At 54.8% G+C, this 54,484-nt stretch carries 60 protein-coding genes and 1 riboswitch (2 of these 61 running past the window's edge); of the genes, 37 read left to right on the forward strand and 23 right to left on the reverse strand.

What is annotated here, in order from left to right; translation table 11 throughout:
• Positions 1–709 carry the 3' end of a methylmalonyl-CoA mutase gene (gene scpA / locus TRICHSKD4_RS21355; protein WP_009469045.1) on the forward strand. 1,460 nt of this gene lie to the left of the window's left edge, so the window shows 709 of its 2,169 coding nt (coding positions 1,461–2,169); its start codon lies off the left edge, out of view; it ends in the stop codon at positions 707–709.
• A gap of 288 nt (positions 710–997) precedes the next feature.
• On the opposite strand, the gene TRICHSKD4_RS21360 is transcribed toward scpA, so the two are convergent.
• From TRICHSKD4_RS21360 to TRICHSKD4_RS21370, 3 genes are read right to left on the reverse strand one after another with little or no spacing between them, the layout of a single operon-like run.
• Positions 998–1,219, reverse strand: coding sequence for a helix-turn-helix transcriptional regulator (locus TRICHSKD4_RS21360; RefSeq protein ID WP_009469046.1), 222 nt, complete (start codon positions 1,217–1,219; stop codon positions 998–1,000).
• Positions 1,220–1,257: 38 nt separating this feature from the next.
• The gene (locus TRICHSKD4_RS21365) at positions 1,258–1,839 is read right to left on the reverse strand and encodes a DUF2975 domain-containing protein (protein WP_009469047.1); all 582 of its coding nucleotides are present in this window, start codon (positions 1,837–1,839) and stop codon (positions 1,258–1,260) included.
• A gap of 21 nt (positions 1,840–1,860) precedes the next feature.
• On the reverse strand, positions 1,861–2,454 hold the full coding sequence (locus tag TRICHSKD4_RS21370; protein WP_009469048.1) for a DUF2975 domain-containing protein: 594 nt from the start codon (positions 2,452–2,454) through the stop codon (positions 1,861–1,863).
• A gap of 176 nt (positions 2,455–2,630) precedes the next feature.
• On the opposite strand from TRICHSKD4_RS21370, the gene TRICHSKD4_RS21375 reads away from it, so the two are divergent.
• The gene (locus tag TRICHSKD4_RS21375) at positions 2,631–3,401 is read left to right on the forward strand and encodes an outer membrane protein (protein ID WP_009469049.1); all 771 of its coding nucleotides are present in this window, start codon (positions 2,631–2,633) and stop codon (positions 3,399–3,401) included.
• A gap of 70 nt (positions 3,402–3,471) precedes the next feature.
• Positions 3,472–3,933, forward strand: a complete 462-nt coding sequence (locus tag TRICHSKD4_RS21380; protein WP_009469050.1) for a hypothetical protein — start codon at positions 3,472–3,474, stop codon at positions 3,931–3,933.
• A gap of 33 nt (positions 3,934–3,966) precedes the next feature.
• Here TRICHSKD4_RS21380 and TRICHSKD4_RS21385 read toward each other — a convergent pair whose 3' ends face one another.
• On the reverse strand, positions 3,967–4,329 hold the full coding sequence (locus TRICHSKD4_RS21385; RefSeq protein WP_009469051.1) for an EthD domain-containing protein: 363 nt from the start codon (positions 4,327–4,329) through the stop codon (positions 3,967–3,969).
• A 175-nt stretch (positions 4,330–4,504) separates the two neighbouring features.
• Between TRICHSKD4_RS21385 and TRICHSKD4_RS21390 the strand changes: the two genes are divergently transcribed.
• On the forward strand, positions 4,505–4,918 hold the full coding sequence (locus tag TRICHSKD4_RS21390) for a cupin domain-containing protein (protein ID WP_009469052.1): 414 nt from the start codon (positions 4,505–4,507) through the stop codon (positions 4,916–4,918).
• Between the two features lie 292 nt (positions 4,919–5,210).
• Here TRICHSKD4_RS21390 and TRICHSKD4_RS21395 read toward each other — a convergent pair whose 3' ends face one another.
• Positions 5,211–5,873: a haloacid dehalogenase type II gene (locus TRICHSKD4_RS21395; protein ID WP_009469053.1), complete on the reverse strand. Its 663-nt coding sequence runs from the start codon at positions 5,871–5,873 to the stop codon at positions 5,211–5,213.
• A gap of 371 nt (positions 5,874–6,244) precedes the next feature.
• Between TRICHSKD4_RS21395 and TRICHSKD4_RS21400 the strand changes: the two genes are divergently transcribed.
• A complete protein-coding gene (locus tag TRICHSKD4_RS21400; RefSeq protein WP_009469054.1) occupies positions 6,245–7,102 on the forward strand; it encodes a branched-chain amino acid aminotransferase in 858 nt (285 codons plus the stop codon).
• Positions 7,103–7,108: 6 nt separating this feature from the next.
• Here TRICHSKD4_RS21400 and TRICHSKD4_RS21405 read toward each other — a convergent pair whose 3' ends face one another.
• From TRICHSKD4_RS21405 to TRICHSKD4_RS21420, 4 genes are all read right to left on the reverse strand, one after another.
• The gene (locus TRICHSKD4_RS21405; RefSeq protein ID WP_040617463.1) at positions 7,109–8,281 is read right to left on the reverse strand and encodes a YbfB/YjiJ family MFS transporter; all 1,173 of its coding nucleotides are present in this window, start codon (positions 8,279–8,281) and stop codon (positions 7,109–7,111) included.
• A 95-nt stretch (positions 8,282–8,376) separates the two neighbouring features.
• Complete coding sequence (locus TRICHSKD4_RS21410) at positions 8,377–9,783, reverse strand: ATP-binding protein (RefSeq protein ID WP_009469056.1); 1,407 nt, start codon at positions 9,781–9,783, stop codon at positions 8,377–8,379.
• A gap of 23 nt (positions 9,784–9,806) precedes the next feature.
• Positions 9,807–10,613, reverse strand: coding sequence for a hypothetical protein (locus TRICHSKD4_RS21415; RefSeq protein ID WP_040617319.1), 807 nt, complete (start codon positions 10,611–10,613; stop codon positions 9,807–9,809).
• A 228-nt stretch (positions 10,614–10,841) separates the two neighbouring features.
• Positions 10,842–11,534 carry a thermonuclease family protein gene (locus tag TRICHSKD4_RS21420; protein ID WP_139052245.1) on the reverse strand — a complete coding sequence of 231 codons (693 nt, stop codon included), beginning with the start codon at positions 11,532–11,534 and terminating at the stop codon, positions 10,842–10,844.
• 281 nt (positions 11,535–11,815) lie between these two features.
• Between TRICHSKD4_RS21420 and TRICHSKD4_RS21425 the strand changes: the two genes are divergently transcribed.
• The 5 genes from TRICHSKD4_RS21425 to TRICHSKD4_RS21445 all read left to right on the forward strand — a co-directional run bounded on the left by TRICHSKD4_RS21425 (position 11,816) and on the right by TRICHSKD4_RS21445 (position 16,875).
• On the forward strand, positions 11,816–12,616 hold the full coding sequence (locus TRICHSKD4_RS21425; protein WP_208993157.1) for a DUF6159 family protein: 801 nt from the start codon (positions 11,816–11,818) through the stop codon (positions 12,614–12,616).
• Positions 12,617–12,771: 155 nt separating this feature from the next.
• The gene (locus TRICHSKD4_RS21430) at positions 12,772–13,371 is read left to right on the forward strand and encodes a superoxide dismutase (protein ID WP_040617464.1); all 600 of its coding nucleotides are present in this window, start codon (positions 12,772–12,774) and stop codon (positions 13,369–13,371) included.
• A 174-nt stretch (positions 13,372–13,545) separates the two neighbouring features.
• Positions 13,546–14,007, forward strand: a complete 462-nt coding sequence (locus TRICHSKD4_RS21435) for a cytochrome c (protein ID WP_009469062.1) — start codon at positions 13,546–13,548, stop codon at positions 14,005–14,007.
• An 87-nt stretch (positions 14,008–14,094) separates the two neighbouring features.
• Positions 14,095–15,009 carry a cytochrome c gene (locus tag TRICHSKD4_RS21440; RefSeq protein ID WP_009469063.1) on the forward strand — a complete coding sequence of 305 codons (915 nt, stop codon included), beginning with the start codon at positions 14,095–14,097 and terminating at the stop codon, positions 15,007–15,009.
• 171 nt (positions 15,010–15,180) lie between these two features.
• On the forward strand, positions 15,181–16,875 hold the full coding sequence (locus TRICHSKD4_RS21445) for a BCCT family transporter (RefSeq protein ID WP_009469064.1): 1,695 nt from the start codon (positions 15,181–15,183) through the stop codon (positions 16,873–16,875).
• Positions 16,876–16,961: 86 nt separating this feature from the next.
• Here TRICHSKD4_RS21445 and TRICHSKD4_RS21450 read toward each other — a convergent pair whose 3' ends face one another.
• The 3 genes from TRICHSKD4_RS21450 to TRICHSKD4_RS21460 form a co-directional block, all read right to left on the reverse strand.
• Positions 16,962–17,315, reverse strand: coding sequence for a hypothetical protein (locus TRICHSKD4_RS21450; protein ID WP_009469065.1), 354 nt, complete (start codon positions 17,313–17,315; stop codon positions 16,962–16,964).
• Positions 17,316–17,445: 130 nt separating this feature from the next.
• The gene (locus tag TRICHSKD4_RS21455; RefSeq protein WP_009469066.1) at positions 17,446–19,032 is read right to left on the reverse strand and encodes an ABC transporter substrate-binding protein; all 1,587 of its coding nucleotides are present in this window, start codon (positions 19,030–19,032) and stop codon (positions 17,446–17,448) included.
• 126 nt (positions 19,033–19,158) lie between these two features.
• The gene (locus TRICHSKD4_RS21460; protein ID WP_009469067.1) at positions 19,159–21,243 is read right to left on the reverse strand and encodes a S9 family peptidase; all 2,085 of its coding nucleotides are present in this window, start codon (positions 21,241–21,243) and stop codon (positions 19,159–19,161) included.
• 169 nt (positions 21,244–21,412) lie between these two features.
• On the opposite strand from TRICHSKD4_RS21460, the gene TRICHSKD4_RS21465 reads away from it, so the two are divergent.
• Positions 21,413–22,489 (forward strand): zinc-binding dehydrogenase, encoded by a 1,077-nt coding sequence (locus TRICHSKD4_RS21465; RefSeq protein WP_009469068.1) that lies wholly within the window; start codon positions 21,413–21,415, stop codon positions 22,487–22,489.
• 117 nt (positions 22,490–22,606) lie between these two features.
• On the opposite strand, the gene TRICHSKD4_RS28510 is transcribed toward TRICHSKD4_RS21465, so the two are convergent.
• The gene (locus TRICHSKD4_RS28510) at positions 22,607–24,766 is read right to left on the reverse strand and encodes a mechanosensitive ion channel family protein (protein ID WP_050763512.1); all 2,160 of its coding nucleotides are present in this window, start codon (positions 24,764–24,766) and stop codon (positions 22,607–22,609) included.
• A gap of 307 nt (positions 24,767–25,073) precedes the next feature.
• Positions 25,074–25,281: riboswitch (cobalamin riboswitch) on the forward strand.
• A 109-nt stretch (positions 25,282–25,390) separates the two neighbouring features.
• Here TRICHSKD4_RS28510 and TRICHSKD4_RS21475 point away from each other — a divergent pair.
• The 5 genes from TRICHSKD4_RS21475 to TRICHSKD4_RS21495 all read left to right on the forward strand — a co-directional run bounded on the left by TRICHSKD4_RS21475 (position 25,391) and on the right by TRICHSKD4_RS21495 (position 28,858).
• Positions 25,391–25,609 (forward strand): hypothetical protein, encoded by a 219-nt coding sequence (locus tag TRICHSKD4_RS21475; protein ID WP_009469072.1) that lies wholly within the window; start codon positions 25,391–25,393, stop codon positions 25,607–25,609.
• On the forward strand, positions 25,606–26,043 hold the full coding sequence (locus tag TRICHSKD4_RS21480; RefSeq protein WP_009469073.1) for a DUF1636 domain-containing protein: 438 nt from the start codon (positions 25,606–25,608) through the stop codon (positions 26,041–26,043). Before TRICHSKD4_RS21475 ends, TRICHSKD4_RS21480 begins: the two co-directional genes overlap by 4 nt.
• Entirely contained in the window at positions 26,040–26,813 is a 774-nt protein-coding gene (locus TRICHSKD4_RS21485; RefSeq protein WP_009469074.1) for an ABC transporter ATP-binding protein, read from the forward strand. Before TRICHSKD4_RS21480 ends, TRICHSKD4_RS21485 begins: the two co-directional genes overlap by 4 nt.
• Before the next feature lie 19 nt (positions 26,814–26,832).
• Positions 26,833–27,768, forward strand: a complete 936-nt coding sequence (locus tag TRICHSKD4_RS21490; protein ID WP_009469075.1) for an ABC transporter substrate-binding protein — start codon at positions 26,833–26,835, stop codon at positions 27,766–27,768.
• Between the two features lie 100 nt (positions 27,769–27,868).
• The gene (locus TRICHSKD4_RS21495; RefSeq protein WP_208993188.1) at positions 27,869–28,858 is read left to right on the forward strand and encodes an iron ABC transporter permease; all 990 of its coding nucleotides are present in this window, start codon (positions 27,869–27,871) and stop codon (positions 28,856–28,858) included.
• A gap of 219 nt (positions 28,859–29,077) precedes the next feature.
• Here TRICHSKD4_RS21495 and TRICHSKD4_RS21500 read toward each other — a convergent pair whose 3' ends face one another.
• Together TRICHSKD4_RS21500 and TRICHSKD4_RS21505 are read right to left on the reverse strand one after the other, a co-directional pair.
• Complete coding sequence (locus TRICHSKD4_RS21500; RefSeq protein WP_009469077.1) at positions 29,078–30,319, reverse strand: MFS transporter; 1,242 nt, start codon at positions 30,317–30,319, stop codon at positions 29,078–29,080.
• A gap of 126 nt (positions 30,320–30,445) precedes the next feature.
• A complete protein-coding gene (locus tag TRICHSKD4_RS21505) occupies positions 30,446–31,222 on the reverse strand; it encodes a helix-turn-helix domain-containing protein (protein WP_009469078.1) in 777 nt (258 codons plus the stop codon).
• A gap of 106 nt (positions 31,223–31,328) precedes the next feature.
• On the opposite strand from TRICHSKD4_RS21505, the gene TRICHSKD4_RS21510 reads away from it, so the two are divergent.
• The 14 genes from TRICHSKD4_RS21510 to TRICHSKD4_RS21570 all read left to right on the forward strand — a co-directional run bounded on the left by TRICHSKD4_RS21510 (position 31,329) and on the right by TRICHSKD4_RS21570 (position 41,492).
• Positions 31,329–31,718, forward strand: a complete 390-nt coding sequence (locus tag TRICHSKD4_RS21510) for an MAPEG family protein (RefSeq protein WP_040617322.1) — start codon at positions 31,329–31,331, stop codon at positions 31,716–31,718.
• A gap of 4 nt (positions 31,719–31,722) precedes the next feature.
• A complete protein-coding gene (locus TRICHSKD4_RS21515; protein WP_009469080.1) occupies positions 31,723–32,037 on the forward strand; it encodes a DUF2834 domain-containing protein in 315 nt (104 codons plus the stop codon).
• Between the two features lie 473 nt (positions 32,038–32,510).
• Entirely contained in the window at positions 32,511–34,889 is a 2,379-nt protein-coding gene (locus tag TRICHSKD4_RS21520; protein ID WP_009469082.1) for a putative monovalent cation/H+ antiporter subunit A, read from the forward strand.
• The gene (locus tag TRICHSKD4_RS21525; protein ID WP_009469083.1) at positions 34,889–35,308 is read left to right on the forward strand and encodes a Na+/H+ antiporter subunit B; all 420 of its coding nucleotides are present in this window, start codon (positions 34,889–34,891) and stop codon (positions 35,306–35,308) included. Before TRICHSKD4_RS21520 ends, TRICHSKD4_RS21525 begins: the two co-directional genes overlap by 1 nt.
• Positions 35,308–35,685, forward strand: a complete 378-nt coding sequence (locus TRICHSKD4_RS21530; RefSeq protein ID WP_009469084.1) for a Na+/H+ antiporter subunit C — start codon at positions 35,308–35,310, stop codon at positions 35,683–35,685. Before TRICHSKD4_RS21525 ends, TRICHSKD4_RS21530 begins: the two co-directional genes overlap by 1 nt.
• Before the next feature lie 6 nt (positions 35,686–35,691).
• Positions 35,692–37,281 carry a Na+/H+ antiporter subunit D gene (locus TRICHSKD4_RS21535; RefSeq protein WP_009469085.1) on the forward strand — a complete coding sequence of 530 codons (1,590 nt, stop codon included), beginning with the start codon at positions 35,692–35,694 and terminating at the stop codon, positions 37,279–37,281.
• Positions 37,278–37,754, forward strand: a complete 477-nt coding sequence (locus TRICHSKD4_RS21540; RefSeq protein WP_009469086.1) for a Na+/H+ antiporter subunit E — start codon at positions 37,278–37,280, stop codon at positions 37,752–37,754. The genes TRICHSKD4_RS21535 and TRICHSKD4_RS21540 overlap by 4 nt, the downstream gene beginning before the upstream one ends.
• The gene (locus tag TRICHSKD4_RS21545) at positions 37,751–38,107 is read left to right on the forward strand and encodes a cation:proton antiporter (protein WP_009469087.1); all 357 of its coding nucleotides are present in this window, start codon (positions 37,751–37,753) and stop codon (positions 38,105–38,107) included. Before TRICHSKD4_RS21540 ends, TRICHSKD4_RS21545 begins: the two co-directional genes overlap by 4 nt.
• Positions 38,104–38,457, forward strand: a complete 354-nt coding sequence (mnhG, locus tag TRICHSKD4_RS21550; RefSeq protein ID WP_009469088.1) for a monovalent cation/H(+) antiporter subunit G — start codon at positions 38,104–38,106, stop codon at positions 38,455–38,457. The genes TRICHSKD4_RS21545 and mnhG overlap by 4 nt, the downstream gene beginning before the upstream one ends.
• A 416-nt stretch (positions 38,458–38,873) precedes the next feature.
• The gene (locus TRICHSKD4_RS21555) at positions 38,874–39,290 is read left to right on the forward strand and encodes a MucR family transcriptional regulator (RefSeq protein ID WP_009469089.1); all 417 of its coding nucleotides are present in this window, start codon (positions 38,874–38,876) and stop codon (positions 39,288–39,290) included.
• A 113-nt stretch (positions 39,291–39,403) separates the two neighbouring features.
• Positions 39,404–40,039, forward strand: coding sequence for a LysE family translocator (locus TRICHSKD4_RS21560; RefSeq protein WP_009469090.1), 636 nt, complete (start codon positions 39,404–39,406; stop codon positions 40,037–40,039).
• Between the two features lie 372 nt (positions 40,040–40,411).
• Positions 40,412–40,591, forward strand: a complete 180-nt coding sequence (locus TRICHSKD4_RS32435) for a helix-turn-helix domain-containing protein (protein ID WP_009469092.1) — start codon at positions 40,412–40,414, stop codon at positions 40,589–40,591.
• A gap of 103 nt (positions 40,592–40,694) precedes the next feature.
• Positions 40,695–40,829, forward strand: coding sequence for a hypothetical protein (locus TRICHSKD4_RS32050; protein ID WP_009469093.1), 135 nt, complete (start codon positions 40,695–40,697; stop codon positions 40,827–40,829).
• A 9-nt stretch (positions 40,830–40,838) separates the two neighbouring features.
• On the forward strand, positions 40,839–41,492 hold the full coding sequence (locus tag TRICHSKD4_RS21570; protein WP_009469094.1) for a DUF6456 domain-containing protein: 654 nt from the start codon (positions 40,839–40,841) through the stop codon (positions 41,490–41,492).
• A gap of 44 nt (positions 41,493–41,536) precedes the next feature.
• On the opposite strand, the gene TRICHSKD4_RS21575 is transcribed toward TRICHSKD4_RS21570, so the two are convergent.
• Positions 41,537–41,971 (reverse strand): SufE family protein, encoded by a 435-nt coding sequence (locus TRICHSKD4_RS21575; protein WP_009469095.1) that lies wholly within the window; start codon positions 41,969–41,971, stop codon positions 41,537–41,539.
• 266 nt (positions 41,972–42,237) lie between these two features.
• The gene (locus TRICHSKD4_RS28515; RefSeq protein ID WP_009469096.1) at positions 42,238–42,723 is read right to left on the reverse strand and encodes a DUF5330 domain-containing protein; all 486 of its coding nucleotides are present in this window, start codon (positions 42,721–42,723) and stop codon (positions 42,238–42,240) included.
• A 339-nt stretch (positions 42,724–43,062) separates the two neighbouring features.
• On the opposite strand from TRICHSKD4_RS28515, the gene TRICHSKD4_RS21590 reads away from it, so the two are divergent.
• The 3 genes from TRICHSKD4_RS21590 (at position 43,063) to TRICHSKD4_RS21600 (ending at position 46,096) form a co-directional block, all read left to right on the forward strand.
• Complete coding sequence (locus TRICHSKD4_RS21590) at positions 43,063–44,814, forward strand: PAS domain-containing protein (RefSeq protein ID WP_139052248.1); 1,752 nt, start codon at positions 43,063–43,065, stop codon at positions 44,812–44,814.
• Between the two features lie 94 nt (positions 44,815–44,908).
• Positions 44,909–45,676, forward strand: a complete 768-nt coding sequence (locus TRICHSKD4_RS21595) for a peptidoglycan-binding protein (protein WP_009469099.1) — start codon at positions 44,909–44,911, stop codon at positions 45,674–45,676.
• Positions 45,677–45,721: 45 nt separating this feature from the next.
• The gene (locus TRICHSKD4_RS21600) at positions 45,722–46,096 is read left to right on the forward strand and encodes a DUF1491 family protein (RefSeq protein WP_009469100.1); all 375 of its coding nucleotides are present in this window, start codon (positions 45,722–45,724) and stop codon (positions 46,094–46,096) included.
• On the opposite strand, the gene TRICHSKD4_RS21605 is transcribed toward TRICHSKD4_RS21600, so the two are convergent.
• The gene (locus TRICHSKD4_RS21605) at positions 46,091–47,242 is read right to left on the reverse strand and encodes a hypothetical protein (RefSeq protein WP_009469101.1); all 1,152 of its coding nucleotides are present in this window, start codon (positions 47,240–47,242) and stop codon (positions 46,091–46,093) included. The genes TRICHSKD4_RS21600 and TRICHSKD4_RS21605 overlap by 6 nt on opposite strands.
• Before the next feature lie 204 nt (positions 47,243–47,446).
• Here TRICHSKD4_RS21605 and TRICHSKD4_RS29660 point away from each other — a divergent pair, with 204 nt between their 5' ends.
• Positions 47,447–47,656 (forward strand): hypothetical protein, encoded by a 210-nt coding sequence (locus TRICHSKD4_RS29660; RefSeq protein WP_009469102.1) that lies wholly within the window; start codon positions 47,447–47,449, stop codon positions 47,654–47,656.
• Between the two features lie 49 nt (positions 47,657–47,705).
• Complete coding sequence (locus tag TRICHSKD4_RS21610; protein WP_009469103.1) at positions 47,706–48,677, forward strand: hypothetical protein; 972 nt, start codon at positions 47,706–47,708, stop codon at positions 48,675–48,677.
• 218 nt (positions 48,678–48,895) lie between these two features.
• Here TRICHSKD4_RS21610 and TRICHSKD4_RS21615 read toward each other — a convergent pair whose 3' ends face one another.
• The 3 genes from TRICHSKD4_RS21615 to TRICHSKD4_RS21625 are packed head-to-tail and all read right to left on the reverse strand — an operon-like array spanning position 48,896 to position 52,301.
• Entirely contained in the window at positions 48,896–49,456 is a 561-nt protein-coding gene (locus TRICHSKD4_RS21615; protein ID WP_009469104.1) for a DUF1254 domain-containing protein, read from the reverse strand.
• Complete coding sequence (locus TRICHSKD4_RS21620; RefSeq protein ID WP_009469105.1) at positions 49,453–50,127, reverse strand: DUF1214 domain-containing protein; 675 nt, start codon at positions 50,125–50,127, stop codon at positions 49,453–49,455. Before TRICHSKD4_RS21620 ends, TRICHSKD4_RS21615 begins: the two co-directional genes overlap by 4 nt.
• The gene (locus tag TRICHSKD4_RS21625; protein ID WP_009469106.1) at positions 50,124–52,301 is read right to left on the reverse strand and encodes a transglycosylase domain-containing protein; all 2,178 of its coding nucleotides are present in this window, start codon (positions 52,299–52,301) and stop codon (positions 50,124–50,126) included. The genes TRICHSKD4_RS21620 and TRICHSKD4_RS21625 overlap by 4 nt, the downstream gene beginning before the upstream one ends.
• A 262-nt stretch (positions 52,302–52,563) precedes the next feature.
• On the opposite strand from TRICHSKD4_RS21625, the gene TRICHSKD4_RS21630 reads away from it, so the two are divergent.
• A complete protein-coding gene (locus TRICHSKD4_RS21630; RefSeq protein ID WP_009469108.1) occupies positions 52,564–53,049 on the forward strand; it encodes a YcgN family cysteine cluster protein in 486 nt (161 codons plus the stop codon).
• Here the strand turns inward: TRICHSKD4_RS21630 and TRICHSKD4_RS21635 are convergent.
• Together TRICHSKD4_RS21635 and TRICHSKD4_RS21640 are read right to left on the reverse strand one after the other, a co-directional pair.
• Complete coding sequence (locus tag TRICHSKD4_RS21635; RefSeq protein WP_009469109.1) at positions 53,039–53,260, reverse strand: hypothetical protein; 222 nt, start codon at positions 53,258–53,260, stop codon at positions 53,039–53,041. The genes TRICHSKD4_RS21630 and TRICHSKD4_RS21635 overlap by 11 nt on opposite strands.
• 191 nt (positions 53,261–53,451) lie before the next feature.
• Positions 53,452–54,111 (reverse strand): TetR/AcrR family transcriptional regulator, encoded by a 660-nt coding sequence (locus tag TRICHSKD4_RS21640; RefSeq protein WP_009469110.1) that lies wholly within the window; start codon positions 54,109–54,111, stop codon positions 53,452–53,454.
• 234 nt (positions 54,112–54,345) lie between these two features.
• Here TRICHSKD4_RS21640 and istA point away from each other — a divergent pair, with 234 nt between their 5' ends.
• A protein-coding gene (istA, locus tag TRICHSKD4_RS21645; protein ID WP_139052042.1) for an IS21 family transposase crosses the window boundary here: on the forward strand, positions 54,346–54,484 show its 5' portion. 1,391 nt of this gene lie beyond the right edge of the window; only the first 139 of its 1,530 coding nucleotides appear in the window; its start codon is at positions 54,346–54,348; the stop codon falls past the right edge of the window.

Below are 54,484 nucleotides of genomic sequence, written 5' to 3' on the forward strand. Positions count from 1 at the left end.
GGAACGCCTGCGCGCTGAGCGCAATGAGGCGGAAACACAGGCTGCGCTGGAAGCCCTGACCAACTGCGCCCAAAATGGCGACGGCAATCTGCTCGACCTCTCGGTCAAGGCGGCCCGCGCCAAGGCCACCGTTGGTGAGATTTCCATGGCGATGGAAAAGGTCTTTGATCGCCACCGGGCCGAAATCAAATCCATTTCCGGCGTTTACAAGAGGGAGGCAGGTGCCATGGGCGGAACGCTCGACAAGGTTCAGGCCCTCGTGGAAGAGTTTGAGGAAAATGATGGTCGCCGTCCGCGCATCCTTGTTGCCAAGATGGGGCAGGACGGTCACGATCGCGGCCAGAAGGTCATCGCCTCAGCCTTTGCCGATCTCGGCTTTGACGTGGATATCGGACCTCTGTTCCAGACACCCGATGAAGCTGCCCGTCAGGCGGTGGAAAACGATGTTCATGTCGTTGGCGTGTCATCGCTCGCCGCAGGGCATCTGACGCTTGTGCCTGCGCTCAAAAAGGCACTGGCGGACGAAGGCCGCGAAGACATCATGATCGTGGTTGGCGGCGTTGTTCCCCCGCAAGATTACGACGAACTCCTCGCCGCTGGCGCCTCAGCCATCTTCCCCCCCGGCACCGTCATCGCCGAAGCCGCTGTCGATCTCATTGGCAAGCTCAACACAGCGCTGGGCTACGAGCCGAAACAGGCGGCGGAGTAGGGGCAGCGGTTGGCACCGCCAACTGCAAACTACGTCTTGGTCGGGCCTGTCCCGACCAACTTACGAACATCAGACATGGGTAGATCCTCGGCTCAAGGCCGAGGAAGACGACCAAATCTCTCGACCGCCGTCCCGGCCAAGCGCAGCGCGCGCCGGGATCTGCTGCGACTGTCGATGAGTGTTGAAACAGGTCCCGCATCGAGTGCGGGACGGCAGAAGGCTGGCACCATTTATAGACGCCAAGACCGTGCTGATTGAGGGTGACTCGCGCCTTGTTTCAAAGAACGATCAGCTCTCGGAGCCGTCTTCCGGTTCGTAGATAAGAATGTCGCCGGGTTGGCAGTTCAGGACTTCGCAGATCTTTTCAAGGGTCTCGAACCGCACGCCCTTCACCTTGCCGGATTTCAGCAAGGAGACGTTTTGCTCAGTAATGCCAATGCGCTCGGCCAGTTCCTTGGACCGCATCTTGCGCCTGGCAAGCATGACATCCAGTTCAATGACAATCGGCATGATGAACCCCTAAGGTCCTAGCGGGTGAGATGGTGCGATCAGACAAACTGCCGATTCTCCTCATCAATAGCTGCCGCCTCGCGCATGATCCAGCCAAAGACAAGGATCAAGCCACCAAAGACGAGGAAAAACAGCTCGCTACCGTCCAATCCAACTATCAGTTGGCGTTGGCCTTCAGGATAATCCAGCGTTGCCAAAATCGAGGAAATCGGATCCTCCACGATGTCAAACACCCCGAAGGCAATCAGGCACGACCCGGCCAGAAGAATGCGGTTCAAGGTTGCCAATTCAAAAAAGCGGAGCTCCTGAAATTGGCTGAAAAGTCTGCGCAGGTTCCAGGCCATGGCGATCAGAATTCCGAAATAGACCAACATCAAACAGAGAATGCCCATCCGCTGCACAAACGGGATATCGGCATAAGGGCGTTCCTGTTCGTCCAGATAGACAGCGGTTTCCGTTGCCAGGAAATCAAGGCTTGGATCAATCAGGGCAAGCGCCAACCCAAGCGCCACCACTACCATGATCGCAGCGCAAAGTGTCGACACCCATTTCATCACGCAGGAGAGGCCGTACAGGCGGTTCAAACGCGGGTGTTGACGGGCGGAAAGGTCAGTGGCCATGGCAAGGTGTCCATTCACAACTTAGATAAACTGGCGGTTTTCATCCGCAATTTCAGCGGCTTCTCGCAACGTCCAGCCGAACACGATCATCAGGCTGCCAATCACGATGAAGAACAGCTCGCCGCCGTCAATGGTGAGGTCCAGTTGTCGTTGGCCTTCGGGCAAATCCAGTGTGAAGAGCAGCGTCATCAGCGGGTCGGTCAACACATCCAGAAGGCCGAAGGCAATCAGCCAGCCACCGATGCCAACAAAGCGGAAAAGCGTGCGCGGTGAGAAATAATCTCCCTGACGCAGAAACTCGAACAACTGGCGGATTTGCCAGCAAATCCCCACCAAAATGCCGAATGAAATCACCACAAGGGCCGACACGCCTGCCCGTTGGACCAGAGGGACGTCACCGAGGCGGCGCTCCACCTCTCCGAGATCCATCATCTCGTTCATGGCTTCAAAGGGACCGGGAAACACCAGCAGGGCAGACAGGAGAAGGCCGACCGCAACCAGCAGGAGCAAGACACACGTGACGAACCACTTCATGAAGCGGGACACCCGGCGGATCCTGGTCAGCCGCGCTGTTCGTTGCGCTTGAAGGACGTCGGCACTGTGGCTCGTGGTCATAAGCGTCTCCAAAAAGAAAGGGTCAGGCAATGGTGGCTATCTAACGCGGTGCAGGAAATAACACAACAAAAAAATAAACCCATTGACAAAAAAATAAAACTATAAGATTTGAAAATTATTGTTTTACGATAATTATTTGTGAAACGATGTATTTGTCACATAAATTGGGAAATCCCATGCAGATTGATCAGATGAGGACGCGTCAGGCGACCTTCCCGTATTCCCGCGCAATTTGGGCTGGAAAAACCGGTGTTTCCATGGGCAGTGGTTCCAAGGGAAGCGCACACCGGTTTTGGGTGCGTCCGCTTGTTATGTGCGCCGTGTTGGGCGGGCTGGTTGCCGGAGCAAAGGCTGCCGACATGCCGGTCTATGATGATTTCGTCACGCCAAACCTGCCATCTGCCGGTTCGGTTTGGGAGGGCGGATACGTCGGTGCTGAGGCGGGCCTATCGCAGACATTGACCGAATCCAAAGTGCCCGGCGCCAAAAGCACGGCATCAAAGATGGACGCGGCCTTCGGCTTGTTTGGCGGTTACAATTGGCAGGTGTCCCGCGTTGTTCTCGGTGTGGAAGCGGGAGCCACATATCTGGGCGGACAGGCCAAAAAGAACCTTAGTGGTGTCGGCCAAGTTAAGGCTGGCAGCCAATGGTCGGCCAGTTTGCGCGGGCGCGTTGGTCTGCCGTTTGAAAGCTTCATGCCGTATCTGACCGCAGGTCTCGCTGCCACGGACCATTCCACAAAGGCAAATGGCAAGACCCACTCTGCCTTGGGTGTCGGGCTGATGTTCGGCGGTGGTCTGGAAGTGGCTGTTTCGGAAAACTGGCGTGTTCGGGCCGACTACTCCATGACCGGCATTTTGAACGAAAAAGACATGTTCGGTGGAACGCGGATTGAGCGAACGGCCGCAAATCATCGTCTGATGCTCGGTGTCTCCTACGCATTTTGAGGACAGGAAAAGACTGGTCGGCCCCACACCGGCCAGCCTCCTGTTGCGGGCATTTTAAAAGGATCTCTAAATGACAAGACGTCACACACTCGTTGCCAGCATTTTTGCTGCCGCCGCTTTGGCAGGATGTGCTGAAACCACCACCGGTAGCGGCCAACTTACCTCGCTTAATGGCTATGCTGCTGAACGCGTCTCATTTCAAATTCGTGAAGAGTTGTTCAAGAACAGCGCAGTTGCGACCGCAACCTTGAAAAATGGCGAGATTTTTCAAGGCAAGATGGTCATTGAAAAATCGCGCTCTGAAGACTTTGGCAGCAGCTATCTCTGGGATGACGACAAAAGCGATGACGAGTTTGGGTTATTTGAAAATTCCAGGGTCACCTACAGCCCCAAAGCCCGCGGTGTCCTCATGAGCCATTCGCGGTCAATGCAATGCCAAATGACACTGTCGGACGCGTCACTTGGCTTTTCGGCAGGTGGGATCGGCACCTGCCGTCTGTCAACCGGTGAAACACTGCCTGTGCAGTTCTAGAGCATTTTCGCCGGCTATCGCGCTTGATTGCCTCTAGAACTCGCGTTCACGCACGATAAAGGCGGAGGATTTGGAGTGGTCGATGAACGTGCTTTCATCGGCAAGAAGCTCTTCGCCCAGTTTCGCCATTTCTGGCGTGGACATGGCGGCCATCAGGTCTTCTTCCGATTCAAACCAGACCTCGGCGACACCATCATAATCTGCCTGTAGGCCTCTGGACTCGCGAAACGCGTCGTTCAGCGGTGTCGTGACCGTGAGGGACTGAACGTATTTTTTCGCCCGCATCGTCTCGATGTTTTTCATGAAAAACGGACCATGACTGTTCTGCCAGTAATCCTGAAAAGACTCGCGGCTCAGGTCCGGGTGGCGTGTCAGGCACATAATGAGTTTAATCATGGGTCACGTTCCTTGGTTTAGGGTCCGCAGGGATTGTTGACTTAGCGATTTCAAACGTTGGCAACAGGTGGGGAAGGCATGAGATGTCTACAAGGGGCGGGGCAACAAATTGCAGAGCGGAACGTTGGCAGTCTGTGGTAAGAAAATGCATCAATTCATTGGAGGTGTTTTCAAAATGAGTTCGACAGTCAAAGCCAATATTTTTGGTGTTGCCCTGATGGTTGCTCCCTTGGTTCTGCTCTCTGCGCCTGTTGCAATGGCTCAGGAAGGTGTTAACCGGACGGTGCTCAACCGCGCCGATCTCACACGCGATCCATCGATGGAGGTGGTGGTGTCTCGTCTGGAGATTGCACCGGGCGCGCGCATACCGCTTCACACCCATTTCGGGGATGAGCATCTGGTCGTGGTTGATGGCGGTGAAATGACCGCACCCAATGGCAAGGCGGTGAATTTCAAACAAGGCATGACGGTGTATTTCCCCGAAGGGCAGGTGCATGGCGGCATGACCAACACCGGATCGGCCCCCGTGGTTGTCTACACAACGCATGTCATTGAAAAAGGAAAACCGTTTCAAACCGCTGCGGAGTAGAAGCCTCCTGCGATTTCTTTGACAGTGAGCACGCTTCGTTCACCTCTCCCATGGGCAGAGGTCGGCGCGCAGCGGCCGGTGAGGGGAGGCGATCTCTCAGGGAGGCGGTGGCCATCCCAGCACCTCACCCCAACCCTCTCCCAGCGGGCGAGGGGGCGCATCGGTGACTGATTGCATTTCTGCCCGTCTTCCTGGCCAAGCGTAGCGCGAGCCGGGGTCTGTCGCGGTGAACAGCCATACTGAAAGAGGCCCCGGAGCAAGTCCGGGGCGGCGCAAGTGGCGCTGCGAGGTCCTAACCCAGTGCAGGCAGGCCTGTGAGGTCGCTCAAGGTGGCTGCTGGGGAAAGATCCGCATACTCATCGGGCATGCCGGTACGGTTCATCCAGACAGTTCGGAAACCGAATTTGGTGGCACCGGCAATATCCCAGCGGTTTGATGACTGGAAGGACACGGCATCGGCGTAGATGCGATAAGAGAACGTCACTTCCTCATAGACCTTCGGGTCGGTCTTGAAGGTTTTCAGGCTATCGACGGAAAAGACGTCATCCAGAAGGTCAGACAGGCCAGCCGCTTTCACGGCGGCGTCCAGCATTTCCGGAGATCCGTTTGACAGGATCGCAAGTTTCGCGCCGGTTGCCTTGAGTTCCGTCAGCACTTCCGGGACTTCCGGATAGCAATCCAGCGTCATGTAAGCACTTAAAAGATCAGCGCGCATGGACTTGTCGGCGGTTGGTACAAGAGCAAAGGCCGTGTCGAGCGCATCTTCCGTTAGCTGCCAGAAGTCTTTGTATTGGCCCATGAGGGCCCGCACCCAGGAATACTCCAATTGCTTCTCACGCCATAGGGACGACAGCCGCTGCGCATCTGGCCCCAGCTTCGCCGCATGCTTGCGAACAGCTGCGTGGACATCAAACAAAGTCCCATATGCATCAAAAACATAAGCCGCATGCGACATGACAAGCTCCAAGCCCGATAATGAATGTGTGGCGCATACATGCCCCGCTACCGAAAGAAACGTCAAGCCGTAGAAACCGCGTAAGTGTGCACTGCGGCATAGTGCCGTGGATGAGTGGGGCAAGTGGACAATCGCGCGAACATCGATAGATCGGGCTGGTTTTCGGTCGGGAAATTCTGTTTTTGGAAAGGTTTGATTGATGAGAAAAATTCCGGTTCTGCGGATTGCGTGGGATAATCTATCTCAAAATTGCGGAGTGGCCGCGAAAGTGTTGACCTTGCTGGCTCTGTGTCGTTTTTTCAAGGCAATAATCAAGGTACGCAGCGCGTGGTTGGCCCATGGAGCTGCCGATTTTAGGGAAGAAACACATCATGAGCACCTGGAGCGAGACCTGGACCTGGTATGAAGGCGAATGGTATTCGGGCAACCCGCCGATCATGGGGCCGCGAACCCATGCAGCGTGGCTCGGCTCCAGCGTGTTTGACGGTGCCCGGTATTTCGAGGGCGTTATGCCAGACCTCGATTTGCACTGTCAGCGCGTCAATGATTCTGCCGATGCGTTGGGCATGAAAGCGACCTTCGAAGTCGGCAAGATGATGGAGCTGACGAAAGACGGCGTGAATAAATTCAGCCCAGACAAGCAAATCTATATCAAGCCGATGTATTGGGCGGAAGCGGACGGACCGGGCGTAATCGCCGCTGATCCGGAAAGTACACGCTTCTGCCTTTGTCTTTTCGATGCCCCGATGGCGCCGAAGGAAGCTGCAGCGTCGGTGACTTTGTCTCCATTCCGCCGTCCAACCATGGAAACCATGCCGGTCAATGCCAAAGCCGGTTGCCTTTATCCGAACAACGCGCGCGCGATGGTGGAAGCCAAAAGCCGCGGGTTTGATAATGCTGTTGTGCTGGACATGCTTGGCAATGTAGCCGAGCTGACATCGGCCAACCTTTTCATGGCAAAGGATGGTGAGGTTCACACGCCAGCCCCCAACGGAACGTTCCTGAATGGCCTGACACGCCAGCGCGTGATCCACCTGCTGCGCACCGCCGGGTACAAGGTCCATGAGCGCACAATCGGCTATCCGGAGTTTTTAGAGGCTGACGAGATTTTCTCAACCGGCAACTACAACAAGGTTTCACCTGTGAACCGCATCGAAACGCGGGACATCCAGCCCGGCCCGATTGCGGCCAAGGCGCGGGAGCTTTATTGGGAATTTGCCCACGCCTGATGGGGGTTATCTGACGACAAGCAGCGCCGCGACAACAAGCGCGGCGGCTGCGCATAAGGTGGGGGCCTCAAAAGACCCGGTCAGGGTGTACAACTCGCCAGCAAACCAAGGCCCTGCCATCTGACCAAGGCCGAAACTGGCAGTCATAAGCGCCAAAATGCGTCTTGGGTCCGCTGTTCCCAGTTTGGCCAGATGGGCCCGCGCTTCCACTAATCCCAGCGCTGTGATGCCCATAAAGGTGCCGCCAAGCAGAGCTGCGCCAAACCTGAAAATCAGGGGCTCTTGCGATAGCACGGTGAGACTGACGCCGACTGCTTCTGTGAGGCAGGCGAGAGCAATGGCGCGCCGTGCGCCAGTTCGCTCGGAGATCTGGTTCCAGATGAAAATGGAAGGCGCTGCCGCTAGGCCAACGATCAGCCAGACATATGGCTCACTTGGCTGTAAGTCTGGCGTCGTTCGGGCAAGAACCGAAACAAAAGTTGCTGTGATCACATAACCAAAGCCGAACAAGCCGTAGGCAAAGATCAGCCGGATAAGCGAGCCATCCAGTTGCAGCTTATCTGAAACGGGGCCTTGCTCCGGCGCGGGTACTTCCATAGTTGGTACATTCGACTGAGCCGGAACCAAATTTGCGCTGATCAGCAGCAAGAGAAGGCTTGCACCACCGGCTGCAAACCAAAGGTCTGACGAGCTCGCATTTGCCAGTGCCAGCAGTGCGATCAAAAGGGCTGAAAAGGCAATCCCGCTGCCGACACCTGCAAAATGAACCGCTGATAACCCCGGCTTTCCCGAGGTGCGCAAGCGATCCAGAATGAGGCTGGAGGAAAATACCAGAACAAGGGCGCTTGCGACCCCACCTATAAACCGGAGTGCCAGAAAGGTCTCAAGACTTGTAACGGTTCCCATCAGTCCCGTTGTCGCCGCACTGGCAAAAAGAGCACCCAAAAACCAGCTTCTGGCGCTGCCCGGCAGACCACGCATAGCCCCGAAAAGCGCGCCAATAAGATAGCCGAGAAAATTGGCGGAGGCGATCAATCCTGCATCATCTGCGCTGAGATTAAGCCCATCCACCATAAAGGGCAGGATGGGCGTATAGACAAACCGCCCAATACCCATGGCTGCAGCCAAAGACAGAAGGCCGCCGATGGCCAACAGGGTGGGGGACGTTAAACTGCGCAAGAAAGAACCAGCCAAGTGATGGAATACGAACAGACGCTAGCCGCACTTCCAGCATCAAGGCAAGGACTAATCAAGCGGTCTTTTTTGGGGGCATCTCAGATCTTGTTGGCTTGGTAGTATTGTACGTCCCGCGCGGCAAATTGGGGTGGCTGGTGACTCAGGACGGCGTGGATCCTCTCGGAGAGGTCTTTCAATGAGAACGGCTTCAACAAGACATCCGTGCCATGCGGTGGTTTGACCTTGGAGAAGCCCGAAACATAGACAACACCCGGTGAAGTTTTGCAGGCGCGCCGTAAATCTTCTACTGGCTGAAAGGCATGCCCATCTGACAGCACTGCGTCGCTGACGATCAGGTCCAACGGGTCTTCCGGATCAACTCTGTATTGGAGTTCCGCAATGCTCTCGGCGTTTGTTACGTTAAAGCCAAGATCTGTCAGCATCTCGTTCAAGGTCTGAAGTAGCTCGGGATTGTCCTCGATCACGAGCGCTTTGCGGCCAGAATAGTTCGCATTTTGCCTTGGCGAGGCCGTTTCGTTTGTCGGGTGCTGGACTGGTTGGGCCATGGGAATTGCTAGCGGCAAGGTCAGGATCGCCTCTGCTCCCGGACCAGCATTCTGAAGCTGAACTTCGCCGTCCGACTTGTGTGCAAAGCCTCTGACCATTGCAAGCCCTAGACCCGCGCCACCTTCGCCGTGCCGGGTGGTGAAAAACGGCTCAAAAATGCGGTCGAGAATCTCCTCCGATATACCCGCCCCATAATCTCGGATGCGAAGTTCCACGCGGGCATCTTTCGCCAACGTTGCGGTCACATCAACATAGCCAGAGCTCAACATCGCCTTTGCTGCATTCTCCATCAAATTGCGCAAGGCACGGTGAAAAGTGACCACGTCGACCAACACATGTAGCCCTTCATCGATATCGATCTGGAAAATCAGGCCCTGTCCATGGGCGCTGATGATTTCTCTCGACACTTCCTGAACAGCTTTCAGGCAATTGACCTGTTTGGCGTTTTGAAGCTTGTGGTCCTTGGTGAAGGACAGAAGGTCATGAGTGACCTTGGCTGCGCGCATCGCTCCATTACGGGCATTGTTAAGTGCCTTTTCGCCAGCAGCCGACAGGTTTTCCCTGAACTCTAGAACATCGAGAGAACCCACAACAGTCGCCAGATAGTTGTTGAAGTCATGAGCAATAATTGCCGTCATGCGCACAATCGCATCGTGCCTCTCCCGTTCTGCGGCAGACACTTGAAGCGCGTGACTTTCCGAAAAGTCGTGGGCCACAAAACGATAGCCTTTGAAATGCTCATCTTCATCGAAATAGGGACGCCCACGCAGCTTCCAAAATCGGTTCGGGGCGGGTTGTTTTAATTGAAGAACGACATCCTTGATCGGTTGTTGGATCTGAAGAGTGTTCTCCAGTTGGTAAGCCGCGCTGGTTCCTTTGACGAAGAGCTCGCCGAGAAGAGTTTCGTTTTCGATCAGCTCATGAGGCTCAGCGGCCATATGCATTCGATCGGGAATAGAGATCAGGTGACCGGACTTGTTGGTCTCAAGAGCCAGTCTTCTGCCGAATTCTCAAACTCGGCGAGCGCCAACGAAATATAGTCCCAGGAGCGCTGCAACTCGTCGCGCAAAAGCGCGCCGTCGACAAAGACCCTCCATTGGCGCCAGAAGAAGACCGAATAGAGGATGAAAATGCTGACAACAGTCCATTCGATAGTACCGATGACGCCGCTGTTCTCGGACATCATCAGGTAGATCGCAGCCATGGTCGTTAGACCGGTTAGGCCCATAACCGGGAAAATGCTGCACCACCACGTAACAAAAAACATCCAAACCAGAAAAGTAAAATAGAGGCAGATTTTCTGGATATCGCCATGATTGGCTTGGTCCGTCAGGACCGGCATTGTTCCGATTGCAAGCGAAATCCAGATCGTCATGACGAAGTATACGGCGTAAATATGCCGCCGCTTGTACTTGCGTCTTTTAGCCTCTGTTCCAAACAAAAATATCAGACCGGCTTGAACCACAAACTCCAGCGCCGTGAAGATGAACCAGTAGATTTGCGGCAGGCCAATTGCCGGATAAACGGTAATAAAGGTACTGATAAGTCCAGGTATCGCCAACAGCTGCATATGCGTGTTGCCAGCGAAAAAACTTCGGAACTGCTCCTGCCGCACAAAGCGAGCAGTACTCTTCTTAAAAGCGTTGCCTTGAAGACCAAAGCCAAGTTTCAGGATATCGACTTCAGAGGGGCGGCTTGAATAGGATGGGCTGGAAGCGTCAAGAAAACTGGCAGTCCGTGAGCCTGAATGGGCTGATCGCGTTGACATGCTATAGACGGTCCGGATTTCACCATAAGTCTCGATGCAAAGCAGGCGGCAAAATTGTAGAAGAACAAATTCAACGCGCGTTAATGTTGCAATTGCGAATGGAAGTATAGTTCAGTCGAGGTAGAGCGTGTAACCGTCTATAGGTTGTATATAGGGCAGAGCCTCTACGTCATTTAGGCTTGGTTTTGAACGAGTTCGGAAATATTGAGACAAGGTCTGGACACGAATTCAGGAGCCGGCAGATGGACGCCACCCCGCGGCTAAGGCCTCTGCTTCTGAACAAAACCATCGCTCTCCCTTGGCTTCGTTGATCCGTGTCCTCGAGTATGAAGGAGCCCAAGGTGGATGATAGATCCGTCCACGGTTGGAAATGTTTCCTTTGATCGGACAACCTACGGGCGCGCTTTGGTCTGCAACCTGCCACTTGGCCTTTCGGTAATCCCACGGGGCCTCTGCCCAACCTGACCACATTCCCACCCGAGATTGGCGCGCGATCTTCTCGTCCATCACATATTGATGGGAGTATTTGACGAAAGCGAAAGCGTGTCCGGACCGGACCATTTCCGCATTCATGTTCACATGACCGGCAAAACAGGTTGCGATCCGTCGCTGGTATCGGTCCGTCTCAGTGCCTTCGCAATGAACTGGCCCTTGTTGGGCAAGGCGTTCCAGCTGTTTCTTGGCAAGTGCCCCGCACCGTGTGATTTGTCCCGTTTTGTCGAGGCAGCGTTGACCAAGCTCTGGTGCATCAATTCCATCTAACCGGATGCGTTCACCTGACAGAACGATCGTGTCGCCATCAACAATACGCAATCCCTCGTTTGCCTGTGCCGTACCGCTCATCTGCAAGAGGGCGAAGGACAGCATCAGGGAAAGGGCAAAAGTTCGGTGTCCCGATGCGGTCAGGATTGATTGGAGCATGTCACGCGCTCTGGCTGTGTCTGAAACGTGCGGCAACTCTGACACGGCGAAGGTTACCGGCAGGTTGATATCTCAAAGAGGCTTGGGGATAGAGACGCGCCCAAAAAGCGTATGTGACCGAAATGTGCGATCGAACCGAATGATATAATCCGGCAAAACGCGCCAATTGACGAAAGGTCAATAATACCGCTGTAAAAACGTGGCCCATCAAAAGGGGTTTTCAGGTGTTTTCAAAAATTTCGCGCGCGTACAGTCTGGTTGGTCCTTGTTGGCGGGTTCTGATGCTCGACAAGGAGCTATTGTTGTTTCCGATCATGAGCGCCATTGCTTTGGCAACGGTTCTCGGCGCGACCGTTTATCCGCTTTATGCCTCTGGCGCATTGGAAATGCTGGTCAACGACTTGCAAACAGAGCAGGGGGCAGAACAGCATTTGCTCTATCTAGCCGTTGGACTCGGGTTCTATTTTGTCTGTTATTTTGTGATCATTTTCTTCAACGCAGCCCTGATTGGCTGTGCGTTGATCCGTTTTGGTGGGGGAGATCCGACGGTTGCTGACGGTTTCAGGCTGTCACTTCGGAACCTGCCTCAAATCACTTTATGGGCGCTGGTGATGGCAACGGTGGGCTTTCTGCTGCAGCTCCTTGAAAGTCGTTTCAGAGGACTTGCTCGCTTTCTGGTTGGTTTCATCGGAGCCGCTTGGTCTGTCGCTACCTTTTTCGCAGTCCCCATTCTTGTGGTTGACGGTGTTGGGCCGGTCGATGCGGTCAAACGCTCGGTTGCTGCCATCCGAAAGACTTGGGGCGAAGCTCTGGTGAGCCATGTCGGATTCGGCATCCTTGGCGGTTTGGCGACGCTCATCATGCTGCCGTTGTTCGCGGGTGCGGTTTGGATTGCGCCGACATCTTCTACAATGGCAATCGGATTGGCGTTCGTGGCGCTGGTCTGGATCCTCCTGGTCAATCTGGTTCTGACGACCTTGAGTGCCATCATGCGCGCAGCGCTTTACATCTATGCGGTCGAAGGCGAGATCCCTGCTCACTTCGACAGTCAGCTCATGAAAGACGCTTTTGGCGCTACGTGATTGTCCGTAGGGACAAAAAACAAGAAAAAATTTCTTTATTTGGAAATCCGTCATTGCCGTTTGGCATTCAGGCTCCTAAATTGCCGGGCGAAGCGGGGAGCTATGGCAGATTTGGGCTGCGCTCTCCGTCCGCCTCAACCCAATGGAGTTTTGCCATGTCTTTTGAATTGCCTGATCTTCCGTATGCCCATGATGCGCTCGGCCCGTACATGTCTTCTGAAACTCTCGAGTTTCACCACGACAAGCACCACATGGCCTATGTGACCAAGGGTAATGAACTTCTCGCTGGCAGCGGTCTTGAAGGTAAGTCCCTCGAAGAGGTTGTGAAAGAAAGCTTTGGCAAGTACGCCCCACTGTTCAACAATGCCGGTCAGCATTTCAACCACATCCATTTCTGGAACTGGATGAAGCCAAATGGTGGCGGCACATCTCTTCCGGGCGCATTGGCTTCCAAAATCGACAGCGATCTGGGCGGCTTTGACAAGTTCCGTGCCGACTTCATCGCAGCTGGTGTTGGCCAGTTCGGTTCCGGTTGGGCCTGGCTTGTATTGAAAGACGGCAAGCTGGAAATCATGAAGACACCGAACGGTGAAAATCCGCTCGTTCACGGCGCAGCTCCGCTGCTCGGCGTCGATGTTTGGGAGCACTCCTACTACATCGACTATCGCAACGCGCGTCCGAAGTACCTCGAAGCCTTCGTCGATAATCTCGTCAACTGGGATTACGTTCTGGAGCTTTACGAAGCAGCTTCCTGAACGAAGCAAAGCGCTGAATGATTTGAGAAAACCCGGCCATTGTGGCCGGGTTTTTTTGTGCGTGGCATTGATCACGTTCCCGTGTCTTGTCTCCGTAACACAGACATGTCTAAGTTTTTTCCCTTAGGTGAGATTTAACAATTTGGACGCGATTTTTCTGGAGAGGAGAACCCTATGCGCTTTTTGAAATATGGAATTGCCGTTGCTGCGCTCGCTGCTGCAAGTCTTTCCCTGAATGCGGCTGCCGCATCAGATGACCCGGTTGCGGACCGCAAAGCTGTCATGCAATCGGTTGGTGCCGCTGCCGGCCTTGGTGGCGGAATGCTGAAAGGGCAGATCGAGTATACGCCAGCTGCGGGCAAGGCAGCCATTTCCACCATGAACGCAGCTGCGCACACGTTTGGGGGTCTGTTCCCGGATGGGTCTGACATGGCTGACAATTCAACAGCAGCTCCAGCGATTTGGGATGACCGCGCCGGTTTTGATGCCGAGCTCGCCAAATTCGCTGCGGCAACAGGTGCAGCGGCCAAAGCTTCCGGCAAAGAGGGGCCTGCAGACCTCGATGCATTCAAGGCTGTATTTGGCCCGGTTTTGGGAACCTGCAAATCCTGTCATGAGGGCTTCCGGGTGAAGTAACCCGAGCGGGTATTTCAACCCATCGAATAGATATCGCGTCGCTTGAAAGGCCAAGCGGCGTGATTGCTGTTATTGCCGGAGGTTTTCATGAAAAGAGTTTTGCTGGGCCTGGTTTCGTTGGCTGCTATCGCCGCTGTTGTAGCTTGGGTGTTGTCCGCCCCGCAAACCTTGTCTGAAACAGCTCTGGCAAATCTTCAGCCCGGTGACGCTGTTCGCGGTGAGCAGGTGTTTTGGGCGGGCGGTTGTGCATCTTGTCACGCGGCACCGGGTGCAAAAGGTGAAGACAAACTGCGCCTCGTCGGGGGTGTGAAGCTGGAAAGCCCATTCGGTGACTTTATAGCGCCTAACATTTCCATGAGCGCGCCGGATGGACTGGCGAATTGGTCGCTGGAGCAGTTTGCCAATGCCATGCTCAAGGGAACGTCCCCGGATGGACAAAACTATTTCCCGGCCTTTCCCTATACGTCCTACACGCGCATGGAGTTGCAGGATGTGGCCGACCTTTTTGCGTTCATGAAAACGCTTCCCGCTGTCGATGGTAAAGCACCGGATCATGAGGTTGGGTTTCCCTTCAATATCCGCCGGGCAGTTGGGCTCTGGAAGGTCCTGTTTCTAAAAGAGGGGCCAGTGATCGCTGAGCCACTGACCTCAGAAACAGATTTGGCCGTCTGGCAACGCGGGCGCTATTTGGTGGAAGGTGCTGGCCATTGCGGCGAATGCCACACGCCTCGTAATCCCGTCGGCGGCCTTGAGCTTGCATCTTGGCTTTCTGCGGCAAAAGCACCCGTCGGAAACGGCACCATTCCGGATATCACGGCTTCTGAAAAGGGAATTGGCAGCTGGTCCGTTGAAGACATTGCCTACTATCTGGAAAGCGGCTTTACGCCAGACTACGATTCGGTCGGCGGTGAGATGGTGTCGGTGCAGGAAAACATGGCCAAATTACCCGCTTCAGACCGAGAAGCTATCGCGGTTTACCTGAAAAATATCCCGCATAAATAGAGCGTCCAATTCCATTCAAAGCAGTGTTTCTGGCCAAATTTTGTGTCCGACACCGACTGGCAAGAATGCGTCAAAAGCGACTACCTAAGACAAAAGTAGGTCGCAATCGTGCAAATGCCTAACGCATGGTAAACTACTCTTAACCGTTATACGTACGGGGGAGGAGACGTAATGAGCGATAGTCACCCAAACAGTCACCTTGTAGCGAAGAGTGGCCTCTTCGCCGGGTTACATCCGGGCATGGGCATTGCCGCAAAGGGGATGGTTGCGGCGTTTGTAATTTTCACGGTTTTGAATGTTGATTTTGCGGGTAAGGTCTACGGAGCCGTCCGCAGCTGGATCGAAAGCGGTCTGGGTTGGTATTACATCACGGCGATGACGGTTATGTTCTTCGTCTGTGTGTTTTTGATGTTCTCCAAGCATGGGTCACTTCGACTTGGAGATGATGACAGTCGACCGGAATTCAGCAATTTCTCTTGGTTTTCCATGCTGTTTTCCGCCGGTGTCGGCATCGGCATCCTGTTCTTTGGTGTCGCAGAACCGGTCTTCTACTTCGATAACTCTGGTGCATTTGGATATCCAAACAACCCTCATGCCGACCTGAACGGCCACGGGGACATGAATATCCAACGTGCCGTCGACGCCATGCGGGTGACTTACTTCCACTGGGGTTTCCATGGTTGGTCGGTCTACGTGATGGTCGGCCTGTGTCTGGCCTATTTCGGGTTCCGTAAAAAGCTGCCGCTCACCATGCGGTCTGCCCTTTTCCCGCTGATCGGGAACAAGATTTACGGTCCATGGGGTCATGCTGTTGACCTGCTGGCTGTTTTCGGCACCGTTTTCGGTGTTGCGACATCGCTGGGTCTTGGTGTCAGCCAAATGGCAGAGGGGCTCAATGTTCTGTTTGGCATTGAACCTTCGATCTTCACCAAACTGATGCTTATCCTTGTCATCTCGGTGATCGCGACACTTTCCGCCGTTTCTGGTGTTGGCAATGGCATCCGTATAATTTCCGAATGGAACATCTGGCTGTCTGTCGTGCTGCTGGCCGCCTTTGTCGCTATTGGCCCGTTCAAGTGGCTCATGAGCTTCTTCGTGACCTCCATCGGCGACTATATCTGGAACGTTGTTCCGATGGGTTTCTGGACCGCGAATGAGGCAGGCAACGCTGCGTGGCAGGGTGGCTGGACCATCTTCTACTGGGGCTGGTGGATTTCCTGGTCACCGTTTGTTGGTATGTTCATCGCCCGTATTTCGCGTGGTCGCACAATCCGTGAGTTCATGGTTGGCGTTATGTTCGTCCCAACGCTGATCGCGTTCTTCTGGCTCTGCATGTTTGGCGGCAACGCCATCTGGCAGGAACTGAATGCAGCCGGTGGACCAGGTGTTGCCGGCGGAGCAGGGGTCATCGAAACGGTACGGGCGTGGAATCTTCCGGCAGCCCTTTATGGCACCATTGACAACCTTGGCCGGACGTCCTGGCTGGGTGACATGAGCTGGACCATCTGGCCACTGTCGGCGCTTGCCACATTCCTGTTGGCCTCGTGGTTCATAACATCGTCCGACTCCGGAACACTTGTGATCACCACCATGCTCTCCATGGGTGATGACAACCCGCCAAAGATCTTCCGGATCGTCTGGGGCATGGGTGAAGGTCTTGTGGCTGCAGTTCTGCTGTTGGCCGGTGGACTTGGTGCGCTTCAAACCGCGTCGATTGCCGCGGCGTTCCCGATTTCCTTTGTTCTGCTGGCCATGTGCTGGGGACTGTTGAAATCGCTGAAGGAAGATCCGTCCGCATCCCCGGCCATCGCGCCGGATGCTGTGGCGCCGGATGGCACACACATTGCGCAGGACCTGCACGCCTGATTACGGGAATGTGCCTTCAAAAACGAAAATGCCCGCCAAATCGGCGGGCATTTTTATTGGGTTTTCAAAGCAATTGAGGTCTTTCCTCAGGCCCCGATTTCCTGACAGCGCGAGTAGATGGTGATCTGGATCATTCCGCTGATATAGCCGAGGAATGTCTTGCACTCTGGCAGTGTTTTAAAGCAACCCACCCGGGTTACATTCCGGTTTTCGCCAAAAGCTGCATACTTGCCACCGACAGTCCCTTTCCAGCCCGGACCATTGAAGGACCGGCAGTCGTAGCGGGTGTTATAGGTCTGCGGGATGCTTCTGAATGACGGTGTCGGGTTGGACAGGAAATCGTCGAAGTTTTGGTTTTGGCAGCCGACCAAAAAGACTGAAAAGGCGGCCACACAGCCAAGCTTGGCTGCGCGTTTTACGAATGGTGTCGCGCTTGGCATTGAAAATCTCCTGAACCGAATGCGTAGGGTCTGAATTGATCTTGCTCTGGCCTACAACCCTCTGGCGACCTTGCCAAGGGATTGCGATGCGAAAGTGGGTACCCGGCGGCCATATGCCACCGGTCGAAGGTCAATCCACCGTGATCCAACGTAGCATGACAAAATTGTCCGCACGCTGCACCAGCTTCACATCGGCGCGCGAAGCCCACAAAAGCGGCTGGATGTGCAGCGGAACATAGACCTGGTCGCTTTGTACAATGCTTGCCACTTCATCAAGCATTGCCTGACGCTTGGCCGGATCAAGCTCGCGCTGAATTTGCGGCAGAAGCTCGTCGACCCGCGGGTTGGAATAGCCGCCGAAATTCCAGCTGCCCAGTTTCTTTTCCTTGTTCGGTGTGTTCACAAGAAAGCGGATTGGATGTTCCGCATCAAAGGTGCCCGGCGACCAGCCGAGCAGGTACATGTCGAAGTTGCCTTCGCGCAGTTCTTTCCAGTAGTTGCGGACCGGCATTGCGTTGACATTGGCGCGAACATTCACCCGCGCGAGCATTGCGGCGATGGCCTTGCAGATCGCTTCATCGTTGATGTAGCGGTCATTCGGACACATGAGGCCAAAAGAAAATCCGTTTGGATAACCGGCGTCTGCAAGCAGTTCACGAGCCTTTTGCGGATTGAATTCAACACCAGCGGCGTTGGCGCTGCTGTAGCCGTTCATGTGGCGGCTGACCAGTTGGGAGGCCGTTTCGCCATTGCCGCGCATGATCTTGTCGACAATTGCCTGCGTGTTCACCGCATGAGCTACGGCTTGCCGAACGCGAGCGTTCTGAAACGGATTCTTGTCCTGTTCTTCCTGATTGTATTTCAGCGCGTCGGCATCGTGGCCGAAGCCGAGCATGATCACCCGCGCCTCAATGTCGCGATGGACCGCGATCTCAAGGTTTTGGTCCAATCGGTCAATATCCTGAACTGGAACCGGATTGATGAGGTCGATCTCACCGGTCAAAAGCGCTGCGACGGAAGTTGCCGGGTTGGAAATCGGGAAAAATTCAACACGTGTTAGATTATGCGTTGATGTGTCCCACCAGTCCGCATGAGGCACAAGCACGGTTTGCACGCCCGGTTCCCGGTCTTGAACCTCAAATGGTCCTGTTCCGTTGGTCCGCAAGGTGGCGAATGTTTCTTGATCGCGGGCTGGGCGGCTTGCCTTGTTGGCTTCAGCCCAGTCCTTGTCCATGATCAGGAAGTTGGCGATGGAATCTGGAAAGATCGGGTTAGGTTCATGGGTCAGAAAGTCGATGGTGTATTCGTCAACGACCTTGACTTGGGCAACCGGTGCAAACCACGACTGAACGTCAGAATCGTCTGACGCCGCCCGTTCATAGGAGAACAGGACATCTTCAGCGGTAAAGTCAGCACCATCATGAAACTTGACGCCCCTTCTCAGGTGAAACCGCCAACCGGTTTCACCGAGTGGTTCCCAGCTTTCTGCCAATGAGGCCTCAATCGCCATGTCCTTGTTGCGGCGGACAAGCCCCTCGTAAACATTGTTCAAGAACCCAAGAACCGCCGCGGAGTTGACAGCGTGAGGGTCCATTGTTTGCGGGTCGGTCGGTGACGCCCATCGCAATTCGGCTGCTGACGCCGTTCCGGACAAAAAGACGGCCGTAAGGGCACCTGCCAGTCCGCGCATCAGTGCATTGTTTTTTGGTCGTGTCATTGTGTTTTCCTTCGACTTCGGTCGAGCGATAAAAACTCTAAACAGAGTTCAAAATAAAGAAACGCCGGACTGCAAATTCAGCCCGGCGGGGATTTCAATTCTAAGTGATATGGGCGGGTGTTGGGATCAGGCTTTCCCCGTCACCATCAGTGCAAATGCCTGATTCAAGGCAACTTCCTTCAGGCGGTCAAACCGCCCGGACGCACCGCCGTGGCCCGCATCCATGTTTGTTTTCAGCATCAAGACACTGTCACCGGTTTTGGTCGCTCGTAACTTGGCAACCCATTTTGCCGGTTCCCAATAGGTCACGCGCGGGTCGGTCAAGCCGCCAACCGCCAAGATTGCCGGATAGTCCTTCGCCTCGACATTGTCGTAAGGCGAATAGGACGCAATGTATTGATAAGCGTCCGTGTCGGTGATCGGATTGCCCCATTCCGGCCATTCCGGCGGTGTGAGGGGCAGGGTGTCATCCACCATGGTGTTCAGCACGTCGACAAACGGTACTTCAGCAATGATGCCTGCGAATTTTTCGGGGGCCATGTTGCTCACAGCGCCCATCAGCATGCCGCCGGCAGATCCGCCCTGCGCAACAATCCGATCATGGGCGGTCAAGTTTTCGGCCACCAGATGGTCAGCCGCGGCGATGAAGTCTGCAAACGTGTTTTTTTTGTGCTCCCGGCGGCCATCCTTGTACCAGCGGAAGCCCTTGTCCTTGCCGCCACGAATATGGGCGATGGCATAAACAAAACCGCGATTGGCCAGAGACAGCGCGTTGGTGTTGAAGCTTGCCGGAATGGATATGCCGTAGGAGCCATAGCCGTACAGAAGGCAGGGTGAAGTGCCATCAAGCGGTGTATCCTTGTGATAAAACAAGGAAATTGGAACGGTCTCACCATCGGCAGTTGGGGCCTGCAAGCGGCGGCTGACATAATCTGACGCCGTGTGCCCGGATGGGACTTCCTGTTCTTTCAACAGCGAGCGTTCGCGCGTTTGAACGTTGTAATCAAACGTTTGCGACGGCGTTGTCATCGAAGAATAGGAAAAGCGGATCGTTTGAGTGTCGAACTCGTAACCGCCGCCCATGCCCAGCGAATAGGCCTCTTCGTCAAAGGCAACTTCATGTTCGCTGTTGTCCGCAAGACTGCGGATCACGATGCGTGGCAGGCCGTTTTCCCGCTCCAGCCTTGTCATGAAGGTCTTGTAGACCGTCAGCGACAGAATGAGCGTGCCCGGCTTGTGAGCAACCAGATCGCTCCAGTTGTCCTTCCCAGGTGCTAATTTGGGGGCGGTGACGATCTTGAAGTCTTCCGCATCCCCGGCATTGGTGAGGATGTAAAGCGTATCGCCATGGTCTTCGACGGAATACTCAATGCTGGTTTCGCGCGGGGCGATCAGCACCGGCTCACTGAGCGGCGCATCCGACGGGATCATCCAGACTTCCGATGTCTCGTGATCGTGAATGTCGATCAGGATCGTATCGCCAGACTGGGTTTCGCCAACGCCCATGAAAAAGCCGGCATCCTTTTCCTCATGGACCAGTACATCATTGGCCGGGTCGGTGCCGATTTCATGTCGAAACAGTTTGGACGGGCGGTGGTTCGCATCAAGGCGGATGTAAAACAGGTGCTTGCTGTCTTTGGAAAAGACACCGCCGCCGCCTGTGTCTTCAATCACGTAATTCAGGTCTGCGCCTTTGGTGAGATCGCGAATTTGAAGTGAGTAATACTCCGATCCCTTGTCGTCATAGCCCCAGGCCAGAAGTTCATGGTTGGGGGAGTGGCTGGCCCCACCAAACTTGAAATATGCTTTTCCATCAGCTTCCTTGTCACCATCAAGAAGAACGGTTTCTTCGCCGCCATCGCGCGGCGTACGCACGAACTTTGGATGCTGGCCGCCGGTCACATATTTCAGGCCATAGGCGTAAGGTCCATCGGGTGAGGGAACAGAGCTGTCGTCCTCCTTGATGCGCCCGCGCATCTCCTTGTAGAGCACGTCCTGCAGGTCTGCCGTTGGGGCCATCACAGCCTCCTGATAGGCGTTCTCTGCTTCCAGATACTGGCGAATATCGTCGGCCAGCACAGAAGGATCGCGCATCACCTCCTGCCAGTTGTCTGCTCTCAGCCAGGCGTAATCGTCCTGACGTTTAAAGCCGTTGGTCTCAAGGGTGACGGGCCGCGCATCTGCGCGAGGGGGCGTTGGAATCTGTGTCATGAAATCGAGTTAGGTTTTTTAGCGCGACATGGCAAGGGAGGAGGCCGAGTTTATGACAGATCCATGCAGGCCGTGACGAGAGTGAAAAATATCGTCCACCCGCGCTGATTGTTTTCACGCTGCGTTTTCCCTAGCGTTTTTAATTGGTCGAGAGGTTGGGGAGGGTGTCATGAGCGTAATGAAAGCAGCAGTCTTTGTTGAAAAAGACAGGATCGAAATCGAGGAAAAGGCAATTCCTGATATAGGCCCAACAGATGCCCTGATACGGATTACGACGACGACCATTTGCGGGTCGGATGTTCACATACTTACAGGCGCTTACCCGGTCGACCGTGGACGCACAATTGGGCACGAACCCGTCGGTGTCATCGAAAAACTCGGCTCAGCCGTGAAGGGCTTTGAAGAAGGGCTGCGGGTCATTGTCGGCGCTGTTACGCCCAGTGGCACCTCAAACGCTTGCCTGTGCGGTCAATGCTCACAAGACGGGCCGGGAACACCCCATGGATACGCCCCCTTTGGTGGTTGGCGTTTTGGAAACAACATCGACGGCGCACAGGCAGAATACCTCAAAGTTCCGGACGCCGAAGTGAATATGGCTGTTGTGCCAGATGGGCTAACTGACGAGCAGGTGCTCATGTGTCCCGACATCATGTCGACAGGCTTCAAGGGCGCGGAAAACGGCGGCATTCAGATTGGGGATACAGTTGCTGTGTTTGCTCAAGGCCCGATTGGTCTCTGCGCGACAGCAGGTGCCCGTTTGTTGGGCGCGTCCAAAATCGTCACAGTCGACTGCGTTCCGGGGCGCTTGGCCATCTCCAAAAAGATGGGCGCAGACGAGGTGATTGATTTCACAAAGGTCAACCCGATCGACAAGATCATGGAGTTGACCAATGGGCGGGGAGTAGATGTTGCAATTGAAGCGCTTGGCAAGCAGGTGACCTTTCAAAACTGCCTGGAGGTGCTTCGGCCCGGCGGAACACTCTCCAGTCTCGGTGTTTACACCGAAGATCTGACCATTCCTGCGAGTGCGATTCATCTAGGCATCGGCGACAACAAGATCGTGACGGCCCTTTGTCCGGGCGGGAAAGACCGAATGCGGCGGTTGATGTCCATTGTTGCAAGTGGCCGTGTTGACCTCAGCGAAATGGTCACCCACCGCATGAAACTGGATCAGATCGTCGACGCCTATGACCTTTTCGCAAACCAACGTGATGGCGTCCTGAAAATCGCCCTCACGCCGGGGTGAAATATGAAGGCTGAGGCAGCCAGCTTGTCCGCGGCCATAAACCCCGCCTTGAGCTGGTTCATGGTCAAGACCGTGGCTCAACCAAATAGGAGAAACTCCGACGGCGGCAGCCAAACATTAAACAGGTGAGGCCTGCGCCTTCGCGTGGGCCGCTAGGGCGGCTGCGTGGGCGGTGTCTGCTGTGTCGCTGTCGGTGTCACTTGTTTCCGTTGTCGAAGACACGTTGATTGTCGGTCTGGCGAATTGAATGCCGTTTTCTTCAAACACCCTTTGCACGGTGGCAAAGGCGTGACGTCGGATAACGAATTGTTTGCCGGGTTTGGACATGAATTTCGTGCTGATAACAAACCCGTAGTCACTGGCCTCGACAGCGCCTTGTGCCTTGAATGGCTGTAGAAAATCGTCCTTGATGTCTTCTTTCTGCGAAAGCTCTTGACCCGCCTTCTTTAGGAGCTTGCGAACCTTTTCAAGGTCAGTGTCGAACGGAACAGTGAACCGCAATTTCATGATCGCCCAGTCGCGGCTGTAGTTTGTCAGTGTCTGGATTTCACCGAACGGAATGGTGTGGACGGCTCCGCGGTGATGGCGAAGCTGTAGCGATCGCACTGACATGCGCTCGACAACCCCTTTCACCGAGCCAGTGTCTATGTATTCGCCAATGCGAACAGCATCGTCGATCAAAAAGAACGCCCCAGAGACAATGTCCCGTACCAGCGTTTGGGAGCCAAAACCGATGGCAAGCCCGAGAACACCGGCACCGGCAAGCACGGGGGCAATATCAACGCCAGCTGCTGTGAGGATAGCCATTGTCACGGTAGCAATGACGATGACTTGAATGGTGCGTTTGATGAGCGGAAGGAGCGTTCGGGTTCTCGAAAGGCCCGTACCCCCGATCTCCATTTCTCCCAAATCGTCACTCGCGCCCCTTAACGCGTCTTCCTTCTCGATTTGCTGGGTGATGTAGATGTTGCTGAAGTTCCAGAACGCCAAACCGACAAGAATATAAAAAGCGCTGTTCACCAGTGTGTTCCAGTATTGGGCTACGGACCCATCGCCCTCTGGAGTGACCACAATCGAATAGAGCCGCCAAGACGCAAAGAGCACGATTGCCAGCAATGCAGCGGCCAGCGGTCGAGCCGTGTTGATCACCGCATAGGCAAAGGACTTCGCTTCATCATCACGAAGTTCGGCTTCAGTGCGAACCAGAAAAGCATCGATATGCGGATACGTCGCTGCGAGCAGCAGGGTTAGAAGTCCTGCACCATAGGGCACCCCGTCCCCGATCAGTTCCAAGGCCACCAACACAGCCCACACCAAAACAGGCAGAAAGATCAAAAAACGGGACCATTTAGCAGCAAATGAATGCCTTGCAGCTGAATTTCCAACGCTTAGGTCTTGGCGGATTGCTTCTCTGTTCAGCGTAAATGAGATTGAGAGCAGGAAGGCGGCAATGCCTGTCACCGTGACCAGAAAAAGATCATGGACCGGACCAGAGACGCCGAGCGTGTTGATCAAGGCACAGGTGAAAAAGGCAAAAGCCCCAAACCCAACCGCAATCAACATTGTCACAAACAGTTTTTGCGCTTGTTGGTCAGTAAAGGATGGCAGCCTGAGATCCGTGGTGAAGGGGGAGTAAAAGGCCCGCAGCAATAAAGTTGCAAACCAAAACAGGCAGATCGGCACGATGTAGAAGACAAACGCCAGCCGGTTGTTCGCACTCTCATCAAAAAACACGAAATAAAGGACTGAGGTTACCGCCGCAAAAACTGTCATGGACACCATGCCACCGAGAATGGTGTGGCCGTGCGACGCCAGTTTCTCAAGGGCGTTCGGGTGAGCGATTTGTGTATGACGGGGCGTCTGCCGCCGACCCGCCGCATAATGCGCCAAACCGAACGTGAAAAATGCGCCGCAGATGACGGAGGCAAGCAAAGCGACAACAAACCGGCCTCCCGAGCCGGGTGACTGGTTTTTGCTGAAAGCGGCATAGCCCTTGCCAAAAATGCCGGGAAGGTCCGCATAAGCGCCAAACACTTCACCACCGTGATCTGAAAGTCGGCTGAACGCGGAGTTGAAGAAGAATGCGATTTTTGCAGGATTGAAAACTCCACTGTCGCTTCCCTTTTTCTCCTCTCGATCCTTGAGTTCGTTCAGGAGAATCTCCCGAACTTGTTGATCTGTCAGGGTCAAATAGTCCTCGGTGTCGGTCCCCAGGTCTGAAAGGGTCTCGAGATTTCCTGCCGAGGTCTGAGCTAATCCTGAACTTGCTGAAGCCATCAGGAAAAGGACTGCGAGGAATATCAGAACAGATGACAGGTGGTGGAGCAATCGGGATGGGAACCGGACCTGGTGCGCCGCTATTGTGACCATTAATATTCACTCTGCCTGTTGATCGCCTGACCCCAATATAGCTGGCCAAAATGCAGTGTGAGCATTTCTGAATCGAATTGTTTCAATAGTTTAGGGTGATTGTATGCGCGCGCCGATACGAAGAAAATCAGGGTGTATTTCAGACGCCGAGTGGACAAAATGCGTCACGATATTTGTCGTTATTGACAAAGTGGGTGCCAACATTCAAGAACAAGACGCGTAATGGTTATCAGGTTGCGAACGTGATCTGGCATTAAAAGGGAACACGGTGAGACGTAGGCATCAGCCATCAAGTCCGTGACTGCCCCCGCAACTGTGAGCGGTTAGCAAACCTGAATTTGACCACTGGGAGGAAACCCGGGAAGGCTCAGGCAAGCGATGACCCGCAAGTCAGGAGACCTGCCATGCGATTGTATTTCAACCCGGGCGGGGCGCCCTGGACGAGATCGGTTGGTGGCCTTGCCTTTGTTTTGATCGCATCCACTCTTCGGTTTTCTCCCCCAAGGCCCTCGCAAGATCGCGGAGGGCGACATGACCCGGACAGACAACTTTGCGCAGCTTGCCGAGCTGCTGACACAAACCAGTTCACTTGCTGAGCGGGCCCATCGGGCAATGCAGGATATTCCCGTTTCAGGGCAGCTTGACGGATATGAGAATAGTAACGTAATAACGTTACATAAATTTCGTGAAGATGCCGTCCGGCCACAAACCGGCTTGAAAGAAACCTCTCCAGAGAAGTCCAAACAATGACTGCAGATCGACACCAGATCATTGTGTGCACCACCTGTCGTGAAAAAGGCAGCGATCTGCGACCAGGTAAGGATATTCTGGCCAAGCTCGAAGTTGACTTGAAGAACCAGCCGGACCTTGAGGCGCGATACGACATCGCCGGTATCGAATGCATGGCTGGCTGCGCGCGGTCTTGCACGGTAGCGTTTCGTGCTGAAGGCAAGGCGACGTACCTCTTCGGTGACATGACACCGGAAGAGGACATCGACGACTTGATCGCGTTTGCGCGCCAATATTCCGAATTGCCCGACGGTTGGTGCATCTCGCGCGATCGGCCCGGCAAACTTCGCCGCACCGCTTTGGCCCGCATTCCGGCGTTGAACGTGCCTGAAGCTGGGGCTAAGGCCAAGGCAGGGGCAGGGGCAGGGGCTGGGGCAGGGGCGGACAAGCCATGAGTACAGCAAAACTCACTGTCGAGGGCGTGACATGGGGCCCGGACCGGCAGGGCGTGCTGCTTCATCCGGTGTCCTTCGAATTGGAGCCCGGTCACATTCTGGGAGTTGTCGGGGCCAACGGCGCTGGCAAGTCGACGCTTTTGCGGCTTATCTATCGGTACAACAAGCCGCGCTCCGGACGTGTCTTGTTAAATGGAACGGATATCTGGTCCTTGAGCGCGCGCGACGCAGCCCGCAGCATTGCCGCTGTTTTGCAGGAACAGCCGACCGATTTTGCTTTGAGTGTTCGTGAGATTGTCGCGCTGGGCCGCACGCCTTACGCACAAGGGCTGTCGCGAGGTGGTGCCCGCGATGCGGAAATAATCGAAGGTGCGCTGAAACGCATGCAGCTGCTGCCTCTGGCCGACCGGCGGCTTGGAACGCTGTCTGGCGGAGAGCGCCAGCGGGCCATGGTCGCCCGGGCGCTGACACAAGAGCCAAAACTGCTCGTTCTGGACGAACCGACCAATCACCTCGACATTCGTCACCAGCTTGAGATCCTTGCGCTGGTGCGCGGTCTCGGCATCACGGTCGTTACCAGCCTGCATGATTTGAACATGGCAGCTGATCTCTGTGATGACATTCTATTGCTATCTGGCGGCAAGGCGCTGGCATTCGGCCCGCCTCACGACGTCTTGATCCCGGACCGGGTGGAAACAGCCTTTGGCGTCCAGACCCGAGTTCAGATGCTCGCTCCAAGCGGCGATCGACACCTCACGTTTTCATTGTAAATCAAGGAAATCTACAATCATGAAATCCCTCCTTGCAACGCTGGCATTTTCTCTGCTTGCTTCCTCTGCTTTGGCCTCTGTTGAAGTGAAAAGCTGCAACCGAACCGTGACGTTTGAAGAACCGCCGAAAGCAGCCATTTCCAATGATGTTAATCTGACAGAAATGATGCTGGTTCTTGGCCTTCGGGATCACATGGTTGGGTACACAGGTATCTCCGGTTGGAAAACGCTGGACGAGAAGATGCGGGAAGGTGTCGCCGAACTTCCAGAGTTATCCGAGAAATATCCAACCAAGGAAGTTCTTGTTGGGGCAGATGCCGACTTCTATTTCGCTGGTTGGAACTACGGCATGAAGGTTGGCGGTGAGGTCACCCCAGAAACTCTGGAGCCATTTGGAATCAAGGTCTATGAGCTGACCGAATCCTGCATTCATATCGGCGAAAAACCGAAGGTCTCCATGGATGACATGTACAACGACCTTTTGAATCTCGGCAAAATCTTTCAGGTGGAAGAACGCGCGCAAAGCCTCGTGGCTGCTTACCGCACTGAACTTGAAGAGTTCACTTCAGGCTTGAAAACGTCTGGCGAGCCTTTGAAAGTCTTCGTCTATGACAGTGGCGAAGATCGACCGTTCACTGCTGGTCGTTACGCCATGCCGACTGCGATGATCGAGGCTGCTGGCGGCAAAAACATCATGGATGGTTTTGATAAGAGCTGGGCGAAAGTCGATTGGGAAGCTGTTGTCGATGGCGCTCCAGAAGTTGTCGTGATCGTGAATTACGGCTCTGTAACCGCAGAGCAGAAGATCAACTTCATAAAGACCAATCCGGCGCTTTCTGATATTCCGGCAGTGAAAAATGATCGTTTCGTGGTGTTGGAATATGTTGAGGCAACTCCTGGGCCACGGAATATTAAAGCGGTGAAAAAACTCGCATCCGGCTTCTGGGGCGAGTGACACCATGACAGACCAGACCGAGGATTTCCGCTTGGCGTCATCTCGCCCCTTGGAGGCACGCGAAAAGCGCAAAATTGTGTTCAGCGGGTTTGCGCTGGCCATGGTTGGCGGCTTCGGTCTACTTTTGCTGTCTGTCATCTTTGCTGTGTCTGTCGGGGCGGTCTCCGTTCCGGCAGAAACGGTTTTTGGCATTCTCTTGAGCAAAGTGGCACCCGGCCTTGTTGAGGTGGACTGGTCCAAGGGCCGCGAAGCAATTGTGTGGGAAATCAGGTTTCCCCGCGTCTTGCTGGCTGCTTTGGTGGGCGCAGGGCTTGCGGTTGTCGGCGCTGCACTTCAGGCCGTGACCCGAAATCCACTGGCTGATCCACATCTTCTGGGCATTTCTTCTGGCGGTGCTTTCGGGGCCATCCTCGCCCTTTTGCACACGGGGCTGTTTCTCGGGCTTTTGACTGTGCCGTTCATGGCCTTTGTGGGTGCGCTGGGCGCAACGCTGCTGGTGCTGGGGGTCACGCGATTTGCAGCTGCCACCAGTGCTGACCGGTTGGTTCTGGCCGGAGTTGCTGTTTCTTTCATCATCATGGCTGGCGCCAATGTGCTGATTTTTCTAGGCGACCCACGGGCAACCCACACGGTGGTGTTCTGGATGCTGGGCGGCTTGGGCCTCGCGCAATGGAGCCATCTGGTGTTTCCGTTGGTCATTCTTGCTGTCTGCGGAGCCTATTTCTGGGCTCGGGCAGGGGATCTCAATGCCATGACAATCGGCGATGAAACCGCCTCAACACTTGGAATTCCGGTTGCAAGGTTCCGCCTGACCGTTTTTGTGATAGGCGCGCTGATTACCGGCGTCATGGTTGCCTTTTCCGGCATGATCGGCTTCGTCGGGCTGATGATTCCGCATATTGTTCGCTTTGTTGCAGGAGGAAATTACGTCCGCGTTGTGCCTGCTTCCATGCTGCTGGGCGCCATCTTTCTCATTTGGGCGGATATTCTGGCTCGCACCATCATGTCACCCGAAGACATGCCCATCGGCATTGTCACCGGCCTGATCGGCGGCGTCTTCTTCATCTGGCTGCTGAGAAGGCAGAGCTGAGTTTTTTCGTTCCAAGGTCATTCCAGACCGCGTGGCCGAATGGCCATCGCTTGATCCGGAATCCAGATAATATGCCCATGCCAAAGGCATGGTCATATTTTAGAAGAGTTCGCGCTGCTCACAATGACACGCTGGATTCTGGATCATCATGCAGCAGCGCTGCATTTGTCCAGAATGACCTGTGAGCTATCAGTTCGGGATTTGCGACTGGAAAAACAATCAAGCAGCGATCGGCGACCCGCCGTGCTTCTTGCGCGTGTTCATCAGGATGAAGATCATGATGCCCATGTTCAAAAAGTTCCAGGCGATGCCATTGAGGAACGCGGCCTGATAAGAGCCGGTGAGGTCATAAATCCAGCCGGACATCCAGCCACCAAGGGCCATGCCCAAAATCGTCGCCATGATGACAAGACCGATCCGCTGTCCGGCCTCACGTGCTGGCAGATACTCACGCACGATGACGGCGTAGCTCGGCACAATGCCACCCTGTGACAGTCCAAAGATCAGGGACACGAGATAAAGCGGCGTCAGCCCATCAAACGGGATATAGAGAAACAACGCTGCGCATTGCAGCACGGAGCCAAGCAAGAGGGTGCGTACGCCGCCGATCTTGTCGGCCAGAAACCCGGACGCAATCCGGCTGATGATCCCAAATCCGGTCATCAGGGAGATCATGTCCGCCCCCGGCGCAACGCCATATCCAAGATCCACGCAATAAGCGACGATATGAACCTGCGGCATGGACATGGCGACGCAGCAACCAAGCCCTGCAAGGACCAATAACAGTTGAAGCCGTCCCGGCGTCACAGCAACGGAGAGTTGGCCAAAGTGGCCCAAAACGCTGCCCGTGCTTCCATAAACATCGTAGTCCGGCCTGCGGCGCAGCGCGAAGGTCAGCGGCACCATAATGACCAAACAGAGAATGGCGATCATCAGATAAGTCGTACGCCAGTCGGTAAAGGTGAGGCCCCACTGAATGAAGGAGGGCCACAAAACACCAGCGAGGTAATTGCCGCAAGCAGCCGAGGCGACTGCAATTCCGCGTCTTTTGTTGAACCAATGAGACAAATCGGCGATCAGCGGACCAAAAGTGGCTGCCGTGCCAAGGCCGATCAATACACCTTGAGCCAGTGAAAAGAGCAGAAGGTTCGGCGCTAGACCAGCAAGCGCGAACCCGGCTGACAGCGCAAGGGCAGAAACCAGCACAGGCAGGACAATCCCGAACCGGTCCACCCAGCGGCCAATGAGATAGTTTCCGGCTGCAAAGCCCAACATTGTCATCGTGTAGGGCAGGGAGGCATCGCCCCGATCAACACCAAATTCCGCCTGAACGGCGGGCAGAACAATCACCACAGCCCACATGCCTGCACCACCCACGGTGGACAAGATGATGCACACCGCAAGGCGAAACCAGGCATAGCTGCCATCAGGGGCGTATGGATCAGTGTCGGCGGTTGTCATTCAGGAGATCGAGAAAAGTCGCTGTTCAGGTCATTATTTAAATCAAGCGCTATCAGGCAAATCGCATCAGCTCCAATAAAACTTTTCGTTCCATCCATTCGTCTTCTTGATGGAAGTGCTCGTTATCTAATCAGATCTTCGCTTTCCTGATCGATGGGAACCAATAATTCGATGGTCAGTCCTTCGATGATGGCGTCTTGAACAGACACCAACTGACCAAGCAAGGAAGTCATCCGAACAGGTATGCCGCCTGGGCCTTCGAAAAAGAACAGGAACGAAAATTGGGACCGTTTCGGTTGGTTCGGCTTCAGTCTCTATGAAAAGGCCCTGTTCTGAAGCCCGCTGAAGCAGTGCTGCCAAGCCCGCGTCCTCTCGCGCTTCCCGGATGAGACGGGTCGCCAGAATTGGGGCGACCTCAGTCCAGTTCAAGACACGATCTCGGAAAGCATTCTCCATAAGGAGTTCAAACAGGTTAGGGGCTTCGTTTGAACCGGGAGAAGCAGCTTGACCAAGAAAGGCGTTCCCTTGGTCGTTCATGCGCAAAATGTCCCAGCGCTTGTTTAGGACATAGGCCGGGAAGGGCCAGTGAGCGAGAACACGCTTCTCAACAATATTAAGCGCCTCCAATACTTCCTCAGACCCAAAGTCACGCCGTTTGTAGGGGCTTGTAAGACCTGCTGCTTCATAAAGCGAAAGCCGTTTTGAAATCGGTAGGCCCAGAACCCGGGAAATCCGGTCGACCATCTGAGTGCTCGGTTGTGCACGGCCTGTTTCAAGAAAAGAAAGGTGGCGCTGAGTTGAAGACAAACGATCCGCGAGAGCTGATTGGCTGATGTTCAGCTCTCTACGCAGAGCCCTTAAAGCCTGCCCAAAGCTGGTGGAACTGACGGTTGTTAGAGACAACGGAAAAGAAACTCCTCATTCCCTCCAAGGGAATTGAAACTTTGATCCTCGGCAGAGACTGTAGGCCTCACAAGAACACTGATCTCAAGTTCAATTGGTGAAACAGATGCTTATATGGGTTTTCCTCGTTCTCGGACTTTATTTTGTTCAAATATATGTGTCAGCTACCTTCATCACGCTCAAGGAGGGTCTACTCCGTCATTTTGGCCCGCGTGATATTATGCCCGAGCGCGGTGTTATCGGCGCGCGTGCGGAGCGTGCCCTGTTGAACATGAAGGAAAATCTGCCGTTTTTCTTCGTCCCGGCTCTTCTAAGTCTGTATGTGGAAGGAGCAGACTTCCAGCTGGCGATACTGGGCGCACAGCTATTCTTCTTTGGTCGGTCGGCATTTCTGATTCTTTACATAGCTGGTGTGCCTTGGCTGCGCTCTGTTGCCTACGCTGTGGCACTCTGCGGCAATATTTTGATGGTACTTGCGCTTTGGGAGAGCATTTAAGGCAATGCGGTTGAGCACATTTTATTTATGCATGGCCGTGGTTGGAACAGTTGTTCCTTGGGTGTTTTTTGCTTCGTTTTTTGCAAGCAAAGGTCTGGATATCCCGCTGTTCATCTTGTCACTCTTTGGAAATGCGGCCTCGGGCGGGTTCTCCGCAGATGTGTTGATTTCGATATTGGTGTTTTGGATCTGGTCTTTTGTCGATGCTCGGCAATTGGGCATTTCGCAGTGGTGGCTCGTGTTGCCAGCTGGCTGCTTTGTGGGCCTTTCGTGTGCCTTGCCGCTCTATCTCTATTTCAGGCAGAAGGTGGTTGCCTGACATTTGGAAATTCTGCCGCTTTTTCGAAACAGCACAGGTGGTTTGAGGCCGTGTGAATCGTGTGTTAGCGTTATGGCAATGCAGAGATGATCAGTGGTGTTTCGGGCTGTTTGGAACGCTGGATATTCCGTCTTTGCAGACGGGGGTGCAGCTGGTGTGGGGCTCAATCGCAAAAGAAGAGAAAAGTCGACTCAGTTGCAATTGAACAAGCAATGGTTGAAACCTATATGGCTCGGCAATGATAAAAATCTGAGGGCTTGGCAATGTTCACTAGTCTATTTTCCCATCAAATTAAAAAACCCACAGCAATTCATCTGGTTTTGATGGAAACGTTTTTCTAACGGTTGCGCATCTAATCTCTCAGCCGTTAAGTAAATACCATAACTCTTGTGCCTTCCAGTCTGGGTGCCGGGCGTAGAACTTCCTCAGTATTCGCCCATCGCCATCCTCACCGAACTTGAAATCGGATCAGCATGACGCAAGTGGCGATTGATACAACACTCCTCGCGATACTGGCCCCGTTTCTGGCCGCTGCCATCGCTCCCATCCTCACCCGTTATCTAAAGCACAATGCGGCCTGGCTGCTTGCTTTGGTTCCAGCATGGATATTCTGGCATTTTACCGGCTTCATCGCGCCGGTGTCTGAAGGGCAGTCCTTCATCGCAGCCAGATCCTGGGCGCCGATCTATCGGGTAGACTTCTCATTCTACATTGATGGTTTGGCGACGGTCTTCGCGCTGCTGATCTCCGGCATTGGAACTTTCATTATCCTCTATGCCGGCGGATACATGAAGGGCCACGCGCAGCAGGGGCGGTTCTTCTCGTTTTTGTTCCTGTTCATGGGCGCGATGCTGGGGCTGGTTCTCGGCAATAACCTCTTCACGCTGTTCATTTTCTGGGAGTTGACGTCCATCACGTCCTTCCTTTTGATCGGGTTCAATCATCTCAAGGCGAAATCGCGCCGTGCGGCCATTCAGGCGCTGGTTGTCACCGGTGGCGGCGGTCTTATCCTGCTGGCCGGGTTCGTGATGATCATTTCCGTCACGGGCGAAGTCTCCATGTCGGAGCTTTTGAAATCGCCGGATGTCATCCGCAACAGCGGATACTTTGTCCCGATTTTCTTCCTGATCCTTGGTGGTGCGTTCACCAAATCGGCTCAGTTCCCGTTTCACTTCTGGTTGCCCAACGCAATGGAAGCCCCCACTCCGGTGTCAGCGTTCCTGCACTCGGCCACCATGGTCAAAGCGGGTGTTTATCTCCTGATGCGCATGCATCCGATGCTGGGTGGAACAGATCTCTGGATGACCGTGCTGCCGGTCTTTGGTGGCGCAACTCTTCTCGTCGGCACGATCCTCGCAGTTCGCCAAACCGACTTGAAGCTCATGTTGGCCTACACGACCGTGGCATCGCTGGGCCTGTTGGTGATGCTGATCGGCACTAGCTATGAGCGTGCGCTTGAAGGTGCTGTGCTTTATCTGATCGCGCACTCACTGTTTAAAGGCGCGCTCTTCATGGTGGCTGGTACCATCGACCATGAAGCCGGAACGCGGGACGTTACCAAATTGGGTGGTCTGCGCGGTGCAATGCCGTTGACCTTCCTGTTTGCTTGCCTTGCTGCGCTCTCCATGTCCGGCCTGCCGCCGTTCATCGGCTTCATCGCCAAGGAAGTGCTGTATTACGGAACGTCCGGCGCACCGAGCGCAGCGGCTCTCCTGACTGTGACAGCCGTTGTCGGCAATGCGTTGATGCTTGTGATTGCAGCTGCCGTTGCCTTGAAGCCATTCCTCGGCCCAAAGGTTGAAACACCAAAAGCAGCACACGAAGGCCCGGTTATGCTTTGGGCGGGAGCAGCGTTCCTGTCGATCACGGGCCTTGTACTGGCTTTCACAACCCATTGGACCGGAGCTCAGCTGATTGGTCCGATGTTGTCGTCGCTGACCGGTACGCCAACCGAAGTTGAGCTGCATCTGGTGCCGCCTTACTTCATCGGCAACGTGGCCCTGATGCTCTCAATTGCAACAGTTGCACTCGGTGTTGTCTTGTTCTGGCAATTGGATCGCTTGCGGGCTTTGATTGCCGGTATACTGGTGGGCCCTTTGATGAATTGGGGTCCGGACAAGGGTTTCGATCAGGTCATTGCTGCCATTGTGTCTTTCGCCGCAGCTGCAACCCGGTTCCTGCAAAACGGCAAGATGCAGACCTACATGGCGTTGACCTTTGTTGTGACAGCCATCGCGGTTCTGCTGCCGGGTTATCTGTCGAACGGATGGCCCGCAGTGCCGAAAATGCCGCACTATCACTTCTATGAGTGGGGCATTTTCCTGATTGCCATCATGGGGCTCGGTGCAGTGCTGATCGCCAAGACCCGTCTGACGGCGATTGTCTCGCTCGGCATTCAGGGCTTCGCGGTTGCCATCATCTTCATGCTGTTTGGTGCGCCCGATCTGGCCTTCACGCAGTTGATGGTCGAAACCCTCTCGGTTGTAATTCTGGCTCTGGTCATGACTCGGTTGAAGCTGACACCGCGCGACCATCGCTCGGGTGCGGCGGCGCTTGTTACCGGCGTCATTGCGGTGGCTGTTGGGCTTGGCCTTGCGCTGACAATCATTGCGATCACGCAGCAGCCATTTGACCGCACGCTGTCCGACTTCTTCACCGAATATAGCCGCTCCATCGCCCATGGCCGCAATATTGTGAACGTGATCCTCGTCGACTTCCGCGGCATTGATACCTTGGGTGAAATCGCGGTGGTCACCTTGGCCGGGCTCTGTGTCCTTGCGCTGATCCGCGTGAGAACGCCGCGCCCAAAGGATGCTGATCCAGCTCCACTGAAAAATGAGGAGGCTGCCTGATGCGTACGGTTATCTTCCGCACTGTTGCGCCTTACCTCACAGCGCTCATGGTCCTGTTTTCCATCTTCGTGCTGTTGCGCGGACACAATGAGCCGGGTGGGGGCTTTATCGGCGGCCTGATCGCAGCCTCTGCACTTGCGATCTTCGGGATTGCTTGCGGCGTTGCATCCGTGCGCCGAGCCATCGTGTTCCACCCGATGAGCATTGCCGGGTTCGGCCTTTTGCTGGGGGCGGTATCGGCCCTGCCGTCACTGTTCAAAAAGCAGCCGTTCATGACCAGCCAGTGGCTTGAGTTCAAGTTCTTTGACGTGAATGTCGCGCTGTCGACACCGCTGTTTTTCGATATCGGCGTTTATCTAGTGGTTGTCGGAGCAATCAGCTCGATTGCGCTGGCCTTGGAAGAAAGGGAGAGCGACTGATGGAAACCGGTCTTGCGATTGTGATCGGCATATTCTTTGCCGTTTCAGTCTATCTCCTGCTCTCAAAGCAGCTTGTGCGGATGCTGATCGGTGTTGCGATCCTCGGCAACGCGGTAAACATGCTGATCTTCACCAACGGACGGCTGACCCGGGAAGTTCCACCGGTGATCCCGGCAGACCTCTACGTTCCGGCAGAAGTCACCGCGAACCCGTTGCCGCAAGCGTTGGTTCTGACCGCGATTGTGATTTCGTTCTCGTTCTTTGCCTTCCTGTTGGTGCTGGCCTTCCGCGCCTATCAGGAGCTTGGCACAGACGACGTCAACGAGATGCGCGTTGCCGAACCTTCAAACGACCCTCTTCCTCCGCAAGGATATTGATCTGATATGGCCGGTTCCTATCCTTCCGTAGACGTCGATTTTTCCCAAGCGTGGAACTTGACGCCCGTTTCCGCAGCCGACTGGCTGATCGTGGCCCCGGTTGTCATTTCCATGATCGGCGGCGCGGTGTGCCTCATGGCGCGCAAAAACACAGATGCCCAGCCAAAACTGGGTCTGATCTTCCTCGTTCTTCTCGTACTTGCCAGCGGCGGTTTGCTGCTGAGGGTTCTGGACAAGGGCGTCATCACCATGGTGATGGGTTCTTGGTTGCCGCCCTTCGGGATTGCGTTCACCGTTGATGCACTTGGCGCAACCTTGTGCTTGATCGCCTCTGTGGTTGCCCTGTGCGCCGGGATCCATGGCGCAGCCACGGTTGACAATACGGGGCGTCGCTACGGGTTCTACCCGTTCCTTTTGTTATTGATGACCGGTGTTTGTGGGGCGTTTTTGACCGGCGACATCTTCAACCTCTATGTCTGGTTTGAAGTGCTGCTCATCTCGTCCTATGGCTTGCTGGTTCTTGGCAACGAGCGTCCGCAGCTAGATGGTGCTGTCAAATACGGCATTTTGAACCTGATCGGCACCAACCTCTTCCTGATCGGAACGGGTTTGATTTACGGCGTGTTCGGCACGCTAAACATGGCCGACATTGCGATCAAAATCTCCGAGATGGATGCGCCCGCCAGCGGAACGCTGGCAACCATTGCCGCGCTTTATTTGCTGGCCTTTGCCATGAAGGCAGCTGCGTTTCCGGTCAATTTCTGGCTTCCAGCCTCCTATCACACGCCGAATATTGTGATTTCCGCTGTCTTCGCAGGCCTTTTGACGAAGGTGGGTGTCTACGCACTCCTGCGCATCTTCGTCCTGATCATGCCAGCTTCTCGCGAATATATGGCAGACCTGATCTCGGTCGTTGCCATCGGCACCATGATCGTCGGCGCACTTGGCGCGTTGGCGCAAAGTGAAGTCCGCAGGCTTCTGGGATATCTGGTGATTTGCGGCATCGGCTCCATGCTGGCCGGTCTTGCAATTGGCAGCACGGTGGCGATCTCCGGCGCGATTTTTTATGCCGTGCATTCGATCATTGTCATGACTGCGCTCTATATGGCCGCTGGCGTTATCTATCAGATGGCGGGGTCCTATGACCTTCGAAAACTGGGTGGCCTTTATGGAGCCAGCCCGGCATTTGCAGCGATCTTCCTCATCCTCGCCTTCGCCGTGTCCGGCCTGCCGCCGTTCTCCGGTTTCTGGCCAAAGGTCATGCTGGTTGAAGCTGCAATCAATGACAGCCGCGTCTGGTTGGCCGTTGCAATCCTGCTCAGCGGTTTCCTGACAACCATCGCCATGGGGCGAACGTGGATCTACGCATTTTGGCGGGGCGGTCCGGAAGGCACGGAAGACGGCAAGTCTGTCGCCCTGTCGCCGAAGACCTTGCCAATCCCTGCTGCATCATGGGTGCCGGTCTGCATGCTGACAGCGCTGGTCATTTATTTCGGCCTGCAGCCGGAGGGCATCATGCATCTGTCAGCCTATGGTTCAATCGGTCTCATTGATCCGCAGGGATATGTGAACTCAGTCTTCGGAGGTGCACAATGACCGGATTGTTCCTGATCAATGTCCTCCTGTCGCTGGCCTGGGGGGCGGTTACCGGTAGTTTTTCCGCCGTAAACCTGGTCTTCGGCTTCGTTTTGGGGACGGGCGCTCTTTATCTCATCCGCGAACAGGTTGGCACATCCGGGTACTTTTCGCGGGCAGGTAAAACGCTAAGCCTCGGAGCGCTGTTTATCTACGAGTTGATCCTGTCGTCCTGGCGGGTTGCCAAGATTGTGTTGCAGCCGAAAATCGAGCTGGAGCCGGGGATCATCGCCTATCCGCTGACCGTGGATCGTGATTTTGAAATCACCATGCTCGCCAATCTCATCACCTTGACCCCCGGAACCCTGTCCGTGGACGTGTCTGACGACAGAAAAACCCTTTTTGTTCACTGCATTGATGTTCCTGATCCCCAGGCCACTATCGACGAGATCAAAAACGGGTTTGAACGCAAGATCCTGGAGGCCTTCCGGTGACACCTCTTGAAACCTTCTCAGCCGACTTCCTTGATGCCTGTGTGCATATCGCGCTGGCTGTCTTGACCGTCAGCTTCATTTTGATTGCGATCCGGACAGTAAAGGGACCGACCTTGCCGGACAGGGTGGTGGCGCTCGATATGCTTGTCGCAGTCGGGATCGGCTTTCTGGCAACCTTCGGGGTTCTGACCTCATATTACCTTTATATTGATGTGGCCATCACACTTGGTCTCGTCGGCTTCCTCGCAACGGTTGCTTTTGCGCGCTTCATCCTGAACCGCGGCACAGCCGGAGACACGGCGATCATGAACGAAGTGGACGAGTCCATCGAACGCAGAAAGGCAGGACAATGATCGGAGCCTGGATGGATATCATTGTCGGCATCATGCTGGTGGTAGGAGCCGGTTTTGCCTTGGTCGCGTCAATTGGGATCTTGAGACTGCAAGACGTCTACATGCGCATGCATGCCGGATCAAAAGCAGGAACACTTGGATCTGGCGTAATGTTGCTGGCACTTGCCGTGCACGCATCTGACGGCGGTGTCGTGACCCGCGCCATTGCCGGTGTTATCTTCTTTCTGCTGACTGCGCCTGTCTCCGCCCATCTTCTGGCAACCGCCGCCTATCGAGTGGGGTACCGGCCATGTGCGTTGACGAAAAAAGATGCTTTCAAAGCCGAAGCTCGTCCGCAGGACAAGGACTGACGTTTTTCCGCCTCATTGTGCAGCCAGAGATTGACTTCTGGCTGAACGGCGAAGGGTGTCGAATCGTCTCCCGGCCGTCGAGTTTTATCCGCAAGATGAGTTGTGAGATGGTTGTTAAAAGACAGCTTTCTCTTGCGTTACATATACTTTTCCTAAAATGTGAAAAAACGCGGAAATACGACCAGTAATATTACAAAACTGCAGCCTTTAATTGAAAAACGATAGTAATTTACTGCTTTCAGGGGTTGTCTACGACGGTAACCCATCTTATAAGAAGCTTATCCGATACCTCGAAAGTAGAACATTTTTTGTATGTGGTGTGGTCAAGTATCGATTATTTACGGTACCTGCTGCGTCAAGAAGCTTTTTAGGGTTAGAGAGACAGAATTCTCGATTTAAAGAAGAATGGACCTGAAATGACGGAAAATCCGGTAGACGGCGCTCTGATTGAACTTACCTCCGATATCGTGTCTGCTTATGTCAGCAACAACACTGTGGCTTCAACAGACCTGCCGAACCTGATCAACGAAGTTTACGGCGCTCTGCAGCGCACCGCGACCGCTTCCCAAGAGCCGGAGCCGGAGCCGCTGAAGCCAGCCGTGCCGATCAAGAAGTCGGTCATGCCGGACTACATCATCTGCCTGGAAGACGGCAAGAAGTTCAAGTCGCTGAAGCGTCACCTGCGCACCCATTACGACATGACCCCGGACGAATACCGCGAGAAGTGGGAGCTTGGCCCGGATTATCCGATGGTTGCTCCTAACTACGCAGCTGCTCGTTCCGAGCTTGCAAAGAAAATGGGCCTCGGCCAGCAGCGCAAACGCGCTAAATAAGCCGTTACATGCTGCGTTCTTTCAACCGCCCGGATTTTCCGGGCGGTTTTTTGTTGGTTAGTGTAGATTGGAAAATCGCGTGAGGAAAAAGTCCGCCCCTTGAGGAGATCAAAATGCTTCAAGCCTATCTCGCAACTCTTGTTGGGTTGATTGCCATGCAGGTTGCGCCAGGCCCAAACCTTTTGGCGGTTGCTTCTGCAGGAATGGGGCAGGAACGTCGATCCGCGCTCCTGATCGCGCTTGGGGTCGCAAGTGGCGCAGCAATTTGGGTGTTCCTGGTTGCCATGGGAATTGGCGTTGCAGTCAAAAACCATCCGGAACTCCTCACTGTGCTCAAGTTTGCGGGCGGCGGGTATTTGATGTGGATCGGAGCAAGAGCATTTTTATCCGCACTCAAGGGCCAAAATACGCGCATAGCGCAGACAGAAGGGGCGTGTTCGGATTGGGTTTCTTGGCGCAGAGGGCTGTTTGTTGTCATGTCTAACCCCAAGGCCGCATTGGGTTGGGCCGCTATTGCCTCTTTCATGTTCGGGGCGGGGCTGACTGCGCTTCAGGTCGCAGCCTTTGCACCCCTTGCCGCATTAAGCGCAATCATGGTCTACGGCGGATATGCGCTTTTGTTTTCAACCGGCAGGGCAGTTCGCACCTACCAAAGGTTTTGGCGAGGGGTAGAGCTTGTGTTCGGGGGCGTCTTCGGTGCGATGGGGGCGAGCCTGCTTCTGGCCGGGGCGAGAGATTTGCGCCCATAAAGGTGCTGTAGCAGCTCTATTAAGAGAGCTGCTTGTCTACCTTGTTGCTGAATAACTATCTGAAAAACATTCAAAAACGATCGTGCCCAAAGGTGGTTTGGGCGAGCACGGTCGCGCGTGCGGCTGTGTGAAGTCGCGCTGTGCACCCTTAAGAATATAAGGAAACTTATGCTCAACCTAAAATTTTATGTTAGTATAATAGGAAAAATTACCTAGTCGTTTTGATGGATAGGGTGGAGTTTCAAAATGGCACCGCACCGGAAGGGGAAACAAAAAGCAGGTAACTGCTCCAGTTGTTATTCCGCTTTTGCGCAGTTGTTTGCCAATCGCATGGCGGCACATTTGCATATTGCCGAAGGGTAAGTCTCACGGGTGTTTTGCATTGAGCCAAACGAGTTTTACCGCGAGACGCGCGGGCGTCGTCAGGTTGTCGAGGCGCGCCACTTGGTGATGTATCTGGCCCATGTGGAACTCGGCTATCCCCTCAAGGATATCGGACATCGTTACCACCGCCACCGAAGCACCGCGGCCTATGCGTGCCGCGTCACCTAAAACCGCAGAGAAGATCCCGAATTCGATGATATGGTTTGCCAATTGGAGGCCATTATTTCCCTTCGCAACGACCCGTTGTTTATTGCTGTTTGAGAGGTTCTCGATGAAAAAACGTTTGCCCAAAGACTATCAATTGTTGTTTCGCCTCCTGAAAGCCCTGTCGGCAAGTGGAAAGCGGGTCGTGCCAGACCCGAGCGCACCGGAAGGTTGGTGGGTTCAATCCTCTGACGGTGTGTGAGGTCAGACCGTGCTGGACGATGGCCGAAGGTCAGATTATCTGAAAGGGGGCGAAGGCAATACATTTGCCTTGAGTGACACAGGCAAGAAGGCGCTCAGGCGGTATCTAGCGAGCGAAGGCGCATTTTTAAGCCAGCACCGCGAAATGAGTCGCGAGCATTATGACGGCATGGATGCGCCGCTAACCGTGAACCTCTCGGAGAGCCCGTTGGCGTGGCTGGCCAAACGCAAGGACAAGTCGGGGAAACCTCTTCTATCCAAGACCCAGATACTGGCGGGAGAACGGCTGCGGCAAGACTTTTCCTTTGCCTGCCTCATGCCTGACATGGCGGGTGGCTGGAAAGTGGAGCAGTCAGGCTTGCCACGCGGGGGTGGGAAGTCGTCCGGTGACTTGAATGACGACGTTATCGCCGCAAAGGACCGGGTTCAGCGGACACTCGACAGTCTTGAGCCGAAATGCGCGCGGGTTCTGGTGGATGTGTGCTGTTATCTAAAAGGGCTGGAGACTGTTGAGGCAGAACAGGGCTGGCCTGCGCGCTCTGCCAAGATCGTATTGCAGATCGCGCTGAACTCACTCGCTTTGAGTTACGGCATGATCATCCAGTCAAAACGGGCAGGTGGTCACATTTCGGTCTGGACGTCAGAGCCTGATCACCTTCAGTGAGCAACCCGCTGTCGGGAGTTCAGAAAAAGAAAGAGGGCGCCCTGTCAGGCGTCCTCAGACCGCAATGCGGCTTCTGCATCGGCGCGAATGCGGCCGATCATCGACTTGAGACCGTTTGACCGTTGTGGGGTCAGGTGCTCTTGCAGGCCGAGCTGATTGAAAATCGCATCAACATCCGTCGCCAGAACATCTTGCGCAGTCTTGCCAGAGAAAACAGCCAATGCAACGGCCACAAGCCCCTGAACGATTAGCGCGTCGCTGTCTCCGCGATAGGTCAAGACCGGAGCTTCACCACTGCGATCCACCTCCGTGACCAACCAGACTTGCGAAACACAGCCACGCACCTTGTTGGACTCGTTCTTTTCGTCGTCAGCAAGGCCGGGCAGCTCTTTGCCGAGATCGATCAGGTATTTGTAACGGTCTTCCCAGTCATCGAGAAAATCAAACGTTTCAACAATATCGTCGAGTGAAGTAGTCATGGTCGCTCATATCGGGATGATGTGGTCACACCCTTATACCTAGGGGCCTCGATTGCGCAAATCGAGGATAAAAAGCACTTGGAGGATGAATGGGGAAAGAAAAATCGCCGCAGGTGATAATGGGCAGCAACACACCTGCGGCGTGCGGAACAATCCGCATAAGTTAAACCGTCATTCAGACCTTCAAACTTTCGTCGTCCAATCTGCTCAAGCGGGCGCAAAGTTGCTCAGGGTTCAGGTTCTTGAGCCCTTCGCAACAGGGACGCTCACGTACGGTGACGTGAACGCGGGTTTGGGCGGGGAACCGCACCAAGTAGTGCCTCCGGTTCTGGGGCAACCTCGGGACGATCCGCCACACTCACTGCGGGGCCGCCATTTGTCTTATATGCGTCGAACACAGGCGACGCGGATGTGGAGCCGGTTGTCAGCGGGGCGTCAACGCTTTCGATCGCGACAACGCTGGGCACATTTGCCTCGTGTGGCTCTGTGACCTGATCATCCAAAAACTCATACACGATCCGAGCACCGTCGCGGGCTTGCGCGCCAATCGCTGTCAGCGCTTCACCACCTGTCTTGCAAGCACCTGGGTTGCGTGTGCAAAAGCCGCCCATATCCGCCACTGCGGCATGAGCTGCAAAATAGGCTGCAACGGGATCAACCGATTCAAAATGTGAGTCGTCTCGGTCGGACCCAAGCGGGATGAGAACCAGAACAAGCGTGATCCAGAACGTCGTACGTAGGAGAAAAAACATCTTTGCTACCCTGTTCAGTTTTTTCTATCTGCCCAATTTGTCCGGGCTATCTTTGTCTATGGAGGGCAATCTAGCAGGCAGGTTCAAAGACCGCGTTGAAGTGGAAGCGCAGATTTTCTTCAAATTAATCAGGTGTTTGAAGAAAATTTTCGATGAAATTGATTCAAATTGTAACTATCGGGAAAAATGCCAGTTTTTCCCATGCGTTATCGGCATCACGGCCCATGATGTTTCGCGTAATGTCGGCACTATCCTTTATCGTTCTTTAAGTGGTCGATGCGAAAAATGTTCGTGAAAGTAATTGTGGTGTGAATCGCCCTTAGGGCGCGGTAGTAAGCGTTGCGTATAAAGAACCAAAAATTACAGGCCGTCTTTCAGGAGGCCCTTGGGCTTCTGAACACGATGGTTCATCCCAACTGGGCAAACGATCATCTGGAAGCACCCAGGCACCGGGCCTTTCTGGCCGTGGCTCTGGTCACCGGAGTTTTGTCGCTTGTCTTTCTGCCTTTGCATCTGGCCTTGTTTGGCCCGACGCCCTTGCCCCTCGTCCTGTTGATCAGTTGGATGTTGGCGCAGTGGCCGCTTGCCCACTATCTCAGCCAAACGGGTCGGTTGGACAGGGCTTACGGCCTGTCTGCATTTTGCTTCGCTGCTTTTTTAGGGGCGATGGCTTATGTCACCGGAGGCCCAGCTTCGTTTGCGATGATCTGGCTGGCAGTGGTTCCGCTCGAGGCTGCCCTGTCAGGCTCACGCCGTATGGTGCTCACCGCTTCGCTCGCCTGCGCTGTCGTGGTCGGGGTTCTATACGCAGTTGCTCCCGCAAGCACGGCTACCAATTTTTCTGATCCGTTCTTGATGACGGTCTCCGGGATTGCTGCTCTTCTTTATACAGGCGGTTTGTGTGCCCGACTTGTCGCTGACATGAAGCGCATGAAAACCCGGTTGGAAACACGCGAAGATGAAACGCGGCTTTTGAATCAGGGAACCGGCAATCTCGTGCTTCGTTGCTGCGAAAGCGGCGGGACGCATTTCGTCGGCGGAAACCCGGAGCGGTTTTTAGGGACAACCAAGCGCCAGCTGCGTGGAAACTGGCTGTTTCAGCGCATCCATGTCGCCGATCGTCCGGCCTACTTGCAGGAACTGTCAGAAGCGCGCGCTGGATCAACCAGTCGCCGGTCTGAATTCCGCTTGCGCCACGGTGCGAATGAGCCGGGTGATGAAGGAACCGCAGATTACATATGGGTATCTGCGGAAGCGCAGCCGACCCGCGCCCGAGATAACAAAGGTGATGCAGGTCTTCTGCTGTGCCTTTCCAACATCACCGAACGCAAGGAAGCAGATCAGGATCATGATCTGGCCTGTACAGCCATTCAGGAAGAACTTCACCGCAAAAATGGCCTTGTCGCAGCTGCTGGTGTTCAGTTGCGCGGTCCGGCAGAGAACTTTGTCAAACTGGGCAATCTCCTGAACGCCATGCCGGAAACGCGTCACGAGGGGGCGGAGCGCACGCGCGCTGTCGTGGATGAACTGATGCGCACCGGACGTCAGTTGATGCAAACAGTGGATGGGCTTGAAGAAACCGCAGCGCTTGATGCCGGACTTCGATCGCTCGATATCACGGCCATTGATCTTCAAGAGGCTCTGGAAATTGTTGGTGCTGAAATGCAGCCACTGGCAGACAGTGTTAGTGTGGCTTTGTCAATGTCCATGCCGCATTGCCGCACGACAATTCCGGCAGACCGAAAGGTCATCCATAACCTCTTGATCCAGTCTTTCCGCGCCATGTTGGACAATGCTGCCGACGGTGATCAAATCTCGCTGACAGCCTCTCGCGGTCGTGGGGCCGTGGAACTGACCCTGCAGATGAGCGTGCTGGCGGAAAACGACAATCGGAATGAAAGTCAGGAAAACGCGTTCCGGTTTACGATGGTTGAACATTTATGCGCCATGCAGGGCGGCGTCACAGAAAGCCATGTTGAGCCGAATGGCGAATGCCGCTTGATGTTGCGCCTACCATGTGCAGCCCCGGTTTCAGGGTATTCTGAGCCGGAAAAACAAGACAAAACACCTCCAGCGCGCAGGATTGCATAAGGCTTGAGAGCCTGCGCAACCATGCGTGCGACGAAAAACTGATGTGGGAACCAGACCGTAGAGTTTGGTAAGATTATAGAACAAAGGACGGCGAATGCCGCGGAGCCGAGGTCAAAAAAAGGTTCAGAAACCTGAAGGTCTGGTCGACAAGGCCGGGGGCTTTGCGCGCGACAATCCAGTTGCGGCAGGCGGCGCTCTTGTCATGGCCTTGACCGGAACCTTGATCATTGCCAACGCACTTGGCCTGCAATCCGGCATGCATCCAGCACCGCTTTTTGCCACCCGCAACATCGATACGCAGCCACAATTGCAACCGGATGAAACCGTGCCAGTGCAGCAGATGTCGCCTCTGGTGCTGGATCTTCAGCTGGAGCTGCGCAATCAGGGCCTTTATGAAGGTCCGCTTGATGGCATGAACGGTCCGGCAACGGAACGCGCGATCCGCCTGGCGGAACGCAAGCTTGGCAAACTGGAGACCGGCGAGCCGACCGAAGCACTTTTGGCCATTTTGTCGCTGAATAAATCCGCTCCCACAACGGTTCCGTCAACGACACCTGAGCCTGTTCTGGGAGATGTTCCGGTGCCGCGCCCCAAGCCGCGTCAGCAGGTCGGAACGCTCGACAATGATTTTGGCGCACCGCCAGCAGAACTTCCTGTCCGAGATGCGCGTCTTGCAAACATTCAACGGTTATTGGCCGATCTTGGCTACGGGCCCCTTGCCGCTGACGGCGTGATGGGGGAAAACACATCTATTGCAATCCGGCGGTTTGAGCTGGATCGCGGCTTGCCATTGACCGGAGAACCGAGCCCGGATGTGATCCAGCGCCTTGAAAAGGTCAGCGGGCAGCGCATCAGCGGGTGAGAAACCCGGATTGCCCCTTTTCATGGCTGACAAACCGGAAACGTCATGCGCGTTACATCTGATTTTTACGTCACAGCTTTGGTCCGGCGGATCTTTTCCGAAGGCGGGTTTGCGGCGATCTCCAAGCGGGGAGCGCCGGAAGCCGGTGCTGTTTTTGTGCTCGTTGATCGACTGGATGGAGAGTTTGATCTTTATGGACCGGCTCCGCAGGCGTTTTTCATGGAGCCTAAAGATGGACGCTTGTTTGAGCGCGTTTTGAGCGCAGCTGACAAGGAGACGGTGCTTTCGCGCCTAGCGAGCGAAGATCGGATGGATCCAGATTATTGGCTGGTCGATGTGGAAGCCAGAGGCGGTGCAATCGATCTGCCACTGGCGGACGATGAGGCCGATCAAGAAAGGCCTCAGTGGCCACCGTTATGATCCAGTAAAGCCCGCTCTGCGCCCGAATGGCTTTTGAGCGGCCGATGCAGCTTCGGTAGCTGCAGGCGTCTCAGACAGACTGATTTTCTTTTCTGCATCTGTGTGGATGGGCTGATGGCCTTTTGCAGGCTGGGCTGCAGGCTTCTTGCGCTCAATCGACCAGTGGCCGACCAGAATTTGGGAGGCGCTCAAGCTGATATTCCGGAATAGGGTAAAGACCGGACGGAGCTGCAAAAGCCCGCGGCGCTGACCCAGAGTCCGAATGATAATCGTTGTCGCTTCTTCTTCCGTAAAGCCTTGAGACCTCAAGACAATCGCGAGACTGTCACCATTGTCCTCATCGATGATCTGCGTAATCGTTTCAGGGGCGAGCTGCATCGTTTGCCCGAGAACTTTTACGGCGTTGAATGGATTTTCGCTGAGGACGGTCGTGAGGATAATCTCAACCAGATCTTCATCGCGAGGAACTGAAGGAACCGAGGCAAGGTTGCCGTTGGTCTGTCCGACAATGGCGGACATTTCGGCAGCTGCAATGGCTTTGCCGCGCAGCTTCTTGTCCAGCGAAAAGAAGTCCGTCATCAGCTTGTCGGGGGTCTGCTTTGTTTCGCGGGTGATGTTCTCGACATAGACCTTGCCGTCATCTCCCGGCTTGACCACCGGTTTAGGCTTTTTGATGAAACGGGAGATACCGGGGCGGGCAAGGAGGCGTTGAACGACATTTTCCCCGCCATGGCGGCAAATGCCCTCCACAATTTCAACCGTCAGAACTGGCCGTTCTCCGATGGCCTGACGCAGACTGTCCGGGCCGCGCACAATGATTTCCTCAAGAATTTTCATCGGAATGTCATCGGCAAACCGGAGGACGGAATAGGCTGTCAAAGGGTCAGCATCGAGCGCCAGCATTTCAAGAAGCGGCAATGGGCTCTGCTTGTGCCGAGCCAGCAAGCTGGAGATGCGTCGCCTGTCACTCAGTTTGGTTTTGGGCAGAAGATTGAGCGCAAGCTCGGTGAAAACCCGTGTGTCTTCAGGGGCATGGTGCGTCCTGCTGACAAACAGTTCACAGGCGGAAAGCAGAACGCCACGGTCCGTTTCAGGCGCGCTGATATTGGAGGCGTTGGTCGCTTTGGATGTGGTGTCGGGTTGCACGAGCAGGCTCATAATTCTTGTACACGAAAAACTGAGTGAACCGGTGCCAAAGGGCACTTCGGCAAGATGGGGGAAAACCGTTAGCAACCTATTAACCCTGATGAAGGCTTAATATCTTTCGTAGAAGTCGAAGTATTGCGTCGCCCGTTGAAACCGGACCCCGTTTTTGAAAGAGCGCGGTTTGGAAAACCAAAGGAGAGAACGATGGGTACTTTACTGGATTTTGCATCCGCACCCAGACCCTCATCCCGTCTGACCCGGACCACCAGACCGGTCGGACGTAGCGCATCGGCACCCGCAGGAGAGGTTGTGATCTTTCCAGGTGTGCGCTACGAGCGCAACGAACTTGATTTGGCAGCGAGAATCGGGACGATCAGTAAAACGGCCAAACCAGCCCGTTCTGAAGCTGATTGACGTTTCGGGCTGGACCTGCCGATCCCGAGGATCCGTGGAGACCAGCCACATGGGCGCAAACCCGAATGCCAATGCCAAGGCAGATCAAAATGGCAGCCCGCTGTGGCGCCGACTTGGTCGGGCATATGCGCCAATGGTCTTGCCAGTGCTTGCGGTCGCCATTCTGACCGGCTGCACACGTCCCACCGGGGACTTTAACCGGGCTGAACCCTCTGTGATCCATGACACGATCATGCCGGCAATGGGGGAACAGGCTGCCAGACTGCGCGGCGACCCGGTATCCAAATTCAACATGACCAATGACGAAAAGCTATTGCGCGATCGTGCTTGGGCCTTGATCCGACCGCCTTGGGTGGAAGACTGGATCGGCGGCACGATTGTGGAGCTATCACGCACCCGGGCCTTGCCTGAGTTGGAGGGGCGGGTTCCGGTTGACCTCTATTACACGTTCCTCAGGACAGACAAATTCCGCTCCAGTGATGCGCGTTATGACCGGATCGCCTCGGACGCAAACGGTGATGCCGAACTCGTGCCACCATTTTGCGTGATTGCAACACGAGTTCGCAAGGCAGACCAGGAACGCCTGCGGGTTTTGGAAAACAAAAAGCTCACAACCTCTGAACTTTATGACGGTGCGAAGGCGCGGGTTTGGGAAAACCGGGTCACGATCCGCTGGGTCGGGCAGGCGCTACGTTATCGGATCAAAGCCTACAAGACAGCGCTGGACAGTCTGGAAATAGAAACCCCCACTGGTGACCGATTGTGGCAGGTCAACACGGCCATCCGCAAATGGAAGGGCAGGTGCGTTTGGCTGAAAAGGGCTGCGATGTCGGCGGTACAGCGCCGAGCGCAGAACCGGTCCGTCGCTCTCGCATCTATGAAAACTGGGGCACGGAACGCCCGACGACCCAAAAATAGTCTAAGCTTCCTAACTATTGCCAATAGCAGCAGTAAAAACCGCCGTTTTCCAGTCTCGCTGAAAAACGGCGGTAAGGGAGATCAGTCTTATGCAGGAAATTGAATTGCGGTGGCAATCCGAACGTTTGGAACCAGTAATCGAACAGGGAGATGCAGGTGGCGGCCCGCTACAGTTTGTATGTTCTCCTGGCGCTCCAACTGTTCACAGGCGACTGGTCATGACCGTATCTGCGAAGTCACGACACTAAAACTATGATCCAGCCTCACATTCTTTGAAAGGTCGTAAAAACCCTTAATATTTATAAGCATTGTAAAAAATAACTAATTGAGTAAATCGCAAGCAGCGTTTTGCAGGGCGGCTTTGGTGTCTGCCAGTTCTGTCGGGTGGGAGACAAAAGCGCGCAAAATGGCAAAGCCCTCCTGCTTCTCGGTTTCAATGACAATCAGGTCTTCGAGGTCTTCGGGCGGGTTTTCCCGCAAGATTGAAAGCTGGGCAGGGGACAGAAGTAGCATGGACAGGGTTTCAGATCCCGCAGTCCGATTGTTTAGGCTGTAGATGATCTGCCCTGTCACATCAAAAAGACCAATGGACCAGAACGGCACGGGCAGGCTGGCCGTAAACTGGACCGGGCCTTCCTCGATCTGGAACCGGCAAACCGCATGCGTCATGGCAGGATCAAGGGCGGGAAGGGGTTCTTGACCGGGCAGGACTTCGCTCAAAATGTTGAATTGGAAGTCAGCTCCGAAATCGGCTGTCTTTGCATAGGCGCTGTGCGTAACGTTCTTCGGGATCGAAAGAATAACCAGAATGTGGACGATGCCTGCAATGGCGAGGGTTGCCAGAATACCAACGGTCCAGCTCATGCTTTTCGATAGGGTCATTGGCAAAACACCCTTGAAATCTCGGGCATTGTCGCACCGCTGAGAGCTGCGCCCGTGGTGACCGGCGCATCATAAAGACGAAGGGTCAGGATCATCCCGTCTGAGCTGCGAGCGTATCGCGGCAAGGGTAGCCAATTGCCGGGGTAAGGGCTTGCAGAGGCGGTGATGTCGAAACTGCCGTCTTCCCGTCTCAGCAAGCCGGAGCTGGTAACGAAGGTGCGTCCGGCCAATGTCTTCTGAAGTTTTCCATTTTCGTTTGTTGCCGACAAGGTCCAGAACCGGGCCGTCGGTGTCTGACCCGACACAGAATAGGTGCAAGTCGGATCGAGCCGCCGTCCTTCACTATCTTTATGGGCGGTAAGCATCAGCCCTTCACCGGAAGCAAGGGGAATCAAGGCACCTCGGGTATAGATTGCTACCGAATAAGGATCGGCTTCCGAAGTTCCAGCCTCCGGATAAGCCTCCCACGGCCCAATCGTCAAAGGCAGCAGCGGACGCTCGCGTTCAATCAGGAGGAAAGCGCTCACAATTCCGATCAGAGAGCCGAATATGAGAGTGATTACAACGGTCAGAACGGACCGCAGGGGGGCAGGGCGCGAACTTTGTAGAACGCGGGGAAGATCAGAGCGGTAAAGGTTCTCTTCACCGGTTGGTTGCCACTGCTGGTTCATTCGACGCGCGCCACAGTGTCCCCGTTTTGAACGGAGGCTTCAACGGAGGGCATAATGGCCTTCAGATTGGAGCCGATGCCTTGTAGAACGCCAAGGGCTCTCTTGTTCAAGATGCGCGGTTGCTGGATGCTCTCGGTCTGCCGAGTTGCCTTGGCCAATTGTGGACGGCGCAGAGTGGAAGGATCAATACCCGGTAAGGCCGTCAATTCAATGCCGTTATGGGCGTAGGCCATGAACTTTTGCCAGGTCATCGCCGGAAGGTTGCCGCCGGTCAGTCGGCGTGTCGGCAGGAAGTTGTCATTGCCATACCAGACAGCGGCCACAAAGTTCCCCGTATAACCGACGAACCATGCATCGCGGTAAGCATTGGTGGTGCCGGTCTTGCCAGCAGCGACCGTGTTTTCAAGGCGGGCACGACGTCCGGTTCCCGCTTCCACGACGTTCACCAGAATGTCGTTCATTTCCTCCACCTTATCGGCAGGCAAGACGCGCTGCGCAATGGGGGCACTTTCATCGCGCCGGTAAAGCGTGTCGCCGTTGCTGTTCTTCACTTCTACAATGGCATAGGGCTCGGCCCGCATCCCGCCATTTGCAAAAGTCGAGTAAGAGGCGGCCATATCAATGACGGTGACCTCAGAAGAGCCGATGGGCAGCGAGACAGAATTTTGAAGCTCGTGGGTGATCCCCATTTTGTAAGAGGTCTCGAGGATCTTGTCGCGCCCGATGGCCTGTGACAGCCGCACCGGAATGGTGTTGATCGATTTTGTAAGCGCCAGTTTCAGGCTCACAGGTCCACGGTAGCTGCGGTTGTAGTTTTTCGGAGACCAGTTGCCGATGCTGATCGGGCGATCAGGAACAATGCTGTCCTTGGAATAACCGTTCATGAACGCTGTCATGTAGACGAACGGCTTGAAGGTTGAGCCGGGCTGGCGAAGGGCATTTGTCGCGCGGTTAAACTGGCTGTTGCCGTAGGACGAGCCGCCAACCATGGCCACGACAGCGCCGTCCGGAACCATCGCAACCAGCGCGGCTTCGCTGACGTCTCGAGCCTTGCCATTGTCGCGCAAGGTTGTTTCCACGGCAAAGTCTGCCTGTTTTTGCAGCGCCGGATCAAAGGTGGTGCGCACGGTCAGAATGCGGTCATTGGCAAGCGTTCGCGTTTCTCTGGCCAGCTTCTTCACTTCTTCCAGCGCCCAGTCGAGATAATATTCCGGTAAGCGTTCTTGCGAGCGATCAACGGCAATGGCCGGATTGCGCCGAGCGCCGATCACCTGGCCTTCCGTCAACAGTCCGGCCTGAACCATGTTGGTCAGAACTTCATTGGCGCGGGCACGCGCTGCTGGCAGGTTCACATGCGGCGCGTATTTGGTGGGAGCCTTGTAGAGCCCGGCCAGCATCGCACTTTCCGCAAGAGACAGCTCACGGATGTTTTTGTTGAAGTAAAACTCGGCCGCAGCTGTGACGCCAAACACACCGCCGCCCATATAAGCCCGGTCGAGATAAAGCTTCAGGATTTCCTGCTTGGTGAGATTGGCTTCCAGCCAGAGCGCAAGATAGGCTTCCTTGATTTTCCTGCCCAAAGTGCGCTCATTCGTCAAAAAGAGGTTCTTGGCCAACTGCTGGGTGAGCGACGAGCCACCTTGCACGACGCCGCCCGCGCGCGCGTTTTCCACCATGGCGCGGAACGTGCCCATGAAGTCGATGCCGAAATGATAGAAAAAGCGCCGATCCTCTGTGGCAAGCGTTGCCTTGATCAGAGAATCCGGAATTTCATTCAGCGGCACACTGTCGTTCAAGACAATTCCGCGCTTGCCGATTTCATTGCCGAACCGGTCGAGAAATGTCACCGCAAATTCGTCAGTTGTCTTCCAGTCTGCTGTTCGGGTGGCCTCAAAGGCCGGCTGCGCGAAGGCAAGAACGACGATTAGACCGGCAAGGCCGTAGGTCAGGCCATCAGAAGAAAGTTCCGCCATCCAACGCCAGAACCCGCGCGCTCTGAACCTGCGCAAGAACGTGTCATAGCCGTCCCAAAGCCGCTTGATCCCTGTACCAATGGTCCAAAGCGCGGTGTCGACCCAAGCGTCAAACGCCAGCAGGTAGTGGCGGAATTTCCGCTCCGGGCGAACCTGCGAAACTGCCGATTGTTTTTCGCCGTCAGGTGTGTCCTGGGTCACGTTGCGAGCAGACCTTTTCAAGGATCGTCAGGGTTGCAATCAAAATAGCGGCTGGCGCGCCAAAAGAGAACCGGAACCTATCGGAAAATTTGACCAATCGGCAGAAATCACCGGTTGTGCTGCATGACTTTAAAGATTTCGGAGGGTGTTCGCTGAAAAAGCTGCCGATTGTCAGGTGGTTCCGAGCATGATAGGCGGCAAGACGAGATGAAATGTCATGACAAGTGACATCTTCAAAATCCTCTGAAAGGTTCGTGATCCCGTGCCCAATGCCACACCGCCGCAAAGCGGCGAACCCTTCTGGAAGACAACATCCTTAGACGACATGTCCCAAGCGCAATGGGAATCTCTGTGCGACGGATGCGCCAGATGCTGTTTGAACAAGCTGGAAGACTGGGATACGGGCCAGATCGTCTGGACGGACGTGCGATGCACGTTGCTCGATGGCGAAAGTTGCCGCTGCAAGGATTATGAAAACCGCGCAGCGACCGTGCCGGATTGTATCCACCTGACCCCGTCGGAAGTTCGCACCTTGAGCTGGTTGCCGCCAACCTGCGCCTATCGGCTGGTGCAGGAAGGGCGAGACCTTTACTGGTGGCATCCGCTCCTATCAGGCGATCCGGACACTGTCCATCAGGCAGGAGTTTCGGTCGAAAACCGAACAGTCTCAGAAGACGGAATGGCACTCGAGGATTACGAGCACCATGTGGTTTTCTGGCCGGGCGAGGATATAGAATCTAACCAGTAATACCGAACTGGTCGTTGGCCTTGCAGAAGATTTTCACATACTCGCCGTCATGGACCATGCCCGATGACGCGGCATAGCGTTGACCATTGATCATGCAAAAAGCGAGCTGGTGTTGGCCGGGGGCAACCATCCAGTTGAGGGCCGTTTCCTTGTTGCATTCAGGCACGGCGACTGTGGACAAGCACACGGCGACATAAGCTGTAAAGAGCATGGTTCGATTCCTTGATGGGGCCAAATCTGTGTTTTTGTTGGCGTAACCTGATCATTCTTCGTCAGGCTGTCCCATGATTTCACAGGCTTTACAGGGAGTCGATACTGTAAGTTGTATCGTCGTCAGCTTATGTGTTGTAGGTGGCAAGTAAGTCAAATTGAATGTGAATTGTTTAAGGTTTGTTAAGTCTTTTATGGGGAGGGTGCAGCAACGAGGAAAGCCTCGGCATGACGCCGCAGTCGTTCTTCAATTGTATGCATGTCTTCTATTTGGTGAGATTGCCACAAAATCGCGCCGTGGCACATGAATGCAATCAACCCGTCGACCATTTCTTGCGGATCCCGGTCCCGTCTGAGAGGGGGAGACAGATCTGGCGAGGATTGCCACTTTTCCAAAAAGGTCACCAGATGCCTGTCGAGCACATCCAGTTGCTCGACAAACTCTGGGGCGCAGTTGCCTTTGGTGGCGCCGATATTCTCCATGAAAATGCGCAGCATCACTGGTGTGTGGGTGATCACTTCAACCAGTTTCATCATGCGCGATGCCAAAACCGAAAGTGGATCTGAGGCACAAGCGGCCGCGAACATGTCATCCTTGTCGGTCTCAAGGCGCAGGGCTGTCAAACGGTCCAGAAGCACATAGGAATAAAGCCCGTCCATATCCCCGAAATGGGCAAAAACCGTGCCTTTGGCGACACCAGCTGCGGCCGCAATTTCCTCCGCCGTGATATCTTCCAGCTGCCTTTCCGAGGCAAGTTTCTGCGTGGTCTCAAGAATGCGAGACCGCGTGAGAAGGGTGCGCGCCTGCGGCTTGCGCTGGGGTGTCTTTTCCGGATCGGACATTGCCGACATAAGAGCTCCAAAAATTGACCGTGGTCAATAATTGATATTCCAAAGTTTGGAGCGTTTTCATGTCACGAAAAATACTGGTGCTGGATGGGCATCCGGCAAAGGACAGCTTTTGCGGTGCGCTTGTTGATTTTCACTGAGAACTGACCCGGTGGCCCCATAAATTGTCACTGAGAACTGACCCATGTGAACACACTACCCCGACGTTTTTGGCTCGGGGGATATGGAGTGATCGACATGGGATTTTTGAGTGTCATTCGACGCTGGGCATTGCGTGACAAAATGCCAATCAGAGAGATTTCCCGTCGCACGGGTTTATCTCGCAACACGGTGAAGAAGTATCTGCGCGAGGGCATTGTTGAGCCGAAGTTCAAAA

This window comes from Roseibium sp. TrichSKD4 (genome assembly GCF_000148725.1).
GTDB lineage: Bacteria > Pseudomonadota > Alphaproteobacteria > Rhizobiales > Stappiaceae > Roseibium.

Bases quoted from the DNA above. Each gene is read 5' to 3' on its own strand.
- TRICHSKD4_RS21360 (WP_009469046.1), bottom strand. From the start codon at position 1,219: ATGCCGATTGTCATTGAACTGGATGTCATGCTTGCCAGGCGCAAGATG.
- TRICHSKD4_RS21365 (WP_009469047.1), bottom strand. From the start codon at position 1,839: ATGGCCACTGACCTTTCCGCCCGTCAACACCCGCGTTTGAACCGCCTG.
- TRICHSKD4_RS21370 (WP_009469048.1), bottom strand. From the start codon at position 2,454: ATGACCACGAGCCACAGTGCCGACGTCCTTCAAGCGCAACGAACAGCG.
- TRICHSKD4_RS21375 (WP_009469049.1), top strand. From the start codon at position 2,631: ATGCAGATTGATCAGATGAGGACGCGTCAGGCGACCTTCCCGTATTCC.
- TRICHSKD4_RS21380 (WP_009469050.1), top strand. From the start codon at position 3,472: ATGACAAGACGTCACACACTCGTTGCCAGCATTTTTGCTGCCGCCGCT.
- TRICHSKD4_RS21385 (WP_009469051.1), bottom strand. From the start codon at position 4,329: ATGATTAAACTCATTATGTGCCTGACACGCCACCCGGACCTGAGCCGC.
- TRICHSKD4_RS21390 (WP_009469052.1), top strand. From the start codon at position 4,505: ATGAGTTCGACAGTCAAAGCCAATATTTTTGGTGTTGCCCTGATGGTT.
- TRICHSKD4_RS21395 (WP_009469053.1), bottom strand. From the start codon at position 5,873: ATGTCGCATGCGGCTTATGTTTTTGATGCATATGGGACTTTGTTTGAT.
- TRICHSKD4_RS21400 (WP_009469054.1), top strand. From the start codon at position 6,245: ATGAGCACCTGGAGCGAGACCTGGACCTGGTATGAAGGCGAATGGTAT.
- TRICHSKD4_RS21410 (WP_009469056.1), bottom strand. From the start codon at position 9,783: ATGGCCGCTGAGCCTCATGAGCTGATCGAAAACGAAACTCTTCTCGGC.
- TRICHSKD4_RS21415 (WP_040617319.1), bottom strand. From the start codon at position 10,613: ATGTCAACGCGATCAGCCCATTCAGGCTCACGGACTGCCAGTTTTCTT.
- TRICHSKD4_RS21420 (WP_139052245.1), bottom strand. From the start codon at position 11,534: ATGCTCCAATCAATCCTGACCGCATCGGGACACCGAACTTTTGCCCTT.
- TRICHSKD4_RS21425 (WP_208993157.1), top strand. From the start codon at position 11,816: ATGCTCGACAAGGAGCTATTGTTGTTTCCGATCATGAGCGCCATTGCT.
- TRICHSKD4_RS21430 (WP_040617464.1), top strand. From the start codon at position 12,772: ATGTCTTTTGAATTGCCTGATCTTCCGTATGCCCATGATGCGCTCGGC.
- TRICHSKD4_RS21435 (WP_009469062.1), top strand. From the start codon at position 13,546: ATGCGCTTTTTGAAATATGGAATTGCCGTTGCTGCGCTCGCTGCTGCA.
- TRICHSKD4_RS21440 (WP_009469063.1), top strand. From the start codon at position 14,095: ATGAAAAGAGTTTTGCTGGGCCTGGTTTCGTTGGCTGCTATCGCCGCT.
- TRICHSKD4_RS21445 (WP_009469064.1), top strand. From the start codon at position 15,181: ATGAGCGATAGTCACCCAAACAGTCACCTTGTAGCGAAGAGTGGCCTC.
- TRICHSKD4_RS21450 (WP_009469065.1), bottom strand. From the start codon at position 17,315: ATGCCAAGCGCGACACCATTCGTAAAACGCGCAGCCAAGCTTGGCTGT.
- TRICHSKD4_RS21455 (WP_009469066.1), bottom strand. From the start codon at position 19,032: ATGACACGACCAAAAAACAATGCACTGATGCGCGGACTGGCAGGTGCC.
- TRICHSKD4_RS21460 (WP_009469067.1), bottom strand. From the start codon at position 21,243: ATGACACAGATTCCAACGCCCCCTCGCGCAGATGCGCGGCCCGTCACC.
- TRICHSKD4_RS21465 (WP_009469068.1), top strand. From the start codon at position 21,413: ATGAGCGTAATGAAAGCAGCAGTCTTTGTTGAAAAAGACAGGATCGAA.
- TRICHSKD4_RS28510 (WP_050763512.1), bottom strand. From the start codon at position 24,766: ATGGCTTCAGCAAGTTCAGGATTAGCTCAGACCTCGGCAGGAAATCTC.
- TRICHSKD4_RS21475 (WP_009469072.1), top strand. From the start codon at position 25,391: ATGACCCGGACAGACAACTTTGCGCAGCTTGCCGAGCTGCTGACACAA.
- TRICHSKD4_RS21480 (WP_009469073.1), top strand. From the start codon at position 25,606: ATGACTGCAGATCGACACCAGATCATTGTGTGCACCACCTGTCGTGAA.
- TRICHSKD4_RS21485 (WP_009469074.1), top strand. From the start codon at position 26,040: ATGAGTACAGCAAAACTCACTGTCGAGGGCGTGACATGGGGCCCGGAC.
- TRICHSKD4_RS21490 (WP_009469075.1), top strand. From the start codon at position 26,833: ATGAAATCCCTCCTTGCAACGCTGGCATTTTCTCTGCTTGCTTCCTCT.
- TRICHSKD4_RS21495 (WP_208993188.1), top strand. From the start codon at position 27,869: ATGGTTGGCGGCTTCGGTCTACTTTTGCTGTCTGTCATCTTTGCTGTG.
- TRICHSKD4_RS21500 (WP_009469077.1), bottom strand. From the start codon at position 30,319: ATGACAACCGCCGACACTGATCCATACGCCCCTGATGGCAGCTATGCC.
- TRICHSKD4_RS21510 (WP_040617322.1), top strand. From the start codon at position 31,329: ATGCTTATATGGGTTTTCCTCGTTCTCGGACTTTATTTTGTTCAAATA.
- TRICHSKD4_RS21515 (WP_009469080.1), top strand. From the start codon at position 31,723: ATGCGGTTGAGCACATTTTATTTATGCATGGCCGTGGTTGGAACAGTT.
- TRICHSKD4_RS21520 (WP_009469082.1), top strand. From the start codon at position 32,511: ATGACGCAAGTGGCGATTGATACAACACTCCTCGCGATACTGGCCCCG.
- TRICHSKD4_RS21525 (WP_009469083.1), top strand. From the start codon at position 34,889: ATGCGTACGGTTATCTTCCGCACTGTTGCGCCTTACCTCACAGCGCTC.
- TRICHSKD4_RS21530 (WP_009469084.1), top strand. From the start codon at position 35,308: ATGGAAACCGGTCTTGCGATTGTGATCGGCATATTCTTTGCCGTTTCA.
- TRICHSKD4_RS21535 (WP_009469085.1), top strand. From the start codon at position 35,692: ATGGCCGGTTCCTATCCTTCCGTAGACGTCGATTTTTCCCAAGCGTGG.
- TRICHSKD4_RS21540 (WP_009469086.1), top strand. From the start codon at position 37,278: ATGACCGGATTGTTCCTGATCAATGTCCTCCTGTCGCTGGCCTGGGGG.
- mnhG (WP_009469088.1), top strand. From the start codon at position 38,104: ATGATCGGAGCCTGGATGGATATCATTGTCGGCATCATGCTGGTGGTA.
- TRICHSKD4_RS21555 (WP_009469089.1), top strand. From the start codon at position 38,874: ATGACGGAAAATCCGGTAGACGGCGCTCTGATTGAACTTACCTCCGAT.
- TRICHSKD4_RS21560 (WP_009469090.1), top strand. From the start codon at position 39,404: ATGCTTCAAGCCTATCTCGCAACTCTTGTTGGGTTGATTGCCATGCAG.
- TRICHSKD4_RS32050 (WP_009469093.1), top strand. From the start codon at position 40,695: ATGAAAAAACGTTTGCCCAAAGACTATCAATTGTTGTTTCGCCTCCTG.
- TRICHSKD4_RS21575 (WP_009469095.1), bottom strand. From the start codon at position 41,971: ATGACTACTTCACTCGACGATATTGTTGAAACGTTTGATTTTCTCGAT.
- TRICHSKD4_RS28515 (WP_009469096.1), bottom strand. From the start codon at position 42,723: ATGTTTTTTCTCCTACGTACGACGTTCTGGATCACGCTTGTTCTGGTT.
- TRICHSKD4_RS21595 (WP_009469099.1), top strand. From the start codon at position 44,909: ATGCCGCGGAGCCGAGGTCAAAAAAAGGTTCAGAAACCTGAAGGTCTG.
- TRICHSKD4_RS21600 (WP_009469100.1), top strand. From the start codon at position 45,722: ATGCGCGTTACATCTGATTTTTACGTCACAGCTTTGGTCCGGCGGATC.
- TRICHSKD4_RS29660 (WP_009469102.1), top strand. From the start codon at position 47,447: ATGGGTACTTTACTGGATTTTGCATCCGCACCCAGACCCTCATCCCGT.
- TRICHSKD4_RS21610 (WP_009469103.1), top strand. From the start codon at position 47,706: ATGGGCGCAAACCCGAATGCCAATGCCAAGGCAGATCAAAATGGCAGC.
- TRICHSKD4_RS21615 (WP_009469104.1), bottom strand. From the start codon at position 49,456: ATGACCCTATCGAAAAGCATGAGCTGGACCGTTGGTATTCTGGCAACC.
- TRICHSKD4_RS21620 (WP_009469105.1), bottom strand. From the start codon at position 50,127: ATGAACCAGCAGTGGCAACCAACCGGTGAAGAGAACCTTTACCGCTCT.
- TRICHSKD4_RS21635 (WP_009469109.1), bottom strand. From the start codon at position 53,260: ATGCTCTTTACAGCTTATGTCGCCGTGTGCTTGTCCACAGTCGCCGTG.
- TRICHSKD4_RS21640 (WP_009469110.1), bottom strand. From the start codon at position 54,111: ATGTCGGCAATGTCCGATCCGGAAAAGACACCCCAGCGCAAGCCGCAG.